Here is a 49,365-nt window from a genome sequence, read left to right on the forward strand (position 1 = left end):
CCCGCCGCCCGCCGCCCGCCGGGCGCCCGACGTGCGCGCCCGCCGCCCGCCGGTCCCCCGTCCCCCGGCCGCCGGGTCAGGGCAGCCAGGGGAGAGCGGCGCAGTTCGACACGGCGGGCTTGCCGTCGAGCCGGTCGGCCAGCCAGCCGATCGCGTCGCCCTGGTCGGCGAGGAGCGGGGCGAAGTGGTTGAGCAGCGCCCGGCCGAGCGGCGGCGTCACGACGGGCTTGTACGTGACGTCGGCTCCCTTGGCGCACCAGTCGACGGCGAGTTCCCGCGCCTGCGCGTGCGGCACCAGGTCGTCGGTGGTGCCGGTGGCCACCCGCACCGGGGACGCCGGTTCGAGCGTGCCGATGCGCTGGTCGGCCAGGAAGGCCTTCAGCGCCGGTTCCGCCTCGATGATGTCCCCGAGGGAGCTGCCGTCCGTGGTCCAGGCGTTGCTGCGGGCCGAGTTGTAGGCGAGCAGGGCGTCGCCCACGCACATCGTCGACAGGTCCTCCAGCGCCGACTTGCCGGCCTCGCTCAGGTGCGCCTCGGCGATGGGCCTGAGCTCGGGGTCGGTCTGCAGGAACCCGTTGACCGACCAGCCGAGCGCGCCGGCCAGGTCGCTGCCGTCGATCGCCTCCGTGACGGCGACCAGATCCGCGGGCGCGGCGCCCGCGTAGGTCCCGGTGAGCGGGACGTCGGGCGCGTAGGAGGGCTGGAGCTCGGCGGCGGCCGCCGTGGCCCCGCCCCCCTGGCTGTAGCCGTACAGAGCGACCCGGGAGCCGTCCGTGAGGGACGTCCCGTCCAGGGCCCGGGCGGCCCGCACGGCGTCCAGCACGGCGTGCGCCTCGTCCACCCGGTTGACGTAGGTGTGCAGCCGGTCGGTCGAGCCCAGCCCGGCGTAGTCGGTGACCACGACCGCGATGCCCCGGGCCAGGAGCCGGTAGATGGCCAGGTTCTCGTAACCGATGGACAGTGTCTGCCCGTTGACCGTGAGCGGCCGTTCCAGGTTGAGGGAGGCGGCGCACTGGTCGCCCTGTCCCATGGTGCCGGGCGCCAGCGCGACCAGCGGCCGGGCCCCGCCGCCCTCCCAGGCGGCCGTCGGTTCGATGTAGGCGCCGGTGACGGCCACGGGCCCGCCGGTGGAGTCGGTGGACTTGTACATCAGCCGGGTCGCTCTGCCGGGGAGCGGACCGTCGATGCCCGGCAGGCTCAGGGCGAGGGGCAGCTGCTCGGTGCGGACGAGCGCACCGTCGGCCGCCGGGAGCCGGTCGGGCGGGGTGTAGAACGCCGGAATGGTGACCCCGCGCGACACCACGGCGTCCGTCGGCTCCGCGGCGGCGGCCGGGACGGCCGTCGTACCGATGCAGGCGGCCACCGTGACGGCGGCCGCGAGCAGGCGGGTGGAAGCGGGCATGGCAGACCTCCTGGGGAGAAGGGGAGGCCGAGCCTTCCTCTGCGGCTCGGGTGGCTGACGGCCCGGTGAGGACGGACCGCTCGGCACGGAGCCGCGGTCGTCCACCGCCGCTCCGTGCCGTTCGCTGAACGCTTGCTCTTAGACGAACTGTCAGGACGGTAGCCGCGGGAGGGTTACCGGGGGTACCCGTCGGTAGGTTACGGTTCAGTAATGTGCGTACCGCCGAGCGCGCCCGCAGGGGCGTCCGGCGGAACGGCAGCGGCCCGCCCCCGGTCACCCGGTGATCGAGTGGTCAGGGGTACACCGTCGGGCGTACGGTCGAACGGTGGCGGGCGCGCCGGCGGAGCATCCCGTCGACCGGTCTTCGCGGGCCCGCCCGATCGGGCGATACGTCATGAGTACTTCTCCGCAGCCGACTTCGGCGACCCAGACCTCCACCCGTCGACCGGGCGACGGCACCGCGATGGCGCTGCTGGTCCTCGCCTCCTGCCAGCTGATGGTGGTCCTGGACATCACGGTCGTGAACATCGCGCTGCCGCACATCCAGCGCACCCTGGGCTTCTCCACCGCCGGCCTGTCGTGGGTGGTCAGCGCCTACACCCTCACCTTCGGCGGCCTGCTGCTGCTCGGCGGCCGGGCCGGCGACATCTTGGGCAGACGGCGCGTCTTCGTCCTCGGCGTCCTGGTGTTCGTCGTCGCCTCCCTGCTGGGCGGCCTCGCCCAGAGCCCCGGCCAACTCCTGGCCGCGCGTGCCCTCCAGGGGGCCGGCGGGGCCATCGCCTCACCGACCGCCCTCGCCCTGATCAGCACGACCTTCCGCGAGGGACCCGAACGCAACCGCGCCTTCGGGGTGTTCGCCGCGGTGTCGGCGGGCGGCGGCGCGATCGGCCTGCTCGCGGGCGGCATGCTCGTGGAGTGGCTGAACTGGCGCTGGGTCCTGTTCATCAACGTCCCGATCGGCCTGCTCATCCTCCTCGCGACACCCCGCTGGATCAGGGAGTCCGAACGCCACCCCGGCCACTTCGACCTCGCCGGGGCGATGACCTCCACCGCGGGCATGGTGCTGCTGGTGTACGGCTTCATCCGGGCGGCGCAGGACGGCTGGCGCGACGCGCTGACGCTCGCCTCCTTCGCCGCGGCCGTCGTCCTCCTGGTGCTGTTCCTCCTGGTCGAGAGGCGTTCCCGGCAGCCGATCACGCCGCTGCACATGTTCGCCGACCGCAACCGCGCGGGCACCTACGGCATCATGCTCTGCCTCGCCGCCGCGATGTTCGGGATGTTCTTCTTCCTCACGCTCTTCGTGCAGAACGTGCTGGACTTCGGCCCGTTGCAGGCCGGGCTCGCCTTCCTGCCGGTCAGTGCCGTCATCGCGACCGGCGCCGGGCTGGCCTCCCGCCTGCTGCCGAGGTACGGCCCCAAGCCCTTCATGGTGACCGGCGCGGTCCTCGCCGCGGCCGGCCTCGCCTGGCTGACCCTGACCGACGTCCACTCCACCTACGCGGGCAGCGTCCTCGGCCCGATGCTCGTCTTCGGCCTGGGCATGGGCATGGAGTTCGTGTCCCTGACCCTGATGGCACTCTCCGGCGTTCCCGCGCGGGAGTCGGGAGCGGCCTCCGGTCTACTCAACACCACCCAGCAGGTGGGCGGTTCACTCGGCCTGTCCATCCTGGTCACGGTGTTCGGCACGGCCAGTGCCCAGGAGGCGCAGCGGCAGGTCCCCGCCTTCCTGGCCCGGGCGACCCCGGCCGAACGCCTGCGTTTCCGGCGCACCGGGGAACTCCCCGCGCCCTGGTCCGACGAGGTGCTCAGCGCGGGGGTCTCGACGGCCTTCGTCATGGCGGCCGTCTTCGCGCTGCTCGCGGCGGTCGTCGCCGTCCTGGTCATCCAGGTCCGCCCCGCGGACCTGGAGCGACTCAAGGGCGGAGTGGGGCCCGGCGGCATGTGAGAACGACGACGGCGGCCCCTTCGAAGGGACCGCCGCGTCGGAGAGGTGCCGGACGGCTCAGTCGTCCAGCGCGGTCAGTACGTCACCGAGGTCCACGAACTTGAAGTTGGTCGCGGTGCGGTCCGTCGCCTCGCCCGCGTCGTCGTGGCCGTCCTGGACGACGAGCAGACCGTTGGGGTACTCCTTCCCCAGCGGCGCGTTGAGTGCCGCGGCGCCGTCGCACTCCTCGGAGCCGTCGGGGCCCGTCGCGGTGGCGGCGACGCGGAAGCCGCCCTCGTACTCGCCCGCCTCGTCCAGTTCGCGGTCGTAGGCGGCGAAGGTGTTGTCCCCCTGGCTGGACGCCAGCAGGTATCCGTCACCGTCGGCCTCGGAGACCAGCGTCAGGCCCTCCACGTCCGCGGACAGCCGGGTGCCGCCGTAGCCCGGGTCGGTGCCGCTCACGCACTCCTCGGTGGCCTCGTCGTACGTGCCCGGGACGCCGTACTCGCGCACGGTGTCGAGGAGCCGGGGGCTGCCGGTGAGGGTCGCGGGGACGCGCCAGATGCCGACGTCCTCCTGCCCGGCGTAGAGCGTGCCGTTCGCCGGGTCGACGACCATGCCCTCGACCTGCGGCAGCTCGCCGGGCTCGGCGCACGGCGACCAGGACGTGCCGTCGGGCAGACGGAAGGACGAGGGCAGGTTCAACGTGCGGACCTTGCGGTAGCCGACCTTCCCGTCACCGGTCGCGGTGATCTCGAGCAGGGCGATCGTGGTGCGCTCACGCTGACTGACCAGCGCGTAGCTGCGGCCGGTCGACCGGTCGGTCCAGGTGGCGAGGCCGTACGCGGTGCGCTGCTCGTTGATCTCGGCCTGGTCCGCGGAGAAGACCGGCGCGGCGGCCGGGTCGGTGACGTCCGTGAGGGGGCTGCCGGTCGTGCCGGGGTCGATGCGGTAGAACCGGAGACGGTCGTTGCCGCGGTCGGTCGTGACCGCCAGGTCGGCCTTGCCGTTGGAGAGGCGGATCCCCTGCACGAGGTCGACGTTGTTGAAGCGGCCCGGCGCGTCCTCCGCGCCCGGCCCGGCCGGCGCGGAGACCGACTGTACGAGGCGGGCGTCGAGGTCGTAGACCCGCAGTCCGCCCTCCTTCGCGGTGGCGACGACGAGCGACGCCTCGGGCCGGGCGGCGTTGCGCCAGATCGCGGGGTCGTCGGCGTCCGCGTTGCCGCCCGCCTCGTCGTCGAAGAGGGCCGCGGTCTCGACGCGGGGCGAGACGGCCGGCAGGGCGTCGTCGTCCTCGGCGGACGCGGGCAGCGCGCAGGTGAGAGCGACCGACGCCGCGACGACCGATACCGCGAACGATCTCCAGAGAGGGCTGGCCACGTCGACTTCCTTCCGTAGCGGGCTTCGGTACCAGGCTTAGATGGCGTGCATGACAAACAAGGTGATCTTGGTGGCCCGGGGAGACTCGGAGGGGGCGGGTGGGTGAAGACGAGGGGCCCCGGAGCCGAATAGCTGCTCCGTCGGCGGCCGGGCCCATAGGCCGGGCCCATAGGCCGGGCCCATAGGCCGGGCCCATAGGCCGGGCCCATAGGCCGGGCCTAGACCCGGGAGTGCGCCAGCAGGTGGTCGACGGCCTCGGTGACGTCGGTGACGGTGCGGTGCGGCACGGCGAGCCCCTCGGGCCAGGGCCGCCCGGTGACCCAGATGGTCCTCAGGCCCGCGTCGTGCCCGCCCCGGATGTCGGCCTCCGGCTGGTCGCCGGTCATCCAGTCGTCGGCGGAGAGCTGCGTGCCGCAGCGTGCCGCGGCCAGTTCGAACAGACGCGGGTCGGGTTTGCGCACGTCGATGTCGCCGGAGGCCGCGATGCCGTCGACGAGGTCGGCGAGGCCGGTGGCGCGTACCTTGGCCCGCTGGATGTCGGAGGCTCCGTTCGTCGCGACGCCGACGCTCCAGCCGTTCTCCTTCAGGCGGGACAGGCTGTGCAGGACGGCGGGACGGCAGGTGACGGCGGCGGCCATGCGGTCGACGTACACCCGCCACAGGTGCTCGGCCGACTCGCCCAGCCGGAACGCGGCGCGCAGCCGGGCGAAGTCGCCCCGGTCCGCGTGGTCGGCGAGTTCGGACAGCAGCCACCGTTCGATCTCGGGTCCGTACCCGTGGTCGTGGCAGAGGCCGGCTATCGCGTCGGCGAAGGCGGACGTCCGGTCGACCAGGGTGCCGTCCAGGTCGAAGAGGGCGAGGTGCATGGACGTGACCCTACCCAGGCGGTCGTCGGCCGCCCACCCCGCGGCCCGCCCGGCCGGGTGCCGCCGTCGAGGAGGGAAGACGGGCAGCCGGTGGGTGCCGTACGTGTTTGCCCGCGGAGGGAGAGGCAAAGCGATGTCCATGACTGAACCGAACAGGCAACCGAATGAAGAGACCGCATCGAAGCGGGTGACCGCGGACAAGGCTCGGCGGACCGCCGACAAGGCGACCGCTCCCGCCTCCCGAGCCGCGAAGAACGCGGCGGGCAAGGCCGGTGACGCCACGTCAGTGGCGGCGTCCGCGGCCGGTCGTGCCGCGGAGGCGACGACGGGCGCCGCGCAGAGCGCCGCCCGTGGCGTCGAAGTCGGCCGTCAGGCGATCATCGCGACCTCGGGGCAGGTCGCGGCCACGGCCAGGACGGCCTGGACCGTCATCGCCCACCGGAAGCTGGTCGCCGCCGGTGTGGGGGCCGGTCTGACGGCGCTGACCGCCGCCTCCTACGCGGTGGGCCGCCGCTCCGGCCGCCCCGCGCAGGGGCCGATCACCCGGCTCACCGGTGGACGGATCTGACGGGCCTTCAGCCCAGCCCTACTTCCCCGCTTCCGCCGTCGTCGCCGTCGTCCTCGCAGGGCGGGAAGGGCCCGGAATTCCGCGCCCTTCCCGTCCGAGGGCGGCCGGACGACGCGCCCCCGGGCGCCGTCCGCGCCGTCCCGCCCCGTCCGGCGCGGACCGCCGTCCCCGTCCGGTGCGGTGAACCCGTCGCACCAGGGCACACGGCTCAGTGATCATCAGCGAGGCCTTCGACGACGGGGAGGACGTACCACCGTGACCGCACCCACTCGCCCCCTGCCCCCTGTGCCACCCGGGCCCTCCGGGCCCTCCGGGCCCTCCGGGCCGTCCGGTCTGCCTGCGCGTCCCGCGCGCCGTCGCCGTTTCGATCTGCGGTCGACGGCCTTCTTCTTCGCCTTCCTCGCCCTGCTCCTCACCCTCGGCGGGATGGTCGTCCGCACCGCGGCGGCGGCCTGGGAGCGGCACCCCGCCTGGGTGGTGGCCGTGCTCCTCCTCGCGGTTGCCGGTGTGGTCGCGGGTCGCCGCGGCCGGCGGCGGTGGTCGGCCCGCCGGCTCGTGCGGCGCACCACCGAGGCGCTGGAGGAGGCGGCCGAGACGGCGGCCGAGGCACTGGACGCCGCCCCGCCCGCCCCCGCCTCCGCCCCGCCCGCCCCCGTCGCACCGCACCTCATCGCGCCCGGGCCCGCGGACCACGGCCCGGTGCCGACAGCCCCGCTCCTCGACCCGGACGAGGACGCGCCGCCCACCGCCACCGTTCCCCTCGGCACCCCGCTCACCTGGGGCGAGGAACTGGACCCGGCCGAGTTCGAACAGGCGATAGCCGGCCTGTGCGCCCGCGACGGCTGCACGGACGTGCAGGTCGTCGGAGGCGCGGGCGACCTGGGCGCCGACGTCCTGGCGGTCGCGCCGGACGGGCGGACCGTCGTCATCCAGTGCAAGCGCTACACCGACGGCAACAAGGTCGGATCCCAGGATCTCCAGCGCTTCGGCGGCACCTGCTTCACCGTCCACGCCGCCGATGTCGCCGTCGTCGTCACCACCAGCGACTTCACGGCACCCGCCGCCGAGTACGCCGAGCAGTGCGGCATCGTGTGCGTGGCCGCCGAAGGCCTGGAGGAGTGGCGGGCCGGCACGGGTCCGCGGCCCTGGGAGGCGTGCCCGGCCGCCGAGGGCTGAGCCGGCCCCGGGCACGCCGCCGACGGTCGTCCGCCGCGCCCGTCACCCGCCGTGGACATCCGTGTTCGTCCTGGTTCGCTCCCCGCCGAATGGGCACTTGGCGGTGAGCGAACGCTGAACCCTGGAGGTTGCTGTGGCGGTGCGGCATCGACTGGTGAAGACGGACCCGGCAACGGTGTGGGCCGTCCTGGCGGACGGCAATCGGTACGCGGACTGGGTGGTGGGGACGTCGGAGTCGCACCCGGTGAGCGGCGCCTGGCCCCGCACGGGCGCGGCCCTCCGGTACGAGATCCGGCTGGGCCCCCTCCGGCTCACCAACGAGACGGTCGTACGGCGCTGCGAGGAGGGCACCAGCCTCGAACTGGAGGCCCGGGCGGGTGCGCTCGGCACCGCCAGGATCGCCGTCGAACTGCGCCCCTGGGGCGAGCACTGCCTGGTGATCGTGGACGAGCACCCGTTGCAGGGAGCGGGCGGGGCGGTGCACAACGTGGCGGTGGAGGCGCTCATCCAGATCCGGCACCGGGCCATGCTCGCCCGGCTGGCCAGGGTCTGCGAGGAGGAGGCCCGCGACCGGGGCGCCGTCCGCCGCGACGGGGACGGCGGGCGGGGGACCGAGCCGGCCGGGCGGCCCTCGGGCGGAGGCGGCGATGCCTGACGCCGTCGTGATCGGGGCCGGGCCGAACGGGCTGGTGGCGGCCAACCTGCTGGCCGACGCCGGCTGGAGCGTGGAGGTCCTGGAGGAACAGCCCGAGCCGGGGGGCGGGGTGCGCCACGACCGGGGGGTCGACCCGGACTTCGTCAACGACCTCTTCAGCTCCTTCTACCCGCTGGCCGCCGCCTCCCCGGTGCTGGCCGGGCTGCGTCTGCAGGACCACGGCCTGCGGTGGAGCCACGCGCCCCGCGTCCTGGCGCATCCGCTGCCCGACGGCCGGTGCGCGGTGCTGGACCGCCGCGTCGACGCCACCGCGGCGTCCCTCGACGCCTTCCACCCCGGGGACGGCGCCGCCTGGCGGAGCCTGCACGACGTGTGGGAGCGCCTGCGCCCGGACATCCTCGACGCGCTGTTCACCCCCTTCCCGCCGCTGAGGGCGACGACGCGGCTCGCGCTGCGGCTGCGGGGAGCCGGCGGACTGCGGCTGGCGAGGACGCTCGTCCTGCCGGTGCGACGCCTGGGCGACGAGGAGTTCGGCGGCGAGGGCGGCCGGCTCCTGCTGGCCGGCAGCGCGCTGCACGCCGACCTCGCGCCGGACGCCGCGGGCAGCGGCGGCTTCGGCTGGCTGATGTCCATGCTCGGCCAGACGTACGGGTTCCCGGTGCCGGTCGGCGGCGCGGGCGCGCTCACCGCGGCCCTCGTGCACCGGCTGCGCTCCCGCGGGGGCGTCCTGCGCTGCGGGCGGCGGGTCGGCCGGATCCTCGTCCGGGACGGCCGGGCCGTGGGCGTGCGCACCGCCGACGGCGACACGGTGGCCGCGCGGCGCGCCGTGCTCGCGGACGTGTCCGTCCCCGCCCTCTACGGCGAACTCGTCGAGCCCGAGCACCTTCCCTCCCAACTCCGGGCCGACCTGCGGCGGTTCCAGTGGGACTTCGCCACGTTCAAGGTCGACTGGGCCCTGGACGGCCCCGTGCCCTGGCGGGCGGAGCGGGCCGCGCAGGCCGGCACGGTCCATCTGGCCGACGGCCTCGACGAACTCACGCGCTTCGCCGCCCAGATCGCGATGGCCCAGGTGCCCGACCGTCCGTTCGCGCTGTTCGGCCAGATGACGACGTCGGACGCCTCCCGCTCCCCGCGCGGCACGGAATCGGCCTGGGCTTACACCCACGTGCCCCACCGCGTCAGGTCCGACGCCGGGGACGAGGGCCTCACCGGCACCTGGGACGACCGCGAGCGGAACGTGATGGCCGACAGGGTGGAACGCCAGGTCGAACGGTTCGCGCCGGGGTTCCGGTCACTGATCCGGGCCCGCCGCGTCCTGGCCCCGCCCACCCTCCAGGAACTGGACGCCAACCTTTGGGGCGGGGCCATCAACGGCGGCACCACCGCCCTCCACCAGCAACTCGTCTTCCGTCCGGTGCCCGGCACCGGTCGCCCCGAGACGCCGGTGCGCGGACTGTACCTCGCCTCCGCGGGCGCCCACCCGGGAGGGGGCGTGCACGGGGCCCCCGGCGCCAACGCCGCCCGCGCGGCGTTGCGGCGGCACCGGGCCCCGGGGCTGACCCGGATGCAACGCGTCCTCGCCCGCCGCGACCGCGCCGGCGACAGACCGGGCGCCGACCGCACACCCCCCGCCCCCTGAGCCCCGCGGGGGCGCCCGTGGGGCGGCCACCGCGGGAACCGATCGGAGCAAGCCGTGGCAGCAGAAAGCCCCCTCCGCAACCGCACAGCGGACAGCCCCCTCCGCAACCGCACCGTCGTCGTGACGGGGGCCGCCCGCGGCCTCGGCGCGGCCCAGGCCCACGCCCTCGCCCGGCGCGGAGCCCGACTGGCCCTGATCGGCCACGAGGCGACGGCACTGGAGGCCGTCGCCGCCGCGCTGCCCGCCCCGGCCCTGGCCGTCGAGGCCGACATCACCGACGAGGAGGCCCTCGCGCGGGCGGCCGACACGGTCCGCGAGCGCCTCGGCCCGCCGTCGGCCGTCGTCGCGAACGCCGGCATCGCCGAAGGGGGCCCCTTCGCCACGGCCGACATGGCCTCCTGGCGCCGGGTCGTCGAGGTGAACCTCGTCGGCAGCGCCCTGACGGCCCGCACCTTCCTGGCCGACCTCCTGCGCACGGAGGGATATTTCCTCCAGGTCGCCTCACTCGCGTCGATCGGCGCCGCCCCCATGATGAGCGCCTACTGCGCCTCCAAGGCCGGGGTGGAGGCCTTCGCCCACTCCCTGCGGGCGGAGGTGGCCCACCACGGGGTGGCGGTGGGCATCGCCTACCTGAACTGGACCGACACCGACATGATCCGGGACGCCGACCAGTACATGGTGCTGCGCGAGCTGCGCGCCCACATGCCGCCGCCCGCCCGGCGCGTCCACCCGGCCGAGGCCGTCGCGGAGCGCCTGACCCGTACGGTGGAGCGGCGCCGCACCGCCGTCTACGTGCCCGCCTGGCTGCGGCTGGCCCAGGTGACCCGGGCCGCCCTGCCTCCCCTGGTGCTCCGCCGGTGCCGGCGCACACTGCCCCGGCTGGAGGCCGAGGAGCCCTTCCGCCCGACGGGCCCCCTCGGCGCGGGCGGCCGGGCCGACAGCGACGCCACCCACTGAGCGACGCCACCCACTGAGCGGCGCCACCCACTGAGCGACGCCACGCACTGTGCGGTGCCAGGCACCGTGCGACGCCACGCACTGTGCGGTGCCAGGCACCGTGCGACGCCACGCACGGGCCGCCCCCGGCCGCAGTGATACGACCGGCTCGTGCCACCGACTCGGGCGATGCCCGTGCCCGGCTCCGGCTCCGGCGATGCCAGTGCCCGGCTCCGGCTCCGGCGATGCCAGTGCCCGACTCGGGCGACGCCCGCGTCGGCTCAAGCGACGACGCCCGCGTCCGCCCGCCGGCGCAGCACGAGCAGCGCGGTGTCGTCGGTGGGCGTGCCCGCCGCGTGGCGCCGTAGGTCCCGGTACAGGGTGACGGGCACCTCACTGGCGCGGACCCGGCACCAGCCCGCGGCCCGCTGCTCCAAGGGGTAGAAGACGCCCGAGGGATCGCGGGCCTCGGTGACGCCGTCGGTGCAGAGCAGGAGCGTGCCGTCGGACGGGAAATCGAACCACTCGACGGTGCGCGGCGCGGGGGTCAGCGCGTCGAGACCGAGGGGGACGCAGGGCTCGTCCAGGAGCACGGGACCGGCGCGCCCGCGGTCGAGCAGCAGCGGCGCCACATGGCCGCAGTTGATCGCCTGGGCCTCCTGCCCGGAGTCGACGCCGAGAACCAGCGCCGTCACGAACCGCTCGCTCTCGCCGACCTGCGCCGCGAAGGAGTTGTGCCGCAGCACCGCCTCCTCCAGGGCGTCGACGACACCGGTGAGGGTGGGTTCGGACACGGCGGCCTCGCGGAAGGCGCTCAGTACGGCGAAGGCCGCGCTGATGGCGGGCAGGCCCTTGCCCTGGACGTCGGCGATGAAGACACGGCTGCCGTACGGGGAGGCCACCACCTCGTAGACATCGCCCCCCACGCGGCTGTCCTCCTCCACCGGCTGGTACAGGCCGTGCACCAGGAGGTGTTCGGTGACCAGCGGGAACGGGCGCAGAAGCTGCCGTTGCAGGGCGGCGGCGGCCGACCGCAGCCGGGCTATCTCACCCTCGTCGCCGACCCGCTGGGCCACGCGCGCCATGCTGAGACCGTTGAAGACCAGGGCGAACACGACGGTCGCCACCGCCTCGCCGACCGTGTCCTCGGCGGCGTCGAAGAGAGCCGCGACGATCACGACCGTCGTCCACGCCGAGGCGACGGCGGTCTGCCGCACCGTGCCCCGCCCGGCGACCAGCGCCGGCACCACCACCAGGAACGGGGCCAGCCGGGTCTCCCGGCCGAGGAACACCCCGACGACCGCCAGGACCACGGTGAGTCCCGCGAGCCAGCCCAGCACCACGGCCCAGCGCAGCGGCGGCGTCGGCCGTCCCGCACCGGCGAGGCGGGCCGCGCCGTCCATGTCCCTCGACGTACCCGTACCCGTACCAGTACCCGTACCTGTACCCACCGCCGCTCCCGGACGCGGAGACGAGGAGAACCCCTCCTCCACACCCTCCCGCACTATCCGCCCACCGTCGCGGCGTGGCGGCGGCCGGGGCGTCGGACACACCGCGCCGACCGCCCCGGACGGGCGTACCGTCGCCGTAGGGCGTGTCTCCCGGATCACCCCGGGGCCGCGGGGCGTGGCACGCACTCCCCCGTCGGGGGTGCCCCCGGCCGCGTGCTATCGGCCGCGTGTCGTCGGTGGCCGATTCCCGCCCCACGCTCGGCTTGCGCTCACGCGGGAGGTGCCCTCATCGCATCGACCCCCTCCTCCGCAGTGCGGTCGCACGCGCCACGCCCCGCTCACCGGCATCGCAGGGCACCGCGAACCGGAGCCGGGCTGATCCGGCGGACACGCCCTCGGGCGAGGGCGGGCACGGCGGGCGGCGATCCGGTGCGCCCGCGGACTCCGGTGCGCCCGCGGACTCCGGTGCGCCCGCGGACTCCGGTGTGCCCGCGGACGGGATCCCGCGGCCGGTCCGGCGGTCCGCACCGACGACGGGAGGTGGCGCGTGACCAGCCCGGGTGACAGGGCCGCCGACACGCGGGCGCTGGACGCCCTGTTCGCCGAGACGGTACGCCGTACCGGCGCGACCATCGGTGCCCTGTACGTCCTCTCGTCCGACGAGCGGATGCTGTGCCTGGACCTGCTGTGCGGGGCGCCCGCCGAAATCGCGGCGCCGTGGGCGACGGTCTCGATGTCCGCTCCCGCCCCGGTCGCCGACGCCGTCCGCGAGGACCGCCTGGTGTGGGTGGGCGGCGAGGGACGGATGGCCCAGTCCTACCCCCGTACCGCGATCGCGCTGCCCTACCCGCTGGCGCTGGTCGCCGCCCCGGTCACCGGAAGCCGGCGGATGGGCGCCCTGCTGCTGATGTGGCCGGCCACCCGTCCGTCGTACATGACCCGGCGGGAGCAGGGGCACATCGAGGCCAGTTGCCGGGGCCTGGCCCGGCTGCTGGAGGAGGCCGCCGAGCAGGGCAGGCCCTCGCCGTGCGACCGGGGGCCCCGGGTGCTGCCCACCGGGGCCGGGCTCCGGCGCGTGGGCCCGGCGATGGCCGCCGCCGACTTCGCCGAACGGCTGCCCGGCGGCAGCTGCGCCCTGGACCTGGAGGGGCGCTTCACCTTCCTCAGCACCGGTGCCTGCGCCCTGCTGGGCCGCACCGCCGGTCAGCTGCTGGGCACCCTGCCGTGGCAGTCGCTGCGCTGGCTGGACGACCCCACCTACGAGGACCGCTACCGCGCCGCGGTGATCAGCCGGGAGCCCGTCGCCTTCACCGCGTGCCGCCCGCCGGACCGGTGGCTGGACTTCCACCTCTATCCGGACGCCAGCGGCATCAGCATCCGGATCATCCCCGCCGGCGCCCAGCCCCCGCCCTGGCCGGCGCCCCGCCGGCCCGGACCCGCCGCCGCGCCCGCCCGGGCCGGCCAGCTCTACCAGCTGACGCACCTGGCGGCCGGGCTGACCGAGGTGGCGGGCGTGCGGGACGTCGTCGACCTGGTCGCCGACCAGATCATGCCCGCCTTCCGCGCCCAGGGCCTGGTGCTGTCCACCGTCGACGGTGGCCGGCTGCGGATCACCGGCCACCGCGGCTACGACGCCACCACCGTCGCACGGCTCGACAGCCTGCCCCTCGACACCGGCTTCACCCCGGCCGGCCAGGCCATCGCCAGCGGCATCCCCGCCTTCTTCGCCGCACCGGAGGAGATGCTCCGCATCTATCCCGAGGCGCCCCGGATCAGCGGCAAGCAGGCGTGGGCGTTCCTGCCGCTGATCACCTCCGGCCGCCCCGTGGGCATCTGCGTCCTCTCCTACGACGAGCCCCACGCGTTCCCGGCCGAGGAACGCGCCGTCATGACGTCGCTCGCCGGACTCATCGCCCAGGCACTGGACCGGGCCCGCCTGTACGACACCAAACTGGAGCTCGCCCACGGCCTCCAGCAGGCGCTGCTGCCGCGGACCCTCCCCGCGGTCGCCGGGCTGAGGGTCGCCGCCCGCTATCTGCCCGCGACGCGGGGGATGGACATCGGCGGGGACTTCTACGACGTGATCCGGCTCGGCGACAGCGCCGCCGCGGCCGTCATCGGCGACGTCCAGGGCCACAACGTCGCGGCCGCCGCGCTGATGGGCCAGGTCCGAACCGGCGTGCACGCCCACGCGACCCCGGGCACGACCCCCGACGAGGTCCTGTCCCGGACCAACCGGCTCCTCACCGAGTTCGGCCCCGACCTGTTCACCAGCTGCCTCTACGCCCACCTCGACCTCGCCGGCCGGCGCGTGACCCTGGCCAGCGCCGGCCACCCGCCCCCGCTCGCGCGCCTGGCCGACGGCACCACCCGGCCCGTCGACGTACCGCCCGGCCCCCTCCTCGGCATCGACCCCGACGCCGAGTACCCGGTGACGGAGATACCCCTCGCGCCGGGGCTGATGCTCGTCTTCTACACCGACGGGCTCATCGAGACACCGGGAGTCGACCTGGACGACGCCATCGCGCAGCTCGCCGGGCACCTCGCCGACGCCGACGACCGGGACCTGGACCGGCTCCTCGACACCCTGCTGAGCAGGTCGGGCACGGCCGGACAGCGCACCGACGACATCGCCCTCCTCCTCCTGCGGTACGCGCCGGACGGATGACGCCCGCCCGCACGCCCGACACGAAATGACACAACACGACACAACATGACATGACATGACGCATCCCGTCGCCGCGTCGGGCGCGCGTCAGACCCGCCCGGCCGCCTCCTGCGAGCGCCGGGAGAGCGAGTCGATGACGATCGCGGCGAAGAGCACTCCGCCGGTGATCACGAACTGCACGGCCGCCGGCGTGTCCGTGATGGCCATCCCGGAGGAGATCGACTGGATGACCAGCATGCCGAGCACCGCGGACCAGGTGGTCCCGCGTCCGCCGAACAGGCTGGTGCCGCCGATGACGGCCGCGGCGATCGCGTTGACCAGGAGGACGCCCGAGCCGGAGCTCTGGCTCACCGAGGTGATGCGCGAGGCGAGGAAGAGGCCGCCGATCGCGGCCATGGTGCCCGAGACGGCGAGCACGGCGGTCCGCACGCGCGTGACGCCGATGCTGGCGCGCCGGGCGGCCTCGACGCTGCCGCCGACGGCGTACACCTGCCGTCCGTAGTGCGTGCGCCGGAGCACGATGTCGAGGCCCGCCACCACCACGAGGAAGACCAGCAGCGCGAGCGGCAGCCCCTGGAACCGGTTCAGCACGTACGCCGCGCCGAAGGCGGCCGCGGCGACGGCCCCGGTACGGACCGCGACGTCCCGGCGCGACCGGTGCGGCATGCCCGTCGCCTCCCGGCGCCTGCGGTCCCGGTGGGACACGACGAGGACCGTGCCGGTGCCGACCGCCGCCAGGCCGTAGGCGACGGCGTCGTTGCCGAAGTGGAAGCTGGTCAGCTGCGCGACCGGCCCGTTCTCGTCGAGACTGATGGTGCCGGTCGTCCCCAGGACGGAGAGCATGATGCCGTTCCAGGTGAGCAGCCCGGCGAGGGTGACGACGAACGCCGGCACCCGGGTCTTGGCGAAGGAATAGCCCTGGACGGAGCCCGCCGCGGTGCCCGCGAGCACCGCGATGACGACGGCGAGCCACTCCGGCACGCCGTTGTTCACGTTCAGGACGGCGAAGACGGCCGCCGCGAGACCGCTGACCGAGCCGACCGACAGGTCGAGTTCACCGAGCAGCAGCACGAAGACGATGCCGACCGCGATCATCCCCGGGCCCACGATGTCCACGCTGAGATTGGACAGGTTGCGGGGGGAGAGGAAATTCTGGTCGAGGCACTGGAAGACGATCCACACCATGGCGAGGACGAACACGACGGGGAGCGCGCCCGGGTCACCGGCGCCCAGTCTGCGGCGGACGGCGGCGACCCGGCCCGCCAGAGAGCGGACGGCAACCCGTCCGTCCGGTGCCCGGGGCGCCCGCGCGCGGGGCGCGGAGGAGGCGGCGGGCCGTGCGGTGTCCGCCTTGCCGCGCGTCTCCTTCACCACGCCTCCCGGGTGGCCGGCCGGTGGGGCACGTTCTCCGTGGCGCCGGTGACGGAGGAGATGATCTGCTCCTGGGGGGCGGTGTTGACGTCGAAGAAGCCGTTGTTGCGGCCGAGCCGCAGCACCACCGCCCGGTCCGCGAGGGCCTTGACGTCGCCCATGTTGTGGCTGATGAGCAGGACCCCCAGACCGCGGTCGCGCAGATGGTCGACGAGGTCCAGGACCTCGGCGGTCTGCTGGAACCCCAGAGCCGCGGTCGGCTCGTCCAGGAGCAGGACGCGGGGCTCGCCGAGGAGCGAGCGGGCGATGGCGACCGTCTGGCGCTGGCCGCTGGAGAGGGAGACGACGGGGGACCGCAGATCCGGGAGGTCCCGGGTCAGCCGTTCCAGGAGGTGCCGGGTGCGGCGCTCCATCTCCACCTCGTCCAGGAACCCGGACCGGCGGACCTCCCGCCCCAGGAACAGGTTGCCGACGACGTCCAGGTTCCCGCACAGCGCCAGGTCCTGGTAGACGGTGGCGATGCCGAGGTCCCGGGCGTCGTGGGGGCGTCTGATGTGGACCGGCCGGCCCTCCCACTCGACGGCGCCCCGGTCGGCGGGCACCACCCCGGAGATCACTTTGACCAGGGTGGACTTGCCGGCCCCGTTGTCGCCCAGGAGCGCGACGACCTGGCCGGAGTGGATCTCCAGCTCGATGTCCCGGAGCACCTCGACGACGCCGAAGCGCTTGCACACCCCGTGCAGCGCCAGCAAGGGGGGAGCCGGCACGGAAAACCATCTCCTTCCCGGGGGCCGGGCCCGAGGCCCGGGGGCGCGGGTCAGGTGAGCCCGGCTTCGCCGCAGGCCTTCCCGAGGTGCGGGGTGCAGATCTGCCGGACCGTGTACACGCCGTCCTTCACCAGGGTGTCCGCGATGGTGTCGGCGGTGACGGCCGACGGGGTCAGCGTGATCGCCGGGACCGTGACCCCGTCGCGGGTCCGGACGGTGTCCGTGCCGATCCGGCCGAGGCTCTCCCCGCGGGCCGCGGCCACCGCCATGGCGGCACCGGCCGCGGCCTCGGGACCGAACGGCTTGTAGACGGTCATGTACTGACGGCCGCCGAGGATGCGCCGTACGGCCGCGAGTTCGGCGTCCTGCCCGGTGACGGGGGGCAGCGGCTCGACGTTGTTCGCCCGGAGGGCGGAGACGGCACCCGCGGCGAGCCCGTCGTTGGCCGCGTACACCCCGTCGATGTTGCCGGCGCCCAGGGCGGCGATGGCCCCGGACATGTTCGTGTGCGCGGTCTCGGTCCTCCACTGGAGGGTGTCGTACGTCTTGCCGATCTTCACCCGGCCCGTGAGGACGGACAGTGCGCCCTTTTTGAACGCCGCCGCGTTGGGGTCGCTGGGATCACCGTTCATCATGACGATCTGGCCGTCGGTCCGCTGCTCGCCCATGCCCTTCAGCAGTGCGGTGCCCTGGAGCCTGCCGACCTCCTCGGCGTCGAAGGAGACGTGGCCCGCGATCGGGCCCTCGGCGAGACGGTCGTAGGAGATGACCGGGATGCCCGCCTCCTGGGCGTTGCCGACGGTCGTGCCGAGCGCCCGGGAGTCCACGGCCGCGAGCACGATCGCGTCGACGCCCCTGGCGATCATCGAGTTCAGCTGCTTCTGCTGGAGGGCCACCTCGCTCCTGGCGTTGGCGTGCTCGATCACGCAGTCGCCGCACCGACGCTCGATCTCCTTCTCGAGCAGGGGCCTGTCCCGGGTCTCCCAGCGGGCCGTGGTGGCGTCCGGCAGCAGCAGACCGATGCTCGGCCCGTCCTCCTCGCCGGAGCCGGAGCCGGAGCCGGAGCCGGAACCGGAGCCGGGACCGAAGCCGCAGGCCGCGAGGGAGACGGCCGCCGAGCCCGCGGTCACCGTCACGGCCACCCCCCGCAGGCGGGCCTTCACCCGGGAGCCCTCCCGCCGGCCGGTCTCCCGCACCCGTGTCGCACCGCGGCCCGCCGCGCGATCGCCCGTACGGCCTGAGCGTTCGCCCGTACGGCCCCTACAGCGCGTGCGGTCGGCGCGGTGTGCGCGGGTCGTGTCCCGGGACGGGCGCCGACCGTCCGTGACGAAGGGGAACAGGCGCCGACCGTCCGTGAGGAAGTGGCCGCGCGGGAACGGCAAGACGGACACGTCGTCAGTGTGGCACCGGCCGCGGTCATCTGCGAATGCTGCACGTTCGTTGACATCTGTCCACTTGGTCCGCGTATGCGATTCTGGTGGATGGGTGCCGGATCCCCCGCGTCGGCACCCGACCGCTCGACACCTCGGCACCTGCTGCCTCTACGGGGAGGTAGGTCGCGGACATGCCTCATGACGGCCGGGCCCGGACCGGGCTCTGGGAGCCGTCGGCCTCCGAGGCCGGCGCCACCGGCGCGGGCGCGCCCCCGCTGCTGCCCGGGCCCACCGGCGAACCCCCGCTGCCGCCCGGGTCCACCGCGAGCGAGCGCGTCCTGAGCTTCGCCGGGGCCGCGCTCGCGGCCGTCTACGTGCCCGCCGCGGACGGCGAGGACCTCCTGCTGGCCGAGACCGCCGGAGGCACCGACCGCGCGCACGGGCTGCCCGAGCGCCTGCCCCTGTCCGGCGGCTCGCCCGCGGCCCACGCCGTGCGCGCGGACCGGCCCCTGTGGCTGAACTCCGCGGAACCCGCCTCCTACGACGCCTCCTGCAACGCCTTCTGCAACGCCTCTTACAGCGCCTCCTACAACGCCTCCTGCAACGCCTCCTACGACGCCTCCTGCGACGCCTCCTGCGACGCCTCCGACGACGAGGGCGGGCCGCCGCGCCCCGGCCGGTCGCTCGCCGCGCTGCCCCTGCGGACGGCGGACGGACGGCGCGGCTGCCTCGTCGTGGTCGGGACCGACGCGGAGGGCTTCGACGCCGAACGGCGCCACTTCCTGGAGCGCTACGCCGAAGCGGTCACCGGCCTGCTGCGCGCCGGAGCCGGCCACCCGGCGCCCTCGTCGCTGCTCACGCCGGCCCTGCGGAGCCTGGGCGTCGGCTCCTTCGTCCTGGTGCCCGGCACCGGCCTGGTCGAGGCGGACGAGACCCTCCTCGAACTGACCGGCATCACCCCGGACGCCTTCGACGGCAAGGCGGCGACCCTGCTCGCCCATGCCCTGCCCGACGACATGCACGCCCTGATGGCGGTTCTGGAGCCGTCCGCCCAGACCTTCGGCCAGCGGCGTGAGCTGGAGTTCCGCGTCCGCTGCCCCACCGGCGAGATGCGCTGGCTGAGCCTGGCGTGCCGGGTGCTGGCGGGCACCGGCGACCGGCCGGACCGCGTCCTGGGGGTGGTCACCGCGACGCCGGTCCTGCGCCGCGGCGCCGACGACGTCTCCCGCATCCAGTGGCTGACCGCGGCCCTCGACGAGGCGACGACCGTACGGGACGTCGGCCGGGTCGTGGTCACCGCCCTGCGGGAGCCACTGGGCGCCGACCGGGTGGCCCTCGCCGAGGCGCAGGACGGCCGTCTCGACGTCACCGTGCTCGATCCGCCGGAGCCCGCGGGCTGGCCCGGGAGCTGGCGCTCCACGTGGCGCTCGGAGCAGCAGCCGCTCGTCGACGTACCCGACGCCGCCCTGCACGCACTCCGGCCGGCCCTGCGGGACGGCCGCATGGACCTGTGGCCCGCGGGGGCGGCCCCCGACCCCGGGCTCGTGGACCTCGGTCCCGGCGGTCTGGCCGTGCTGCCACTGCCCGCCAAGGGCCGGGTCCTCGGCGTGTGCCTGGTCGGCTGGGACCACGCACACGCGTTCGCCCCCGACGAACGGTCGTTCCTCACCGCCGCCGCCGCGCTCGTCGGGCAGGCGCTCACCCGGGCGCACGCACACGACGCCGAGGAGGAGCTCGCCACGATGCTCCAGCGCAGCCTGCTGCCCCGGCGGCTGCCGGAACTGCCCGGCGGCACGGCCGTCGCCCGCTATCTGCCGGCGCGGCGGGGGCTCCAGGTCGGCGGCGACTGGTACGACGTCATCGCCCTCACCGAGGACCGGGTGGCGCTCGTCATCGGTGACGTGCAGGGGCACAGCGCGGCAGCCGCGACGATCATGGGGCAGATGCGCACCGCCGTGCGGGCGTACGCCGTGGAGGGCCACCCGCCCGACGTGGTCCTCTCGCACGCCAACCGCCTCCTCGTCGGCATGGAGACCGACCTGTTCGCCACCTGCTGCTACGCCGAGGTGGACATGGAGGAGGGGACCGTCCTCTTCGTGCGGGCCGGGCATCTCGCGCCGCTGGTGCGGCACCCCGACGGCACGACCGAGGAGGCGCAGGTCGAGGGCGGGCCTCCGCTCGGCATCCTCGCCGATGCCGAGTTCCCCATGACCTCGGTCACCCTCACCCCCGGCACGGTGCTCGCCCTGATCACCGACGGCCTGGTCGAGTCCGCCGACCTGCCCCTGGACGAGGGCATGGACCGTACCCGCGCCGCGCTCGCCGCGGCGGAGCCGGCGGACCCGGGAGGCATGGCCGACGCCCTGCTCGGCGACGGCGGCCGCCGGGAGGACGACGTGGCGCTACTGCTGCTGCGCTACGACGGCATGAAGACCCGCCCTGTCAAGGCCGGCTGGGCGGTGTGGCGGCTGCCCGACGCCGTCATGCACGCCCGCCGGTTCACCGCGCGCACGCTGCGGCGGTGGCGGGTGGAGGAAGCGGCCGACGCGGTGCTGCTGGTCGTCTCCGAACTCGTCACCAACGCCCTGGTGCACACCCAGGGCCCGGTCCGCATCGACCTGGTGCTGCGCGGGGACCGGGTGCGGGTCAGCGTGAGCGACTCCTCGCCCCGGGCGCCCGCCAAACCGGTCATCGTCGACTGGGAGTCGACGGGCGGCCGGGGCCTGCTCCTGGTCGAGGCGGTGTCCGAGTCGTCCGGCTCGGTGCCGGTGGCCGGCGGCAAGCAGGTGTGGAGCGAGATCGTCGTGTCACGCCGCGAACCGGCCCCCGGCGACCCGCCGCCCCTGACGGAACGGGGGAACCTGTGGTGAGGCGTGCCACCGCGGGCGCTTGCGCGGCGGGCGGGACGTGGTCCACGCCGCGCCGCGTCGCTCTGCGCGCCGTGGCCGCGGGCGCCGGCCGCTCAGCAGCTCACCGACCGGGCGGGCCGGCGGACACGGGGGCGGAGGCGCCGTCGTCCTCCGCGGGCCTGTAGTCCTCCGCGGGCCTGTAGTCCTCCGCGGGCCCGCCGGCCTCCGAGGCTGTGTGGGCCTCCGGGGCTGTGTGGGCCTCCGAGGCCGTGTGGACCCCCGAGGCCATGTGGGCCTCCGACGCCGTGGTGGCCCGTGAGGACGTGCGGGCCGGGGGAGCCGCAGGCGATGCGGGGGATGCGGGGGATGCGGGGGATGCGGGGGATGCGGGGGATGCGGGGGATGCGGGGGCCGGGGAGGAGCGGCGGGCGAGGCCGCGCAGCCACCGTTCGGCCGGACGTTCCACCCAGTGGTAGGCCAGGGCCGCGAGGGCCAGGCTGACCGCCGCCACTCCCGCCCAGAAGACCGGCGTCTCGACGCCCGGGTCGGGCTTGCCCCAGTGGAAGACGGCCACCCGGATCACGATCTCGTGCAGCAGGTACCAGGCGAACGACCAGTGCCCCAGCCGGATCATCCAGGCCCCGCCCAGGCCGGTGCGCCTGCCGTCCAGGTCGGCGCGGGCGGCGGCGCAGATCAGGGCGGCGAAGAGCGGCGCCGACAGCCACTGAGAGGCGCTGTACGGGCTGTACCAGAGGGCGTCCGGAACGGCGTTCGACCAGGGGACGAGGGCCAGGTGCCAGCCGGCGACGAGTGCGATCGCCACGGGCAGCGGCAGGGGAGGCCGCCAGCCGCGCCTCAGCGCGAGCCCGGCCACCACGCCCAGCACGAACTGCAGGGAGCGGGTCAGCGGCAGGTAGTCGAGGGCCCAGGTGCGGGTGGTGGGCGGCAGACCGGACAGGGCGGGCCACAGCACGAGGGCGGCGCCGACGACGGCGACGGCCGTCCACGCCCACACCCTGGAGCGACGGCCCGCGAGCACCGCCAGCAGTGCCGGGAAGACCAGATAGAACCAGGCCTCGTCGCTCAGTGACCAGGCGGCCGGATTCCCTCCGGTGAAGACGACCGGCTGCGGGAACCAGGCGTGCACCAGCAGCAGGGTGGCGGCCACCGCCCCGGCCGGGACGGCACGGCCCATGACGGCCCACACGGCGACCGACAGCCCGACGCTGACGGCGAGCAGCGGCCAGATGCGGGCGAAGCGCCGCCACAGGAAGACGCGCGCGGACACCCGCGCCCCTTCGTACGTCCAGGCCAGGACGGCCCCCGACAGCACGAAGAAGAACGTCACCCCGCTCCGCCCGTACCAGACCGCCTCGCTCAGGCCGGGAACGGTCCCGACCTGACGGGACAGGTGGTACAGGACGACGAGCAGGGCGGCCCAGAAGCGCAGCCCCGTCAGCGAGGGCAGCCGGTCGCGACCAACTGCCGGTGTCAAGGTCAACGAGGATCGGTCCTTCACCTTCGGACGACACGAGGAGGTTCCCCTGCACACCCCCGACGGCCGCCCGGGGGCGTGCCCGGCGGACGGTGGCCCGGGGCCCCACTCAAGGGCCCGGGAGCCCGGAGGCCCGGGGGATCTTCGCACGGAGGAGCGCAGGGTAGCACCGGCTCCGGCGCGGAGCCGGGGTGCGGGGTGCGGGGGCGCCCGCCGCGGTGGAGCCTGGAAAGCATGCAGCGCAAGGGCGGGCGCAGACAGGGCACGGGCGGCTCGGGCGCCACGGCCGCGGGTACGGACGACGCGGCGGGTACGGCGGGTACGGCGGGTACGGCGGGCAGGGACGACGCGGCGGGTACGGCGGGTACGGCGGGCAGGGACGACGCGGCGGGTACGGCGGGTGCGGACGACGTGGAGGCCGCTCTGGACGAGCTGTACGCGACCCCGCCGCCCCGCTTCGTCGCCCGTCGTGAGGAACTGGCCGCCGCGGCCGCGGCGGCGGGCCGTGCCGAGGACGCCCGCGCGGTCCGTGCCGCCCGCCGTCCCTCGCTCGCTGCCTGGGCGGCCAACCTGCTGCTGCGGTCCGAGCCGGAGGAGAGCCGGCGGTTCCTGGAGCTGGGGCGGTCCTTGCGGGAGGCGTACCGCACCATGGACAGCTCCGTGATCAAGGAGCTGTCCGCACAGCGCCGCCGCGTCGTCTCCGAGCTGACCCGCCAAGCCGTACGGGCCGCCCAGGAGGCGGGGCACCGGCTGTCGGGCGGGGCCCAGCGGGAGATCGAGGCGACACTGCACGCCGTGCTCGCCGATCCGGAGGCCGCCGACCGGTGGGCCGGGGGCCGTCTGCGGACCGCCCTCGTCCCGCCGTCGGAGCTCACCGCGGAGACCGCCGCCACGGCCGCCACCGCTGCCAGGGCCGCCACCGCCGCCCCGGCCGGCGCGCCGCGCGAGCCGGCCCGGCCGGGCACGCCCCAACCCGCGTCCCGGACGAAGGACGAGCTCGCCGAGCGGCGCCGGGAACGGCAGCGGCGGCTCGCCCGGGCCGTGAAGGCGGCCGAGGACGCCGAGCAGCGGCTACGGCACTGCCGTCAGCAGCGGTCCGACGCCGACGCGGCGCTCAGCCGGGCCGACGGCCGCCACGACGAGGCGCGCCAGGAGGTCGCCGACGCCGAGCAGCGGCTGCGCCGGGCACGCGACGGACTCCGGCGGGCCGCCGAGGAGCGGCGGGAGGCCCGCGAGCGGAGCCGGGAGGCCGCCGCGGCGGTCGTCCGGGCCGAGCGGGAGGCACACCGGGCCGCGGAGGAGGCCGGCCGGCTGTCGGCACGGAGCCGCGAATGATCGCCCGGCTGTCGGCACGGAGCCACGAATGATCTCCCGGCCGCCCCGGCCCGGGTCGAACGAGAACGCGTGTCGAGGACCCCTGCCGAAGCGGCCGTCGGCTACTCGACCTCGGCCCAGTCGAGGGTGCGCTCCACCGCCTTCTTCCAGCCCTCGTAGCCCTCGGCGCGCTGCTCGTCGGACCACGCGGGTTCCCAGCGCCTGGACTCCTGCCAGTGGGTGCGCAGTTCGTCCGTGTCCCGCCAGAAGCCGGTGGCGAGGCCCGCCGCGTAGGCGGCGCCGAGCGCGGTCGTCTCGGCGACGACGGGGCGGCTGACCGGCACGCCGAGCACATCCGCCTGGATCTGCATGCACAGGTCGTTGGCGGTCACCCCGCCGTCGACCTTGAGCACGTCGAGGTGGACCCCGGAGTCATGTTCCATGGCCTCGACGACGTCACGGCTCTGGTAGCAGATGGCCTCCAGCGTCGCCCGGGCGAGGTGGCCGTTGTCGTTGTAGCGGGCCAGGCCGACGATCGCGCCGCGGGCGTCGGAGCGCCAGTACGGGGCGAACAGGCCGGAGAACGCGGGAACGAAGTACACGCCGCCGTTGTCCCGCACGGTACGGGCCAGCGTCTCGCTCTCGGCCGCCGTACTGATGACCTTCAGCTGGTCGCGCAGCCACTGCACCGCGGACCCGGTGACCGCGATGGAACCCTCCAGGGCGTACACCGCCGGGTTGTCCTGGAACTGGTACGCCACGGTGGTCAGCAGGCCGTGCCGGGAACGCACCAGCTCCGTGCCCGTGTTGAGGACGAGGAAGTTGCCGGTGCCGTAGGTGTTCTTGGCCTCGCCCGGCGCGTAGCAGACCTGGCCGACCGTGGCCGCCTGCTGGTCGCCGAGCACCCCGCTGATGGGGATCGCGGCCCGCAGGGGCCGGGTGGTGCGGGTCACGCCGAACGCCTCGCGGTGGGAGGAGGGGTTGATGGTGGGCAGCATCTCCCGGGGGATGTCGAAGAAGCCCAGCAGCTCGTCGTCCCAGTCGAGGGTCTCCAGGTCCATCAGCATGGTGCGGCTGGCGTTGGTCACGTCGGTGGCGTGGACACCGCCGTCGGGGCCGCCGGTGAGGTTCCACAGGACCCAGGCGTCGGTGTTGCCGAAGAGGGCGTGGCCCTGGCGCGCCGCCTCGCGGACGCCGTCGACGTTCTCCAGGATCCACTGGATCTTGCCGCCGGAGAAGTAGGTCGCCGGCGGGAGCCCCGCCTTGCGGCGGATGACGTCGCCCCGGCCCGAGCGGTCCAGGGCCGCGGCGATGGAGTCGGTGCGGGTGTCCTGCCAGACGATGGCGTTGTAGTAGGGGCGTCCGTTGCGCGGGTCCCACACGACGGTGGTCTCCCGCTGGTTGGTGATGCCGATCGCCGCGAGGTCCTCCGGGAGGAGGTTGCCGTTGCGCAGGGCGGTCTGCATCACCGAGTTGGTGCGCTCCCAGATCTCCACCGGGTCGTGCTCGACCCATCCGGACCGCGGAAGGATCTGGGTGTGCTCCAGCTGGTGCCTCGCCACCTCGTTGCCGGAGTGGTCGAAGATCATGAAACGGGTGCTGGTGGTCCCTTGGTCCACCGCGCCCACGAAGTCAGCCATGAGGTACCGCCTCTGGTCCGGGGTTCGGCTGTGCCGGGGGTCAGCGCTCGGGGGTGGGGACGCGGCCGGGGGGCTGCTCCGGTTCCGCCGTGGGGAGGAACCGGCCGATGAGGGCCTTGTACAGTCCTGCGCCGAGCAGACCGCCGATCAGGGGACCGAGGATCGGCACCCAGAAGTAGAAGTTCCCGTACTGGTCCCGCCAGGCTCCGCCGTAGCCGGTGAGGAAGCTCGCCAGCCGGGGGCCGAAGTCGCGTGCGGGGTTGATGGCGTACCCGGCGTTGGTCCCCCAGGCCATGCCGATGGCCACGACGATCAGACCGACGATGAACGGGGCCAGGTTCGCGCCGGGCGCGTTGTTGAGCAGGTCCGTCACCGCGAAGATCAGCAGCAGTAGGAGCGCGGTGCCGATGATCTGGTCGCGGAAGGCCCCCCACTCGTACACCGGCAGGTTCGTGTTGCCGTTGGCCGGGAGGGTGGAGAACACGACCTGCGTCTTGACGGTGTGACCGGGGTCGGCCTTCGCGAGCGCCTCGGTGTAGTTCCAGCGCACGATGAGCGCCGCGACGAAGGCGCCCGCCGTCTGCGCCACCGCGTACGGCGCGACCTTGCGCCACGGGAACCCCTTGAACGCGGCCAGGGCGACGGTCACCGCGGGGTTGAGATGCGCTCCGCTCAGCCGGGCGGCGACGTAGACGCCCAGGGTGACGCCGATGCCCCAGGCCCACGAGATGCTGTCGTGGTCCCCGAGGCCGCCCGGCGGCGTGGTCAGCGCCCCGCCGGCGACCACCTGGGCCACGACGCCACAGCCGAAGAGGATGAGAACCATCGTGCCGGCGAACTCTGCCGACAACTCGCCGATCATCCCCGACCTTTTGAACCGATCAGCCATGGAAGCCCGCTTTCCCGCCGGCTCCGGGCCGGCTGTCGAGTGCCCGAGCTTGTCTCAGATCAGCATAAGGCGATCATGGACGTGTCGCATATGTCGTAGCGAACCGCCCGCTGCCTGTGGGTCCTGGTCACAGGACGAACGCCTGCCTGGCTGACGTCGCGGGCCGCCGACACGATGGGCGGGCGGGGCCGCCGTGCTCCCGCGCCGTCCGCCGCAGCCGCGCGGCGCGGTCCGTATGCGGGCCGTCCGGAGCCAGGCGGCGGCCTTCTGTTCCCGTCCCCCCGTCCCTCTTCCCCCATGCCCCCTTCCCCCCTCCCCTCGTCCCCGTTTCCCCGTTCCTGAGAGGCAGTGATCCCTGGTGAGTGCGAGCGGACGCCCCGACCCGGCCGCCGATACCGCGGCCGAGCCCGGGCGGACAACGTTCGACCGGTGGCGCTACGCGGGCGTCTTCCTGCTCCTGTTCCTCTTCGGCACCGAGACCTTCCTCGTCTCCCCGCTGCTGCCGACCATCGCGGACGACATCGACGTGTCCGAGTCGGCCGCCGCCCAGAGCGTCACCGCCTACGTCCTGGTCTACGCCGTGACCGCGCCCTTCCTGGGGCTGCTCAGCGACCGCCTCGGCCGACGGCGCACCCTGCTCGCCGGCACCGTCCTCTTCCTGCTGTCCAACGCGGCCGCCGCCCTGTCGGCCTCACTCGCCCTGCTGATCGTCTCCCGGGCACTGGCCGGCCTGGCCGCGGCCGCCGCGGGACCGGCGATCTGGGCGCACATCGCCGAGACGGCCCCCGACCGGGTCCGGGGCCGGGCGCTCGGACTCGGCATGGCCCTGTTCTCCTGCGGCCAGGTCGTCGGCGTGCCGCTCGGCGGACTGCTGGCGGGCGCCACCGGCTGGCGGTCGGCGTTCCTCGCCCTCGCCGTCGGCACCGCGGCAGCCGTTCCGCTGCTGGTGCGCCAGGTGAGCGGCGTGCCGGTGCCCGGGGCGGCGGCTCCGGCCCGCGGGGCGCTCGGCGCCGTGCTCGCCGCGTGGGGGCACCCCGCCCTGCGCAAGGCCCTCGCGGTCAACACCGCCTTCCACGCGGCGAACCTGGGTGCCTACACCTTCCTGGGCGTGGTGCTCGTGGACCGGTTCGACCTGTCGGTGTCCGCCCTGGGCCTCGTCGGCGTTCTCGTCGGCGCGGGCAGCGTGGCCGGCTCGCTGATCGGCGGGCGGCTGGGCGACCGGTCCCGGGCGGCGGGCCGCGACCATCTTCCGCTCCTGCCGGTCTGGGGCCTGCTCCTCGCGGCGGGCGTCGCGCTCACCGCCACGGGCCCCGGCATCGTGCTCGCGCTGCTGGGCGTCACCCTCTGGTTCGTGGCGAGCGGAGGGTTCGTCATCGACCAGCAGACCCTGGCGGGGACGGCCGCACCCGATCTGCGGGCCACCTCCAGCGCCTGGCTGACGTCGACGATGTACGCCGGGACGGGCCTCGGCGCCTGGGCCGTCGGCGCCTTCGACGACACGGGGACCGGAACGCTCGTCGTCGGGGCGGGCCTCGCCCTGGTCTCCGCGCTCGCGGCGCTCGCCCTGAGCGTCGGACTGCGCCGGAGGGCCGGCACGCCGGGCGTACCGCCGACGGCCGGCACGCCGGGCGTACCGCCGGCGGCCGGAGCCGCGGACGGACCGCCCGCGGCCGGAGCGGCGGCGGAGGAGCCCGCCCGGCCCTGACGCCGGAGCGGCGGGCGGGCGGGACTCAGCCCGCCTGCCGCTCACCCGTGTCCGGGGCCACGGCCCGCAACGGCCGCTCGCACAGCGCGGTCATCCGCACCCGGTCCTGCTCCGTCAGCGGGGTGAACAGCAGGACCAGCGCCGACGGGTCGTCCACCGGGTGGAACGACGACAACGACAGGGTCATGGACGCGGACCCCGGAGGCCGGACCGTCACGGAACGGGCCGTCAGCTCCGCCACCGAGTGGCAGCTCCACCAGTGGCGGAGCTCGGGCGCGTCCTCCGCCAGCCGGTGGTAGAGCTCACCGGTGCGCGGGTCGGCGAGCGCCGGGCCCGCCTGGGCACGGAAGTGCTGGAAGATGTTCATCGCCAGCGGCTCCCAGTCGTGCAGCACCGTGCGCAGCCGCGGGTCGGCCACCATCAGCCACATCAGGTTGCGCCGGTCGGCGGGAACGCTCTCCGGGCTGCCCCACAGGGCGCTCCACGGGGCGTTCCAGGCGAGCAGGTCGAAGTGGCGGTCCAGCAGCACCGCGGGACTGGTCGGCCAGGAGTCGAGGACGGGACGTACGGCGGCGGCCAGGCCGCCGGGTTCGGCGTCGGACGCCACCGGTTCGTGGTAGCCGGCCAGCCGCATGGCGTGCCGCAGACCGGCCGCGTCCAGCCGCAGCGCCCGGGCGACGGAGGTCAGCACCTGCCGGGAGGCGGTGACCCGGCCCTGCTCCAGCCAGGTGTACCAGGCGAGGCCCACGCCGGAGAGCGAGGCGACCTCCTCCCGGCGCAGGCCGGGTGTGCGCCTGCGCGCGGTGGCCGTCAGACCCACGTCGGCGGGCTTGAGCAGTTCGCGGTGGGCTCGCAGGAAGGCACCCAGTTCCTGGCTGGGGCCGGGGGTGGGGGTGGACATGGTGACGGCTCCTCGGCCTGTGCCGATCGGTCGGCGGACGGACGGTGGTGAGGGGGGCAGGGGGCATAGGGAGGGGTCAGGGGGCAAGGGGCGGGCGGTCGCGGGCGCGGGCCGGGCCCGCGACCGCGACCCGCACCGCCCCTCACCCTAGGGGGTGGCTCCGGTACGCGGGGTGAGCTTCCACAGGCGCACCGGCATGGAGCTCACCCGGCCCCGCGCGCGCTGGCGTTCCGCGGCGACGCGTCCGACGGCCCGGAAGAACGCGGCCCGCTGCCCCGGCTCCACCACGGAGGCGTAGTAGTCGCCGAAGGTCGCCGCGTGGAAGTGCTCGTACTGGGCCGCGTCCCGCACGGTGACCACCGCCTCCCGCTCCCGGTGATCCTCGATCGTGAAGAACTCGCCCAGCAGCTCGGCGAGTTCCGCCACGGAGCGGGTCCGGGTCGCGATCGGCAGCACACCGTGGTCGTCGAGCAGTCCGGGCACCGCCTCCCGCGCGATGCCGAGGCCGGCCAGGGCCTCGCGCACGATGTCGTCCTCGCCGCCCAGGCCGTGGTCGTCGCGGGCGGGATGGTACGTCGTCAGCAGGAAGGTGCCGCCGGGCGCCAGGTGGTCGCGCACCCAGGCGAGGACCCGGTGCTCCACCGGGTACAGCCAGTGCAGCACCGACGTCATGGTCACCACGTCCGCGCGGTACGGCAGCGGGGCGGGCGCGGTCAGGTCGGCGTGGTGCAGCACCGCGCGGGCGCCGAACGGCCGCAGCCGCTGGCCGGCCTCGGCGATACGGTGCTCGGAACGCTCCAGCCCGACGGCCAGCCGCAGCGAGGGGTGGCGCACCAGGGCCGCCTCCAGCAGCTGGCCGATACCGCTGCCGAGGTCGACCAGCACACCCGGTTCCCCGGACACCCGGTCGAGGACCCAGTCGCGGTCGTGCACCTGGCGCAGCCTGCTGGCGTCGTCGTAGCCGCCGAGGGTACGGGCCTGGGCCTCGGTGTCGTTGAGGGTCACGAGCGGTCCTCCTGGGCGTCGTCCGGGCCGGTCGCGGGGTGCGCGGCGGCGAGGGGCGGGGGCGGCAACGGCGTGGGCGGATGCGGCGTCGCGATGAACTCCTCCAGGCGGCGCCGCACGTCGCTCTGGTCGTACCGCTTGAAGAGGTTGATCCGGTTGCGGGCGAGGTCGCCGCGGTGGACGAGTTCGTACAGGTGCTGGCGCTGTCCGAACGCGTCGCCGGTCAGCTCCCAGGCGAGGCGCAGGAGCCGGGACTTGCGCTCGGCGTCGATGCCGCGCCCGCGCATGTAGCGGTCGAGGAGGGGGCGCAGCCGGGGATGGGCGAGGTCGTTCTCGGTCGGCTGCATCAGCAGCCCCGAGGCGCCGATGCGGCGCAGGACGTCCACCGCGCCCTCGGCCACCTCGGCGGACCAGACCCGGCCGGCCGCCGTGTCGCCGGGAGCCAGCAGCCCGCCGTCGGTGACGGTGGCGCGCGCCTCGGCGGCGTCGAGGAGGATCTCCGTCAGTTCCGTGTACGACGCCAGCCGGCCGAGATCCTCCTGGATGTTGCGGAAGCCGTCGACGCCGATGCTCTCGGCGACGAGCGTGGCCGTCGCCAGCAGGGTGCGCAGGCGCTCCCGGTAGCGGACGTGGCCGATGTACGCGGACCAGGCGTTGATCCGGGCGAGCCCGGCGCGGGCCAGGTCGCCGTCGCGCAGCAGGAAGACCCGGTTCCAGGGGACCAGGACGTCGTCGAAGAAGAGCATGGCGTCCTGCTCGTCGTAGCGCGCCCCCAACGCGTGGGCGTGGCCCCAGGACTCGGTGCCCAGCGGCTCACGGCACAGCGTCACCAGGCCCCGGGTGTTCAGCGGCAGCGCGAACCAGACGACGAACTGCTCGCCGCGGCGCTGGGTGAAGGAGGCCGACAGGTAGACCAGCACCTCGTGGGCGAGCGGCGCCAGGGTGGTGAGCTGCTTGGCCCCGCGCACCACGATGCCCTCGTCGGTCTCCGCCAGGACGCGCAGCGCGAGGTCCGGGTCGTCGACCGGATCGGCGGACCGGTCGATCTGCGGGTCGCCCAGCGCGTGGGAGAGCACGAGGTCGTTGGTGGCGCAGTGGCGGTACCAGGCGTGCGCGTTGGCCCCGAACCCGGGCCGGGCGCGCTCGAGCCGGTTGCGGAAGTCGTGCACGCCGACGGCGATCGACGCCATGAAGGCGGGGGAGCGCCCGTGCTGCCCGAAGGACGCGGCGTGCCAGAACTCGGCGCTGCGCCGCTGCAACCGCAGTTCCTCCAGGGTGCGCGGCGGCTGGTAGGCGCGGGCGAGCCGCTGCCCGCTGCCGGGGTCGCGGTAGGTGAGCAGGTCCCGGTGCCCGGGGTCGTGCTGGAGGTCCAGCAGATCGGCGAGCGCGTCGACCGCGGGGCGGAAGGCGGGGTGTCCGGCGGGGTCCGAGACCCGCTTGCCGTCGAGGTACAGCTCGCGGCCGTCGTCGAGTTCCGCGCGGTACCGGTCGCCGGTGAGCAGCCCCCGGCCGGTGTCGGCGGAGGTGTCCAGGAGGGTCATGTGCGGGCTCCCGTGGAGGGGATGGGCGGGTGGGCGAGTGAGTGGTAGGCGCCGTGGTGGTAGAGCAGCGGCTCCCCCGGCCGGCCGTCCGCGGCGGCGACCCGGCCGACCAGGACGACGTGGTCGCCGCCCGGCAGGACCGCGTGCAGCCGGCAGTCGAACCAGGCCAGGCAGTCCTCCAGCACGGGGACGCCGGTGGTCTCCGCGCGCATGGGCGCCACGGTGAACAGTCCGAGGGCCCGGCCGGCTCCGGGGGCCGCGAAGTGCCGGGCGAGCGGCTCCTGGTGACCGGCGAGGACCGACACCGCGTACCGGCCGTCGGCCCGGACCGCGGCCGCCACCGGGCTGCGGGCGCTGACGGCCACACTGACCAGCAGCGGGTCGAGCGAGAGGGTGCACAGCGAGGACACGGTCTTGGCGAAGACCTCCTCGCCGTGGCGGGCGGTCAGCAGGGCGACCCCCGTGGTCCAGCGGCGGGCGGCGGCACGGAAGGCGTCGGCCGTCGCGTCGCCCCGGCGGGCCACCGTCCGGGGACCGGCGCCGTGGCCGGTGTGCGCGGCGCTCACCGCAGCCCCACGCGGTAGGCGCGCAGCCACTCGTCGACCTGCACCAGGTGGTCCAGGCCGCCCACCGGATTGGGCGCGGTGCGCGGGCTGGGCAGGGTCCGGCCCTCGGCCAGGGCCCGGCGTACGACGTCCCGGTCGACGAGGTCGAACACCGGGGCCGCGGGATCGGCGAGCAGTTCGCGGGCCCGGTCGGTGAGCACCTGCGTGTAGCGCACGGCGGGCGTCGAGGGATAGCCGCTCTTGGGCCGGTCGGCGACCTCGGCCGGCAGCAGGTCGCGCACGGCGTCGCGCAGCAGCCCCTTGGACCGGCCGTCCGGCGCCTTCAGGGACCACGGCACGTTCCAGACGTACTCGACCAGGCGGTGGTCGGTGAACGGCACCCGTACCTCCAGACCGACGGACATGCTGACCCGGTCGACCCGTTCCAGCAGCGGCGGCAGCCACCGCGTCAGCGCCAGGTGGAACAGCTCCCGCACCCGGCGGTCGGCGCCCGTCTCACCGGGCAGTCGCGGCGTCCGGGCCACGGAGGCGCGGTACTGCTCGGCGGTGTACTCCTGCGGGCGCACCTCGGCCCGCACCTCCGGACGCAGCAGCGCGGCGGGTGTGGCGCGGCCGTGCAGCCAGGGGAAGGTGTCCGCGGCCCGGGCGGCCGCGTCGTGGAAGTACGGGTAGCCGCCGAAGACCTCGTCGGCCGCCTCCCCGGACAGGGCGACGGTCGAGCGCCGCCGCACCTCGCGGAAGAGCAGGTGCAGGGAGGCGTCCATCTCGCCCCAGCCGGGCCGGTCCCGCGCCCGCAGCACGGCCTGCCGGGCCTCCAGCAGGTCGTCGTCGGGAATGACGACGGAGGTGTGCAGGGTGCCGATGTGCTCGGCCGCCGCCTTGACGAAGGGAGCGTCGGCGCCGGTGCGCCAGGCGTCGGGCGCCCGGTCGGCGCTGCCGGGGAAGTCCACGGAGAAGCTGCTCACCTTGCCCTGCCCGGACCGCTCCCGCGCCTGTGCGGCGAGCGCGGTGACGGCACTGGAGTCGACGCCGCCGGACAGCAGCGTGCACAGCGGTACGTCGCTCATGAGCTGGCGCTCCACGGCGTCGGAGAGCAGGCCGCGCACCGTCCGCCGGGTCGTCGCCGCGTCGTCGGCGTGCGGCCGGGACACCAGCTGCCAGTAGCGCCGCTCGCGGGTGACCGACCGGCGTACGGAGACCAGGTGGCCGGGGCGCACCTCGCGCAGCCCGCGGAAGATCCCGTGGCCCGCCGTGGGCGCGGCGGGCAGCGCGAACAGCTCGGCGATGCCCTCGGCGTCCAGCTCCGCGCGGAACAGCGGGTTGGCGAGCACGGCCTTCGGCTCCGAGCCGAAGACGACGCCGGTGGCGTGCGCGTGCCAGTAGAGGGGTTTGACGCCCAGGTGGTCGCGGACCAGGAGCAGTTCCTCCTCGCGGCCGTCCCACAGCGCGTAGGCGAAGATGCCGTTGAAACGCCGGGGGGCGTCCGTGCCCCACTGCAGGTGCGCCCGGAGCACCACCTCCGTGTCGGAACGGGTGCGGAAGACATGGCCCAGGGACTCCAGCTCCCGGCGCAGCTCCCGGTGGTTGTACAGCTCGCCGTTGTAGGCGAGCACGGTCTCCGGCCGGCCGGCGGCCAGGGGCTGCGTGCCGCCTTCGAGGTCGATGACGGACAGCCTGCGGTGGCCGAGCGCCGCGTGCCGGGAGAGCCAGGTGCCGGTGGCGTCCGGCCCCCGGCAGGCCAGGGTCTCGGTCATGGCGCGTACGGTGGCGGCCCGCGTCCGCAGGTCGGTGTCCCAGTCGAGCCATCCGGTGACGCCGCACATCACTGCTCCCCTGAGGAGTCGGAGGGAGCCTCGGGAGCGGCCGCCTCCCAGCGGCAGCCGTGGCCGGTGGGGCCGGTCCTGAGGCTGTGGTTCGGCTCGAAGCCCTTGGCGCGGATGTTCGCCGACAGCGCCTTCGTGCAGTACGTGCACGGGGAGGCGAGCGTGATGCGGACGCCGGAGCGGCGGGCCTTCTCCCGGTAGTCCCAGATCGCGCAGTGCGTGATGGTCAGCGCCGCCCGGGTGGCACCGTCGGTCTCGATCCCGTCGTCGAACTCGTAGTCGGATCCGTACAGTTCGGCCTGGCGTGCGATGCGGTGGACGGGGTCGGCGGCCCCCCTGCCGTGGTCGGGCTCCACGTCGCGGTGCACCGCGGCGATGGCGGCGGCCCAGGCGGCGAGGGCCTGTTCCCCGTGCCGGGAGACGAGGAAACGTTCCATCAGGGCCTGGCCGCGGAAGAAGACGCGCTGCCAGTCCGCGGGGCCGCCGGCCGTGGGGTCCGGCAGGTCCGCGAAGATCTCCGCCTGGAGGGCGAACCAGTCGGACAGATGGGTGGTGTCGTGCCAGGCGGCCAGCAGTCGGGTCAGCCCCGACTCCGCCTCGTGCAGCCGTTGCCGCCACAACGCGGACCGTTCCGCCTCGGGCATGCCCCGGTAGGCGTTGCGCAGCCGGTCCGCCGGTGCGGGGTGCGCACCGGGCACGGGCGGGGTGCCCAGTACGGCGGTGAAGGGGCGGCCGGCCTCCCGGGCGTCGGTGCCGTCGTCCGCGGTGGACGCCGGCACCCCGACGGAACCGCCGCGCGCGATGCCTCCTGCGGGCGCATCGCTCATCTCGGATCTCCTTCGCGGTGGGGAGCGGACCGGTCGGGTCCTGTTGACCGGAAACGCTAGGAAGCGGCGCGATCACCCAGAAGCCCCGAAAGGGGGCCCCGAGGGCGACCTTCGGAGCCCGGGAACTGCTCCGAAGGTCGCCCTCGGGGCGGTGGTGGGGGCGCGGGTGGGCGGGTGTTCTCGGGCGGTGGTGGGGCGCGGGTGGGCGGCGCTTCAGCAGCGGCGGACCCGCGCGTGGGCGGCGTCTCGGCAGCGGCGGACCCGCGCGTGGGCGGGCGCCTGGGCAGCGCCTGCCCGCCCGCGGACCGCCCCCGGACCGCCCGTGGCCGCCCCGGGGACAGGACCCGGGTCAGCCCGCGAGGCCGTGCCGGTGCGCGTACAGCGCGGCGCGCAGCCGGTCGGACTGCCCGATCTTGCGCATGGCGTTGGTCAGATGCTTCTTCACCGTGGCCTCGGCCAGGGCCAGTTCCCGTCCGATCTCGGCGTTGCTCAGCCCCTGGGCCAGCTGGGCGAGGACCTGGCGTTCCCGGTCGGTGAGCCCGCAGTGCTGCGGCAGGGGCTCCGCCGCGTCCCCGGCCAGATGCGCCACCTGGACGCGGGCCGGCGGCGGCGCGGGCAGGAACACCGAGCCGCCGGCACCCGCGACAGCCACCGCCTGCACGATCCGGTCCTCCGGCAGGTCGAGCGGGAAGCACCCGCTCGCGCCCGCGAGCAGCATGCGGCTCGCCTCGGCCGTGCTCCGCGCCCTGCGCAGCAGCAGGACCCGGGCGTCGGGGACCACCTCCGGTGCGCGGAGCCGGGCGACAACGGCCAGGTCCTCCGCGAGGGTTCCGCCGCGCCCCAGCAGCACCACGTCCGGCCGTACCCGGCGCAACGCGTCCGGCAGCCGCAGCGGATCCCCGGAACTGCCGACGACCGCGGTGCCCGGATCGGCGTTCAGGACACTGCGCAGCCCGGCACTGGCCACGGGGTGGCGCTCGGCGAGGAAGACGCGGGTGACGGGGGAGGGGCGGTGGGCCTCCGGCCCGGAACAGGCGGGGTGACCGCAGCCGCAGGTGACGGCCGCCCAGCGCCGGCGGGGCGCGGCGGCCCGGCCCGACGGGCGGTCCTCGGCATCGGACAGCAGCTGATGCCCGGCGATCATGTCCAGCGGGTTGTCGATCTCCGCGTGCACGGCACGCGGGTCACCGAATCCGGTCGCGGTGGTGAGCGTCGTCACAGCCAACCCCCCGCAGTGACAGGGCAGTCGGCGCCGACGCGGCAATACGGCTTCACGTGTGGTCCCCTCAGCGATGGCGGGCCGGGACGGGCGGAGCCCCGGCGGATCGAGCCGTGATCAAGGGAGGGGGCGCGTCGACGGACGGGCCGTCAGGTCAGCGCCCGGCACACGGACGACAGGACTCGTCGAAACACCTGCGGTGCCACGAGCCGCCGATACCGACCAGCGTGAAGTCGGTTCGCCGTTTGGCCATGCGAACAGCGTAATTCGGCCTGTCGACAGGGGTCAACAAGGGCCGGATCACGTGCTTATGAGGGAACCGTGTATTCCGTACCACCGATCCTGTGACCCCGGGTATCAGCATCAACACCTGGCTGGTAACGGACCGTCGCGGTCCCGCACGCTTCGGTCACAGCGCCCCGGACCCGGTGCCGCCGACGCGTTCTCCCTTCCACCCCATGCCACCCCCGTCCTCCGTGCTGCCCCCATCACCCCGTGCCGCGCGCCGCCGCACCCGTCGCCGCCTCCCGCGCCCCCCACCCGAACGCGCCACCCAGCTCTTCGTCCAAGGGGCCACCCCGCTCGTCGTCCAGGAAGGACATCCGCATGACCGCCCACCCACGCCCGCCCGCCGGGCGTCCCGGCGCCGCGTACCGGGAGGCCGACGGATGAGGCGGTACCTGCTGCGGCGCCTGCTGCTCGCCGTTCCCACGCTCCTGGGCGTCACCGTCGTCGTGTTCGCCGCCGTCGCCCTCGTCCCCGGCGACCCCGTGGCCGCGTTGCTCGGCCCCGGGGCGCCGGCCGAGGCCAGGGACCGGCTCACCGAACGGCTCGGCCTGGGCGAGCCGCTGCCCCTGCGCTACGCGCACTGGCTGGGCCACGCGCTCCGGGGCGATCTCGGCGTCTCCGTCTCCGCCCAGCGGCCGGTCGGCGAGCTCCTGCTGCCGGCCCTGGGACACACCCTCGTGCTCGCGGGCGCCGCCTTCCTGCTCGTGCTCACCGGAGGCGTCCTGCTCGGCACGCTCGGCGCCACCCGCCCGGACGGGCCGGCCGCCCGCCTGTCACGCGCCCTGAGCACCCTGGCCGTCTCCGCTCCGCAGTACTCGGTGGCGCTGCTGCTCATCGCCGTGTTCGCCGTCGGGCTGCGGTGGTTCCCGGCCGGCGGCACCCAGGACCTGTTCGCCGGCGGCGGCACCGGCGACCGGCTCCACCACCTCGTCCTGCCCGCCGTCGCGGCGGCCCTCGTCCCGCTCGGCCTGACCGCCCGCGTCTTCGGCGCCGCCCTCGGGGGCGTCCTGCACTCCGACCTCGCCGACGGCCTGCGAGCCCGGGGCCTGCGCCGCGCCGCCGTCCTGCGGCACTGCCTCCACAACGCCTCCCCGGCGCTGCTCACCATCGGCGGACTCCAACTCGCCTACCTGCTGGAGGGCGTGGTGTTCGTGGAGACCCTCTTCGCCTGGCCGGGCGTCGGCCGGCTGCTGTACGACGCGCTCACCGCGCGCGACCTGCCGCTGATCCAGGCGGGCGTGCTGCTGGTCGCCGTCGCCTTCGTCGGCGTCAACATCGCCGTCGACACCGCCCACGCCCTCATCGACCCCCGGCTGCGAGGTGCGCTGTGAACCGGATCCCGCGACCGCGCCTGCTCGTACCGGCGTGCCTGGCGGGCGCGCTGCTGCTCCTCGCCGTCCTGGGCCCGCTGCTGGCGCCCCACGACCCCGACGCAGGCAGCCTGCGGGACCGGCTGCTGCCGCCCGGCAGCACCGGACATCCGCTGGGCACCGACTCCCAGGGCCGGGACGTGCTGAGCCGGCTGCTCGTCGCCACGGGCCCCTCGCTGCTGGGCGGACTCCTCCCGGTCGCCGTCGCCACCGTCGCCGGGACACTGCTCGGCATCGCCGCGGGACTCGGCGGCCACCTGACCGAACACGCCCTGCTGCGCACCCTCGACGTGCTCTACGCCTTCCCGGGCGTCCTGCTCGCCATCACCGTCGCCACCGTGATGGAGCCGGGCCTGCTCGCCACCGTCGTATCGCTGTCGGTGGTGCTGACCCCGGCGGTCACCCGGGTCGCCTTCACCGAGGTACGGCGCATCCGCACCGCCGAGTACCTGGAGGCCGCCCGGGTCAGCGGAGCGGGCCCGGTGACCGTCGCCCTGCGGCAGGTGGCCCCGGTCGTCACCCCCGTCCTGCTCGTCTACGCGTCCTCCCTGGTGGGGCTGGCCGTCGTCTACGCGGCCGGGCTGTCCTTCCTCGGCCTGGGCGTGCCCCCGCCGGCCGCCGAGTGGGGCGCCATGCTCGACGAGCTCCGGCCCAGCCTGCTGACCCGTCCCGAGGTCGCCGTACTGCCCGCCGTCACGATCCTCGTCGTCTCCGTCGTCTTCAACGCCCTCGGCGAGGCCCTGCGCCACGGCACGGGCGCCGGCCGGAACCTGCGCACGGAGGCCGGACGATGAACCCACCGGAACACCTCGAGGTGCGGGACATGACGGTCGTCCACGGCACCGTGCGCGCCGTGGACGGGGTGTCGCTGACCGTACGTCCCGGCGAGGCGCTGGTGCTGCTCGGCGAGTCGGGCAGCGGCAAGTCGACCCTCGCCCGCACCGTCATCGGCCTGCCCGGCCGCGGCGCCCGGGTGAGCGGCCGCGTGCTCCTGTCCGGCACCGACCTGCGCACTCTCGGCGAGCGTGCCCTGTCCGACATCCGCGGACGGCGCATCGGGTACGTCCCGCAGGACCCCGACGCCGGTCTCGATCCGCTGCGCCGGGTCGGCGCTCAGCTGACCGAGGTCCTGCTGCGGCACCGGGTCGCCGGCCACCGCGCCGCGGCCCGCCGCGCCGTGCCCGGACTGCTGGACGCGGCCGGCGTCACCGATCCCGACCGCGTCGCCCGCTGCCACCCGCACGAACTCTCCGGCGGCCTGCGGCAGCGCGCCGCCCTCGCCCTGGCCCTGGCCTGCGGGCCGGGACTGCTGATCGCCGACGAACCCACCACCGCCCTGGACGCCGTGGTCCGCGCACACGTCCTCGACCTGTTCGCCCGTCTGCTCACCGAGCGCGGCGTCGCCCTGCTCCTGGTCACCCACGACATCGGCGTCGCCCGGCGCGTCGGCCACCGGGCGGCGGTCCTGCGCGACGGGCGGATCGTCGAGACCGGGCCCGTGGAGAAGCTGCTGAGCGCCCCCGGGCACCCGCATGCCGCCGCCCTGGTGGCCGCACAGCCGGGAGGGCCCCGATGACCCGTGACCTCCTCCGCCTCGACCAGGTGTCCAAGCGCCACCGGCGCGGCCCCCTCGCCGTCGACGGCGTCTCCCTCCACGTGTCGGCCGGGGAGACGGTCGCCCTGGTCGGCGAGTCCGGCTCCGGCAAGTCGACCGTGGCCCGGCTGGCCCTCGGCCTGCTCGCCCCCGACACCGGCACCGTCCGCTTCGACGGCCACGACCCGCACCGGCTGCGCGGCCCCTCCGGGCGGCGGACCCGTGCCCGCCTCCAGTTCGTGCCCCAGCAGCCCCGCGGGTCGCTCAACCCCGCGCTCCGCGCCGGAGAGGCGGTCGCCTTCGCCCTGCGCGTGCACGGCACGCCCCGCAAGGAGCGTCCCGCGCTCGTCGCCGACCTCTTCCAGCGGGTCGGTCTGGCACCGGAGCTGGCCCGCCGCCACCCGCGCGAACTGTCGGGCGGACAGGTCCAGCGCGTCGCCATCGCCCGCGCCCTGGCCACCGGCCCCGACCTGATCGTGTGCGACGAGCCGACCTCCGCCCTGGACACCACCGTCCAGGCCCAGGTCCTCAACCTGCTCACCGACCTCCGCCAACGCCTCGGCCTGGCCTGCCTGTTCATCTCCCACGACCTGGCCGTCGTACGGCACCTGGCCCACCGGGTCGTCGTCCTGCGCCGGGGACAGGTCGTCGAGGAGGGCAGCACGGCCGCCCTGTGGAACGCGCCCCGCCACCCGTACACCCGCGCCCTGCTCGCCGCCGACGGCGCCATCGGCCCCGAGCCTCCCACGCCCCCCGAGCCGACCCGTTCCGATCGGTCCGAGCTTCCCGCGCCCCCCGAGCCGACCCGTTCCGATCGGTCCGAGCCCGTCGGTGGCGATGTCGCCGACGGGCTCGCACCGGCCGGTGGCATCGGCGCCGAGCCTCCCGGACCGACCCGTGCCGACCGGTCCACGCCCGTCGGCGACCCCGCTACCGAACCCCCCGAGCCGAACACGGCCGACCGGCACCGGCCCGTCGGTGAACCGTCCGCCCCATGAGTGACGACGAGGAACCCATGACGCACCACCAGCACCCGTCCGGCCGCCCGGCGGACCACCACCCTGCACCACACCCGCTCCCGGCGGGCCGCCCCCCTGCGGCACACTCGCTCCCGGCCGACCACCACCCCGCGCCACTCCCGCACCCGGCGGGCCGGACTCCCCGCCGCCTCCGCCTCCGCCTCCACCTCGACCTCAACCTCCGCCTCCGCCACCGCCTGCGCGCCGCCGGCCTCGCCGCCGCCCTGCTGCTGCCGTTCGCCGCGGCCGGCTGCGGCACCGGATCAGCCGCCGACGACACGGCGGGCGGCGCCAGGACCGGCGGCACCCTCGTCATCGGCGCCACGGGCAAACTCCCCAACCCCGACACCGTCATCGGCGGCGCCGGATACGAGGGCAAGCGCCTCGTCAGCTTCCAGCTGTACGAGGGCCTCACCCGCTACGACCTGTCGAAGACCGACGGCCCGGCCGAGATCACGGCAGCCCTGGCCACCTCCTGGAAGGTCGCCGACGACCGCAGGACCTGGACCTTCACCCTCCGCAAGGGAGTGACGTTCCAGGACGGCACCGCCTTCGACGCCGACGCCGTCGTCTTCAACCTCGACCGCTACCTCGACGAGAAGAGCCCGTACTACACGGACGCCCTCGGCGCGGCGGCCGGCGAGTACGCGGGCGGCATCACCAGGTACACCAAGCTCGCCGACGACCGGATCCAGCTCGTCACCGAGAAGCCCAACGGACACTTCCCGCAGGACCTCGCGCACGTCCTCATCGCCAGCCCCACCGCCGTCCGCAAGACCGGGTCCGCGAAGTTCTCCGAACATCCCGTCGGCACCGGCCCGTTCCGCTTCGTGAAGCAGACGGCCGGGGAGCAGATCGAGCTCGCGCGCTTCGACGACTACTGGCGCGGAGCCCCCAAGCTGGACCGGCTCGTCGTGAAGGCCCTGCCCGACGCCGCCGCGCGCACCGCCGCCCTGCGCTCCGGCTCCGTCAACTGGATCGAGTACCCCAACCCCGACGACATCCCGAGCCTGGAGGCCGACGGCGCGAAGGTCGTCACCAACAGCTACGACCACCTCTGGTACTGGATCCTCGACACCGCCGCCGAACCCTGGAGCGACCCCCGCGTCCGCAGGGCGGCCAACTACGCCATCGACCGCGAGGCCATCGCCGAGGAACTGCTCCACGGCACCGCCGAACCCGCCCGGCAGGCCGCGCCGCCCGGCACCTTCGCCCACGACCCGGCCGGCGACACCTACGACCACGACCCGGCCAAGGCCCGCGCACTGCTCGCCGAGGCCGGCTACGCCGACGGCTTCACCACCTCCGTCACCGTCCCCACCGGCGGCTCCGGCAACCTCGTCCCCGTGCCCATCGCCGAGGCCGTGCAACGCGACCTCGCCGCCGTCGGCATCGAGGTCGAGATCCGCACCACCGACTGGTCGACCCTGATCAGCGCCGAGGCCGAGGGGCAGGTCGCCCGCGACTCACAGGCCATCGCGCAGTCCACCACCCTGTTCCAGTCGGAAGCCCTGCTGCCCCTGTTCATCGGCACCGACAGCCCGTTCTGGACCGGCCACTACAGCAACCCCCAGGTCGACAAGCTGCTCGCCTCCGCCGGCGCCTCCGCCGACCAGGCCGCCCGCGAGGCGGACTACACGCAGGCCCTGGAACTCGTCACGCGGGACGCGCCCTGGCTGTTCGTCGTCAACGACCGCAACCCCAGGGCCGTCTCCCCGGCCGTCCACGGCCTCGTCCAGCCGCAGTCCTGGTTCCTCGACCTCACGACCGTATGGGTGGCCCGATGACCGTCTCCCACACCCCCGCGCCCGGCCTGCCCCCCACCTGGGGCATCACACTGCCGCTGCCCGGACTGACCATCGACCGGCACCGCTTCCTCGTGGAACGCCTGCCCGACCTCGGCTACACGGACGTGTGGAGCGCGGAGGGCGGAGGCACCGACGCCTTCACCCCGCTCGCCGCCGTGGCCGCCTGGTCGCCGACCCTGCGCATCGCCACCGGCATCGTCCCCGTGCACACCCGGGGCCCGGCCGTCCTCGCCCAGACCGCCGCCACCCTCGCCCAACTGGCCCCGGGCCGCCTCCTGCTGGGCCTCGGCGCCTCGGTGCCGGCCCACGTCACGGACATCAACGGCATCCCGTTCGACGAACCGTACAAACGGACCCGGGACGTCCTGCGGTTCGTCACCCGCGCCCTGCGCGGCGAGCACATCGCCGGTGACTTCGACACCTTCTCCATCACCGGCTACCGTCTGCCCCACCCGCCCGTGGACCCCGTCAAGGTGATCCTCGGCGCGCTGCGGCCCGGGATGCTGCGCCTGGCGTTCCGCGAGGGCGACGGAGCCATCACCAACCTGCTGTTCCCCGAGGACGTGCCCAAGATCCTGGACGCCGTCGGCCCGCAGCCGCCCGGCAAGGAACTCGTCGTCAAGGTGTTCGTCTGTCCCACCGAGGACACCGACTACGCCCACCGCGCCACCCGTCCCTTCCTCGCCTGGATCCTCAACCGCGAGCCCTACCGCAGGTTCCACGAGTGGCTCGGCAACGGCGACCTGCTGCGCGAGTCGCACGAACGCTGGGCCGACGGCGACGTCGACGGCGCGCAGAAGGCGCTGCCCGACGAGGTCGTCGACGGACTCTTCATCAGCGGGTCGCCGGAGGAGTGCCGCGAGCGCATCCTGCGCTACCACCGGCCGGGCGTGACCACCATCCAGCTGTACGTGTCGCTGCCCCCCGAGGTGTTCGTCAGCCGGGCCAGGGTCCTGGACACCCTGGCCCGCCTCGGCCCCGCCGCCCACTGACCCCGTCCGCATCCCCACCCTGCCCGCGGAGGTACTGCCATGGACCTGGACCTGGACCTGGACCTACGCGGCGGGGTACGCGCCGCACCCGTGCCGGGCGCCACCCCCGAGGAACGCCAGGCGCTGCGCTTCGCCCCCGACCCCCGCGACCGCGACGCCGACCCGGAGTTCGTGGCGCGCACCGCCCGGGAGAACGAGGAGGACGGACTCGACAGCGCCCTCGTCGTGCAGTCCAGTTCCTGGCCGGACCCGTGGCTGGTGGCCTGCTGGGCGCTGGCGGCCACCAGCAGGCTGCGGGTCGCGGTCGCCCACCGGGCGGGCCCCACGGCACCCACCGCGGCCGCGCGCGCCCTGGCCACCCTGGACCGGCTCTCCGGAGGGCGGGCCGCCGCCCATGTCATCGTGGGCTCCAGCGACGCCGACGTGGCCCGGGACGGCGACACGCTCGGCAAGGCGGCCCGCTACCGCCGGACGGGGGAGTACCTGGAACTGTTCCGCCGCACCCTCGTCGAGCGGCGCGACTTCGACCACGACGGCGAGTTCTACACCGTCCGCGGCGCCCGCTCCGGTCTGCTGCCCCACCCGCGCGCCGAACTCCTCTCCTTCGGCGGCTCGTCACCGGAGGGCGTCGAACTCGCCGCACGGCACGCGGACGTGTACGCGGTGCCGCCCCTGCCGCTGACGGCCACCCGCCGGCACATCGCACGAGTGCGCGCCGCGGCCGCGGCACACGGCAGGACGCTGCGGATCTGGCGCCACGTCACCGTCATCACGGCCCCCACCGACGAGGAGGCCGAACAGCGGGCCCGGCGCATCCGCGCGGACGCGCTGCGGCTGACCTCGGGCCCCGACAGCGCGCGCTGGCTGGAGGCGGTCCAGCTCGACCGCGACCGCGAACGCGGCCGTGCCGAAGGCCCCCGGCCACTGGCCGCCTACATCGCGCGCACGCTGGCCGGCGCGTTCATCGGCTCCCCGGCCACCGTCGCCGCCCGCATCGGCTGGCTGCGCGCGGCGGGCGTGGGCATCGTCCAGCTCGACATGCCCCTGGAGACCGCCCAGGACCGGGAACTGCGCCGCGCCCTCGTCGGCGCCCTGAGGGCGACGCACATCCCGCCCGCACCGCGCCACGCCGTGCACAGCCGGCGCGGCTGGTGACCACGGACGCCCGCGGGGCGGGCGGCGGCGCTCCGTGACGTGCGCCGGCCGTGACCCCGCACGGTGCGTGGACGAGCGAGCACACGACGGTGACGACCGGGCACATGCCCGCGGGGACCTCGGCGGCCATTGCACCCGGTGCGGCGAGCCGGGCGGCGCCCCGCCTACGGCGTGACGCCCGCCCCGGCGGGCGGGTGGCCGCCTCGCCGGCGGGCGAGTGACCGTCGCGGATGTCACGCTGAGTCGCACAGGACTCGTGAAAGGCGCTCCTCATGATCACCACTGACTTCCCTCCGGGTTCCCCCTGCTGGCTCGACCTCGGCACCCCCGACGTCCCGGCCGCCGCCGCCTTCTACGGCGCGGTGCTCGGCTGGGACTACGAGTCCATGGGCGAGGGGGAGGACATGGAAGGCGGGATGTTCCGCAAGGACGGCAAGATCGTCGCGGGGCTCGGCAAGCTGACCGAGGAGGGCGCCCGGTCCGCCTGGATGATCTACTACGGCGTCACCGACGCGGACGCCACCACCCAGGTCGTCGAGCGGGCGGGCGGTACCGTCCGGGTGGCCCCGAGGGACCTCGACCAGTGGGGCCGCATGGCGCAGTACAGCGACCCGCTGGGAGGCCAGTTCGCCGTCTGGCAGCCGGGGGAGACCAAGGGCGTCGAACTGGTGGAGGAGCCGGGCTCCCTGGTGTGGACCGAGCTGTACACGAGTGACGCGCGGGCCGCGAAGGAGTTCTACAGCGCCGTCCTGGACTGGCGGTTCAGCGACATGGAGCTGCCCGGCGGGGAAGGCGTGTACACCCTCATCACGCCCGCCGGTCTCCCCGAGGAGCGCATGCACGGCGGCCTGATGGAACTTCCGGCGGAGGACCTCGCCCTGGCGGACGGACGACCGTACTGGCACCCGGTCTTCGCCGTCACGGACTGTGACGAGGCCGTCGCCCGGGTCACCGCGAACGGCGGCAGCGTGCAGATGGGCCCGGAGGACGCGGAAGGCGTCGGCCGGCTGGCCGTCTGCCTCGACCCCGCCCGAGCGGATTTCGTGGTGCTCGCCCCGGCCGAGGAGTGAACGCCCCCGGGCCGCCCGGTGTGCGGTGGCGTCGCCGGACACCACCGCACCGCGGACGCCACCGCACACCGGGGAGGCCACCGCATCGGGGACACCACCGCACACCGGGGAGGCCACCGCATCGGGGAGGCCACCGCATCGGGGACACCACCGCACACCGGGGAGGCCACCGCATCGGGGAGGCCACTGCATCGGGGAGGCCACCGCATCGGGGACGCCACCGCTCACCGCCGGCCGCACCCCGTCACCGGCCGGCGGCCCGGCTCACGCGGAACCCTCGGGGTCCGCGTCCCGCACCGCTCTGAACTCCACGGCCACCACACCGTCGACGGCGCGGCACAGCTCCTCCAGCACGTGCACCGGGACCCGGGGCGACAGCCGCCCGCTGAGGACGACATGGCCGTGCGTGACGTCCACGTGGAGCGCCGACGGGGCCTCGCCGAGCGTGGTGACCAGCACCTCCTCCACGATCTCCGTACGGATCGCCTGGTCCGTGCGCAGGAAGACCCGCAGCAGGTCGCTCCTGCTCACCACACCGGTCAGCCGTCCGTCCTCGCCGACCACGAGCAGCCGCTTGATGCCGTGCTGCGCCATCACGCGGGCGGCGTCGACGACACTCCAGTCCTCGCGCGCGCAGACGGCGGGCGACGTCATCAGCCCCGCCGCGTCGACGGCCGAGGCCTTGGCGGGCGACGGAGCGGTGGCCGGCGCTCCGGCGCCGCCCTCCGGCCGGCCCCACATCTTGTGCAGCAGATCCGCCTCCGACACCACCCCCACCGGGCGGTCGTCGGCGTCCACGACGGGGACGGCCGTGATGTCGTACTCCAGCAGCAGATGCGCGATCTCCTTGAACGGCGTCGCGCGCCGGACCCGCACGACGGCGTCGCTCATCAGGTCGCGCACCTTCTGGTGGTTCATGTGAGGACTCCCTCTCTCCCGCCGGCCGCACGGACCGGCTCCTGCCCTCCTTTGTAGGCGGCCCCGGCCGACGAGGCCTCACGGGCGCGCAGGCCGTGGGCGGTCGGGTGCCGCGGCCGACGCGACGGCGGTGTGCGAGGTCCCGGAAGCAGGGGAGACGCGGGTCACATCCGCTCGTGTCACACCCTGCCGAGCCGGCCCGTCAGAGGTGTGTATCCACGAACGACGACGAAGGAGAGTCTCCTGTGGAAGCTCGCCTGAACCTCCACGGCAACACGGACGTGGCCAAGATCGTGAAGCATCTCGCCGCGGCGGGAAAGGTGGCCTCGGACCTGGGGCTGCCGGCCGCGACGCAGGAACTGGTGAAGCTCCGCGCCAGCCAGATCAACGGCTGCGGCTTCTGCACCGACATGCACAGTAAGGACGCCGCGCACGCCGGGGAGAGCGCGGTGCGGCTCAACCTCGTCGCGGCCTGGCGGGAGGCGACGGTCTTCACCGACGCCGAACGCGCCGCCCTCGAACTCGCCGAGCAGGGCACCCGCATCGCGGACGCGGCCGGCGGTGTCACGGACGAGGCATGGGCGTACGCCGCCAAGCACTACGACGAGGACCAGCTCATCGCCCTGGTGTCCATGATCGCCGTCATCAACGCCTTCAACCGCCTGAACGTCATGGTCCGGCAGCCCGCCGGGGACTACCGGCCCGGCCAGTTCGGATGAGCGGAGGCCCGCTCCGGGCACCCCGTGCGGGTGCCCGCCCCGGGCCGCACCGGTCGTCAGCGGTGCTTCTCAGTGGTGGGCGTGCGCGACGGCGTGTCCCCTGCCGCGGCCGATCATCCACTTGTTCACCGGCGTGGTGACCAGGAAGGCCACGGCGAAGCCGCCCAGGAGCGGCCACCAGAACAGCCCGTCGGACAGATGGGCGTCCATCGCGCCCGGGACCAGGGCGACGATGCCGTTGTCGACCAGTTCCATCACGGCGATGGAGACGGTGTCGGCCGCGAGCGCCACCTTGACGGCGGCGCCGAGGCCGAGGCCGGCGCGGCGGACCGCGAACAGCGTGAAGGAGTAACCGAACACGAAGGCCAGCGTGATCGCCAGCGCCATGGTCTGCGCGTTGCCCCACATCAGGGCGGTGCCGATCACCATGCCGAGGATCTCGCCGACGGCGCAGCCGGTCAGGCAGTGCAGCGTCGCCCGCGCCGCCGTCGCCCAGGACGCGCCGGGCGGACGGCCGCCGTCGTGCCCGGTGGGGTGGCGGGCGTGCGTGTGGTCGTGCGTGTGGTCGTGCGCGGTGCCGGTGCGGTGCGTGCCGTGGTCCATGACCGTCATCCCCATTCCGCGGTGGTGGCCCGTTCCGTCGTGGGTGTGACCCGCTCCGGGTGTCCTTCCCTGCTCAACGATATACCCCCAGGGGGTATTCCGTGCAGGGGGGAGGTTCCGTCGGTCCGCGTTCTGGTGCGCGGGCAGCCGTGAGGGGCGCGGAAGCCGCCGTACGGCTTCCGCGCCCCTTGGCCCGCCCGTCCGCGTCGGTCAGCCGGAGGTCAGCCGGAGGGATCGAGCACGACCGGCAGCTCCGCCAGGCCGCGGAAGGCCGGGAACGGCACCTGCATCCATCGCGGCCCGCCGGCCGGGTCGGCCGGCGCCATCCTCGGGAACCGGTCGAAGAGGCGGGTGAGGGCCACCTGCGTCTCCAGCCGGGCGAGCGGGGCTCCCAGGCAGTAGTGGATGCCGTGCCCGAAGCCCACATGGGCGTCCCGCGCGTTGCCCGGCCGCGTCACGTCGAACTCGTCCGGCGCGTCGAACTTCAGCGGATCGCGGTTGGCCGAGCTCAGCGCGATCTGGACCAGGGAGCCCTTCGGGATCAGCGTCCCGCCGTACTCCACGTCCTCGGTCGCGTAGCGGAAGGTGGCGCTCTCCACGGAGCCCTCGTAGCGCACCAGTTCCTCGACCGTCGCGCGGATCAGCTCGGGGTTCTCCCGCAACGCCCGCAGTTGCGCGGGATGGGACAGCAGGTGGTGCACGGCGTTGCCGATGAGGTACGCCGTCGTCTTGTGACCGGCGAACATCAGCAGGAACGCCGTGGAGACCAACTCGCTCTCCGTGAGCCCGCCGTCGTTGTCCCGGACCGTGACGAGCGCGCTCAGCAGGTCCTCGCCCGGGCGGACGCGCTTGTCCGCGACGAGGTCCGTGAAGCAGGCGTGCAGCCCCTCCTCGGCCTCCTGCTGGGCCCGCTTGGCCTCCTCGCCGAACCCGGTCTGCGCCACCGTGGTGGACAGCCGCTGCAACAGCGGCCGGTCCTCGGCCGGCACACCGAGCAGTTCGCAGATCACGCCGATCGGCAGCGGGAACGCGAACGCGGGCAGCAGGTCGAACGGCTCCCGCGTCGGACAGGCGTCGAGCAGGTCCCCGGCGAGCTCCTCGATCCGCGGCCGCAGGGCCTCCACCCGCCGCGGGGTGAACTGGGAGCTGACCAGCCGGCGCAGCCGGGTGTGCTTGGGCGGATTGGAGTTGAGCATGTTGTCGTCCAGCGCGACGGACGACTCGCCGAAGATCCTCCGGTACGCGTCCATGGCCCCGTACATGTCCTTGCTCAGCCGCGGATCCGACAGGGCGGCCCGCGCGTGCTCGTACCGTGTGATCAGGTACGTCTCGTTGCCGTGGGGCGGTCTCATCGGGCAGACCGGCGCCGCTTCCCGGAGCCGGGCGTAGACCGCGTGCGGGTCGCGCCGGAACTCCGGGGTGCACCGCTCGGCCGCGGTGACGGCGTCTTGGATGGTCGTCAAGGACGGCTCCTCAGGTCGAAGAGGGCCTCGGCGTTGCCGCCGAGGATGAGCTGCTGGGACGCCTTGTCGACCGGCAGCTTCTCGATCATGCGGACGAAGTCCTCCAGCGGCGCCGCCATCGGCGGCGAGTCCGTGCCGAACAGCATCCGCTCGGGCCCCAGCACCTCCGCGTTGAGGCCCAGGTGCGCCGGGCTGAACGGGCTCGTGTCGACGTACATGCGCCGGAGCGCGGCGACCGGGTCGGCCGACGGCGGCCGGCCCGCCCCACCGGCGGGGGCCGGCGCGCCGGGGGACCGCGCGGGCGACGCGGCGGCGGCCCGCGCGGGCGGCCGCGGCAGTAGCCGGGCGGCGGGGGCGGGGGCGCGCGGGGTGGCGGCGGGCGGCGCGAGGTCGGGGGCGCCGCGGGCGGCTGCGGG

40 protein-coding genes are annotated in these 49,365 nt (G+C 74.8%); 19 read left to right on the plus strand and 21 right to left on the minus strand.

All coding sequences use genetic code 11. The features are described from left to right. Window positions 1-76: 76 nt before the first annotated feature. A complete protein-coding gene (locus tag ACFV9M_RS36420) occupies window positions 77-1,402 on the minus strand; it encodes an alpha/beta fold hydrolase (RefSeq protein WP_385075643.1) in 1,326 nt (441 codons plus the stop codon). A 394-nt stretch (window positions 1,403-1,796) separates the two neighbouring features. Here ACFV9M_RS36420 and ACFV9M_RS36425 point away from each other — a divergent pair, with 394 nt between their 5' ends. Next, a complete protein-coding gene (locus ACFV9M_RS36425) occupies window positions 1,797-3,347 on the plus strand; it encodes an MFS transporter (protein ID WP_385075646.1) in 1,551 nt (516 codons plus the stop codon). Window positions 3,348-3,404: 57 nt separating this feature from the next. Here ACFV9M_RS36425 and ACFV9M_RS36430 read toward each other — a convergent pair whose 3' ends face one another. Next, a complete protein-coding gene (locus ACFV9M_RS36430) occupies window positions 3,405-4,706 on the minus strand; it encodes a phytase (RefSeq protein ID WP_385075649.1) in 1,302 nt (433 codons plus the stop codon). Between the two features lie 218 nt (window positions 4,707-4,924). Beyond that, a complete protein-coding gene (locus ACFV9M_RS36435; RefSeq protein ID WP_385075652.1) occupies window positions 4,925-5,572 on the minus strand; it encodes an HAD family hydrolase in 648 nt (215 codons plus the stop codon). 139 nt (window positions 5,573-5,711) lie between these two features. Between ACFV9M_RS36435 and ACFV9M_RS36440 the strand changes: the two genes are divergently transcribed. From ACFV9M_RS36440 to ACFV9M_RS36460, 5 genes are all read left to right on the plus strand, one after another. Then, window positions 5,712-6,140: a hypothetical protein gene (locus ACFV9M_RS36440; protein ID WP_385075654.1), complete on the plus strand. Its 429-nt coding sequence runs from the start codon at window positions 5,712-5,714 to the stop codon at window positions 6,138-6,140. Between the two features lie 255 nt (window positions 6,141-6,395). Further along, window positions 6,396-7,316 carry a restriction endonuclease gene (locus ACFV9M_RS36445; protein WP_385075657.1) on the plus strand — a complete coding sequence of 307 codons (921 nt, stop codon included), beginning with the start codon at window positions 6,396-6,398 and terminating at the stop codon, window positions 7,314-7,316. Between the two features lie 133 nt (window positions 7,317-7,449). Beyond that, window positions 7,450-7,971, plus strand: a complete 522-nt coding sequence (locus ACFV9M_RS36450) for an SRPBCC family protein (RefSeq protein WP_385075660.1) — start codon at window positions 7,450-7,452, stop codon at window positions 7,969-7,971. Then, a complete protein-coding gene (locus tag ACFV9M_RS36455) occupies window positions 7,964-9,610 on the plus strand; it encodes a phytoene desaturase family protein (protein WP_385075662.1) in 1,647 nt (548 codons plus the stop codon). The genes ACFV9M_RS36450 and ACFV9M_RS36455 overlap by 8 nt, the downstream gene beginning before the upstream one ends. 54 nt (window positions 9,611-9,664) lie before the next feature. Beyond that, window positions 9,665-10,567 carry an SDR family oxidoreductase gene (locus ACFV9M_RS36460; protein ID WP_385075665.1) on the plus strand — a complete coding sequence of 301 codons (903 nt, stop codon included), beginning with the start codon at window positions 9,665-9,667 and terminating at the stop codon, window positions 10,565-10,567. Window positions 10,568-10,827: 260 nt separating this feature from the next. Here ACFV9M_RS36460 and ACFV9M_RS36465 read toward each other — a convergent pair whose 3' ends face one another. After that, a complete protein-coding gene (locus ACFV9M_RS36465; protein WP_385075666.1) occupies window positions 10,828-11,949 on the minus strand; it encodes a PP2C family protein-serine/threonine phosphatase in 1,122 nt (373 codons plus the stop codon). 595 nt (window positions 11,950-12,544) lie between these two features. Between ACFV9M_RS36465 and ACFV9M_RS36470 the strand changes: the two genes are divergently transcribed. Beyond that, on the plus strand, window positions 12,545-14,665 hold the full coding sequence (locus tag ACFV9M_RS36470; protein ID WP_385075669.1) for a SpoIIE family protein phosphatase: 2,121 nt from the start codon (window positions 12,545-12,547) through the stop codon (window positions 14,663-14,665). Between the two features lie 87 nt (window positions 14,666-14,752). Here ACFV9M_RS36470 and ACFV9M_RS36475 read toward each other — a convergent pair whose 3' ends face one another. Genes ACFV9M_RS36475 through ACFV9M_RS36485 form a run of 3 tightly spaced genes read right to left on the minus strand, consistent with a single transcriptional unit; the run spans window position 14,753 to window position 17,999 of the window. Further along, window positions 14,753-16,036 carry a sugar ABC transporter permease gene (locus ACFV9M_RS36475; protein WP_385075672.1) on the minus strand — a complete coding sequence of 428 codons (1,284 nt, stop codon included), beginning with the start codon at window positions 16,034-16,036 and terminating at the stop codon, window positions 14,753-14,755. After that, window positions 16,033-16,803 (minus strand): ATP-binding cassette domain-containing protein, encoded by a 771-nt coding sequence (locus tag ACFV9M_RS36480; protein WP_385075674.1) that lies wholly within the window; start codon window positions 16,801-16,803, stop codon window positions 16,033-16,035. Before ACFV9M_RS36480 ends, ACFV9M_RS36475 begins: the two co-directional genes overlap by 4 nt. 50 nt (window positions 16,804-16,853) lie before the next feature. Then, window positions 16,854-17,999, minus strand: coding sequence for a substrate-binding domain-containing protein (locus tag ACFV9M_RS36485; protein ID WP_385075676.1), 1,146 nt, complete (start codon window positions 17,997-17,999; stop codon window positions 16,854-16,856). Between the two features lie 368 nt (window positions 18,000-18,367). Between ACFV9M_RS36485 and ACFV9M_RS36490 the strand changes: the two genes are divergently transcribed. Then, window positions 18,368-21,046, plus strand: coding sequence for a SpoIIE family protein phosphatase (locus ACFV9M_RS36490; RefSeq protein ID WP_385075679.1), 2,679 nt, complete (start codon window positions 18,368-18,370; stop codon window positions 21,044-21,046). Window positions 21,047-21,146: 100 nt separating this feature from the next. Here ACFV9M_RS36490 and ACFV9M_RS36495 read toward each other — a convergent pair whose 3' ends face one another. After that, window positions 21,147-22,526, minus strand: a complete 1,380-nt coding sequence (locus ACFV9M_RS36495) for an acyltransferase family protein (protein WP_385075681.1) — start codon at window positions 22,524-22,526, stop codon at window positions 21,147-21,149. 228 nt (window positions 22,527-22,754) lie between these two features. Between ACFV9M_RS36495 and ACFV9M_RS36500 the strand changes: the two genes are divergently transcribed. Further along, a complete protein-coding gene (locus ACFV9M_RS36500; protein ID WP_385075683.1) occupies window positions 22,755-23,855 on the plus strand; it encodes a hypothetical protein in 1,101 nt (366 codons plus the stop codon). A 101-nt stretch (window positions 23,856-23,956) separates the two neighbouring features. On the opposite strand, the gene glpK is transcribed toward ACFV9M_RS36500, so the two are convergent. Further along, entirely contained in the window at window positions 23,957-25,474 is a 1,518-nt protein-coding gene (gene glpK, locus ACFV9M_RS36505) for a glycerol kinase GlpK (protein ID WP_385075686.1), read from the minus strand. Between the two features lie 40 nt (window positions 25,475-25,514). Further along, on the minus strand, window positions 25,515-26,363 hold the full coding sequence (locus ACFV9M_RS36510; RefSeq protein WP_385075689.1) for an MIP/aquaporin family protein: 849 nt from the start codon (window positions 26,361-26,363) through the stop codon (window positions 25,515-25,517). A gap of 358 nt (window positions 26,364-26,721) precedes the next feature. Here ACFV9M_RS36510 and ACFV9M_RS36515 point away from each other — a divergent pair, with 358 nt between their 5' ends. Continuing rightward, complete coding sequence (locus ACFV9M_RS36515; RefSeq protein WP_385075692.1) at window positions 26,722-28,068, plus strand: MFS transporter; 1,347 nt, start codon at window positions 26,722-26,724, stop codon at window positions 28,066-28,068. A gap of 25 nt (window positions 28,069-28,093) precedes the next feature. Here the strand turns inward: ACFV9M_RS36515 and ACFV9M_RS36520 are convergent, their stop codons facing one another. From ACFV9M_RS36520 to ACFV9M_RS36550, 7 genes are all read right to left on the minus strand, one after another. After that, a complete protein-coding gene (locus tag ACFV9M_RS36520; RefSeq protein WP_385075694.1) occupies window positions 28,094-28,969 on the minus strand; it encodes a helix-turn-helix domain-containing protein in 876 nt (291 codons plus the stop codon). A gap of 147 nt (window positions 28,970-29,116) precedes the next feature. Further along, a complete protein-coding gene (locus ACFV9M_RS36525) occupies window positions 29,117-29,974 on the minus strand; it encodes a class I SAM-dependent methyltransferase (protein ID WP_385075696.1) in 858 nt (285 codons plus the stop codon). Further along, on the minus strand, window positions 29,971-31,515 hold the full coding sequence (locus tag ACFV9M_RS36530; protein ID WP_385075699.1) for a 4-hydroxyphenylacetate 3-hydroxylase family protein: 1,545 nt from the start codon (window positions 31,513-31,515) through the stop codon (window positions 29,971-29,973). Before ACFV9M_RS36530 ends, ACFV9M_RS36525 begins: the two co-directional genes overlap by 4 nt. Further along, a complete protein-coding gene (locus tag ACFV9M_RS36535) occupies window positions 31,512-32,081 on the minus strand; it encodes a flavin reductase family protein (protein WP_385075701.1) in 570 nt (189 codons plus the stop codon). Before ACFV9M_RS36535 ends, ACFV9M_RS36530 begins: the two co-directional genes overlap by 4 nt. Beyond that, window positions 32,078-33,904 carry an asparagine synthase (glutamine-hydrolyzing) gene (asnB, locus tag ACFV9M_RS36540; protein WP_385075704.1) on the minus strand — a complete coding sequence of 609 codons (1,827 nt, stop codon included), beginning with the start codon at window positions 33,902-33,904 and terminating at the stop codon, window positions 32,078-32,080. Before asnB ends, ACFV9M_RS36535 begins: the two co-directional genes overlap by 4 nt. Next, window positions 33,904-34,731 (minus strand): hypothetical protein, encoded by an 828-nt coding sequence (locus ACFV9M_RS36545; RefSeq protein WP_385075706.1) that lies wholly within the window; start codon window positions 34,729-34,731, stop codon window positions 33,904-33,906. The genes asnB and ACFV9M_RS36545 overlap by 1 nt, the downstream gene beginning before the upstream one ends. Window positions 34,732-35,080: 349 nt before the next feature. Beyond that, window positions 35,081-35,950, minus strand: coding sequence for a response regulator transcription factor (locus ACFV9M_RS36550; RefSeq protein WP_385078710.1), 870 nt, complete (start codon window positions 35,948-35,950; stop codon window positions 35,081-35,083). Between the two features lie 668 nt (window positions 35,951-36,618). On the opposite strand from ACFV9M_RS36550, the gene ACFV9M_RS36555 reads away from it, so the two are divergent. The 8 genes from ACFV9M_RS36555 to ACFV9M_RS36590 all read left to right on the plus strand — a co-directional run bounded on the left by ACFV9M_RS36555 (window position 36,619) and on the right by ACFV9M_RS36590 (window position 45,246). Further along, window positions 36,619-37,569 (plus strand): ABC transporter permease, encoded by a 951-nt coding sequence (locus ACFV9M_RS36555; protein ID WP_385078708.1) that lies wholly within the window; start codon window positions 36,619-36,621, stop codon window positions 37,567-37,569. Next, complete coding sequence (locus ACFV9M_RS36560) at window positions 37,566-38,402, plus strand: ABC transporter permease (protein ID WP_385078705.1); 837 nt, start codon at window positions 37,566-37,568, stop codon at window positions 38,400-38,402. Before ACFV9M_RS36555 ends, ACFV9M_RS36560 begins: the two co-directional genes overlap by 4 nt. Next, window positions 38,399-39,184 carry an ABC transporter ATP-binding protein gene (locus tag ACFV9M_RS36565; RefSeq protein ID WP_385078702.1) on the plus strand — a complete coding sequence of 262 codons (786 nt, stop codon included), beginning with the start codon at window positions 38,399-38,401 and terminating at the stop codon, window positions 39,182-39,184. Before ACFV9M_RS36560 ends, ACFV9M_RS36565 begins: the two co-directional genes overlap by 4 nt. Beyond that, the gene (locus tag ACFV9M_RS36570; protein WP_385078700.1) at window positions 39,181-40,200 is read left to right on the plus strand and encodes an ABC transporter ATP-binding protein; all 1,020 of its coding nucleotides are present in this window, start codon (window positions 39,181-39,183) and stop codon (window positions 40,198-40,200) included. Before ACFV9M_RS36565 ends, ACFV9M_RS36570 begins: the two co-directional genes overlap by 4 nt. Next, entirely contained in the window at window positions 40,197-42,008 is a 1,812-nt protein-coding gene (locus ACFV9M_RS36575) for an ABC transporter substrate-binding protein (protein ID WP_385078697.1), read from the plus strand. Before ACFV9M_RS36570 ends, ACFV9M_RS36575 begins: the two co-directional genes overlap by 4 nt. Beyond that, entirely contained in the window at window positions 42,005-43,021 is a 1,017-nt protein-coding gene (locus tag ACFV9M_RS36580; protein WP_385078696.1) for an LLM class F420-dependent oxidoreductase, read from the plus strand. Before ACFV9M_RS36575 ends, ACFV9M_RS36580 begins: the two co-directional genes overlap by 4 nt. 39 nt (window positions 43,022-43,060) lie before the next feature. Continuing rightward, complete coding sequence (locus ACFV9M_RS36585; protein WP_385078693.1) at window positions 43,061-44,176, plus strand: LLM class flavin-dependent oxidoreductase; 1,116 nt, start codon at window positions 43,061-43,063, stop codon at window positions 44,174-44,176. Between the two features lie 272 nt (window positions 44,177-44,448). Beyond that, window positions 44,449-45,246, plus strand: a complete 798-nt coding sequence (locus tag ACFV9M_RS36590; protein WP_385078690.1) for a VOC family protein — start codon at window positions 44,449-44,451, stop codon at window positions 45,244-45,246. 264 nt (window positions 45,247-45,510) lie between these two features. Here the strand turns inward: ACFV9M_RS36590 and ACFV9M_RS36595 are convergent, their stop codons facing one another. Continuing rightward, complete coding sequence (locus ACFV9M_RS36595; RefSeq protein ID WP_385078689.1) at window positions 45,511-46,164, minus strand: CBS domain-containing protein; 654 nt, start codon at window positions 46,162-46,164, stop codon at window positions 45,511-45,513. Window positions 46,165-46,409: 245 nt separating this feature from the next. Between ACFV9M_RS36595 and ACFV9M_RS36600 the strand changes: the two genes are divergently transcribed. Beyond that, a complete protein-coding gene (locus ACFV9M_RS36600; protein ID WP_385078687.1) occupies window positions 46,410-46,883 on the plus strand; it encodes a carboxymuconolactone decarboxylase family protein in 474 nt (157 codons plus the stop codon). 69 nt (window positions 46,884-46,952) lie between these two features. On the opposite strand, the gene ACFV9M_RS36605 is transcribed toward ACFV9M_RS36600, so the two are convergent. From ACFV9M_RS36605 to ACFV9M_RS36615, 3 genes are all read right to left on the minus strand, one after another. Beyond that, window positions 46,953-47,486 (minus strand): DUF4396 domain-containing protein, encoded by a 534-nt coding sequence (locus tag ACFV9M_RS36605; protein ID WP_385078712.1) that lies wholly within the window; start codon window positions 47,484-47,486, stop codon window positions 46,953-46,955. Window positions 47,487-47,707: 221 nt separating this feature from the next. After that, the gene (locus ACFV9M_RS36610) at window positions 47,708-48,949 is read right to left on the minus strand and encodes a cytochrome P450 (RefSeq protein WP_385078684.1); all 1,242 of its coding nucleotides are present in this window, start codon (window positions 48,947-48,949) and stop codon (window positions 47,708-47,710) included. After that, window positions 48,946-49,365 (minus strand): amidohydrolase family protein (locus ACFV9M_RS36615; protein ID WP_385102645.1); only part of this gene is annotated, 420 nt, incomplete at its 5' end. The genes ACFV9M_RS36615 and ACFV9M_RS36610, both read right to left, overlap by 4 nt.

Source organism: Streptomyces sp. NPDC059895 (assembly GCF_042731035.1).
Taxonomy (GTDB): Bacteria; Actinomycetota; Actinomycetes; order Streptomycetales; family Streptomycetaceae; genus Streptomyces.

Bases quoted from the DNA above. Each gene is read 5' to 3' on its own strand.
- ACFV9M_RS36420 (WP_385075643.1), bottom strand. From the start codon at position 1,402: ATGCCCGCTTCCACCCGCCTGCTCGCGGCCGCCGTCACGGTGGCCGCC.
- ACFV9M_RS36425 (WP_385075646.1), top strand. From the start codon at position 1,797: ATGAGTACTTCTCCGCAGCCGACTTCGGCGACCCAGACCTCCACCCGT.
- ACFV9M_RS36435 (WP_385075652.1), bottom strand. From the start codon at position 5,572: ATGCACCTCGCCCTCTTCGACCTGGACGGCACCCTGGTCGACCGGACG.
- ACFV9M_RS36440 (WP_385075654.1), top strand. From the start codon at position 5,712: ATGACTGAACCGAACAGGCAACCGAATGAAGAGACCGCATCGAAGCGG.
- ACFV9M_RS36455 (WP_385075662.1), top strand. From the start codon at position 7,964: ATGCCTGACGCCGTCGTGATCGGGGCCGGGCCGAACGGGCTGGTGGCG.
- ACFV9M_RS36465 (WP_385075666.1), bottom strand. From the start codon at position 11,949: ATGGACGGCGCGGCCCGCCTCGCCGGTGCGGGACGGCCGACGCCGCCG.
- ACFV9M_RS36490 (WP_385075679.1), top strand. From the start codon at position 18,368: ATGCCTCATGACGGCCGGGCCCGGACCGGGCTCTGGGAGCCGTCGGCC.
- ACFV9M_RS36500 (WP_385075683.1), top strand. From the start codon at position 22,755: ATGCAGCGCAAGGGCGGGCGCAGACAGGGCACGGGCGGCTCGGGCGCC.
- glpK (WP_385075686.1), bottom strand. From the start codon at position 25,474: ATGGCTGACTTCGTGGGCGCGGTGGACCAAGGGACCACCAGCACCCGT.
- ACFV9M_RS36510 (WP_385075689.1), bottom strand. From the start codon at position 26,363: ATGGCTGATCGGTTCAAAAGGTCGGGGATGATCGGCGAGTTGTCGGCA.
- ACFV9M_RS36520 (WP_385075694.1), bottom strand. From the start codon at position 28,969: ATGTCCACCCCCACCCCCGGCCCCAGCCAGGAACTGGGTGCCTTCCTG.
- ACFV9M_RS36530 (WP_385075699.1), bottom strand. From the start codon at position 31,515: ATGACCCTCCTGGACACCTCCGCCGACACCGGCCGGGGGCTGCTCACC.
- asnB (WP_385075704.1), bottom strand. From the start codon at position 33,904: ATGTGCGGCGTCACCGGATGGCTCGACTGGGACACCGACCTGCGGACG.
- ACFV9M_RS36545 (WP_385075706.1), bottom strand. From the start codon at position 34,731: ATGAGCGATGCGCCCGCAGGAGGCATCGCGCGCGGCGGTTCCGTCGGG.
- ACFV9M_RS36555 (WP_385078708.1), top strand. From the start codon at position 36,619: ATGAGGCGGTACCTGCTGCGGCGCCTGCTGCTCGCCGTTCCCACGCTC.
- ACFV9M_RS36565 (WP_385078702.1), top strand. From the start codon at position 38,399: ATGAACCCACCGGAACACCTCGAGGTGCGGGACATGACGGTCGTCCAC.
- ACFV9M_RS36570 (WP_385078700.1), top strand. From the start codon at position 39,181: ATGACCCGTGACCTCCTCCGCCTCGACCAGGTGTCCAAGCGCCACCGG.
- ACFV9M_RS36575 (WP_385078697.1), top strand. From the start codon at position 40,197: ATGAGTGACGACGAGGAACCCATGACGCACCACCAGCACCCGTCCGGC.
- ACFV9M_RS36580 (WP_385078696.1), top strand. From the start codon at position 42,005: ATGACCGTCTCCCACACCCCCGCGCCCGGCCTGCCCCCCACCTGGGGC.
- ACFV9M_RS36585 (WP_385078693.1), top strand. From the start codon at position 43,061: ATGGACCTGGACCTGGACCTGGACCTACGCGGCGGGGTACGCGCCGCA.
- ACFV9M_RS36590 (WP_385078690.1), top strand. From the start codon at position 44,449: ATGATCACCACTGACTTCCCTCCGGGTTCCCCCTGCTGGCTCGACCTC.
- ACFV9M_RS36595 (WP_385078689.1), bottom strand. From the start codon at position 46,164: ATGAACCACCAGAAGGTGCGCGACCTGATGAGCGACGCCGTCGTGCGG.
- ACFV9M_RS36605 (WP_385078712.1), bottom strand. From the start codon at position 47,486: ATGGACCACGGCACGCACCGCACCGGCACCGCGCACGACCACACGCAC.